This window comes from Streptomyces sp. NPDC006516 (assembly GCF_040611875.1).
Taxonomy (GTDB): Bacteria; Actinomycetota; Actinomycetes; order Streptomycetales; family Streptomycetaceae; genus Streptomyces.
Genome location: NZ_JBEXPD010000020.1, coordinates 56,709 through 112,966, shown reverse-complemented (window position 1 = coordinate 112,966; position 56,258 = coordinate 56,709). Strand labels below are relative to the sequence as shown.

Below are 56,258 nucleotides of genomic sequence, written 5' to 3'. Positions count from 1 at the left end.
GGCTTGTGGGGCGTCGCGGCGTCTCCGCCTCCGGTACCCGTCGGCCCCGTCGAGCCGGTGCGTTGCGCGCGGTCGCCGCCGTCCCCGGCCGGGCCGGAGTTCTGGGCGTGCTGGGGCACGGAACCGCGGTCGCTGCCACCGCGCGGTTCCTGATCCGCCGGAGCTTCCCCTCGGCCCTGGCGGGGCTGGGGCGACCCCATGCCATCCCTCTTGAAACGTCCCTGCACTAGCGTCGCAACCTCTGGACCAGGCGTCCCTTCGCGCGTGGGCGCGGCAGGACGGTGTCGGCGTCGTGGGGCGCTGGACGCGCCCCAAGGTGGTCGTGAGTGACCGGCGTACTTCCCCCTCCCGCCGCCACTCGGCGCTGCGTTGCGCCCCTGCGCGCTGGGCCTGAAACCCGCGGCGGTGCGTGGAATTCCAGCACAGAGGAGGATCTCCAACAAGGCCCGCGTACCGGGCTGTGACCTGGGTGACACGGTGTGATGACTGAGTGACAAGGTGTGGAGTGCGTTCACTGTCAAAACGGTCGATTAGGGGTGGGCCCTCCCGGGGTGACCGGTGTCCCAGACGCGATGATCGGGAGCGGAATGCCAGATTCAATGACGGATTGTCTGGTTTGCATCCCATGATCAAGTGACCGTAATGACTGTTTTGTCGGCAACTTCGTGAGCAAACTCACATGATGATCGCCGTCTCATCCCGGCCACGTCGGGGAATCGGATGTTTAGCCTGACGCTTTACAGGGATAGCGAATCCGACAACCGGCGCACCTCCGGGCAGCGCCCCAGCGACAAGGGTCCACACGGCAGATGAAGACGACGATGACGTTCCGCAACATTGCCAACCCCCGGCGCACGACGCTGGCGCACCTCGCGGACGCCGAGGCGCTGCGGACGCCGGAACAGCGGGAGCACGCCGTCGACCTGCCCACCCAGACGGCCAACCCGCGCCGCACCATCCTCATGGACGCACCGGCCGCGGCTGCGAAGTAGGACGGGCCGCACACCGGTACAGGTCCGCCTGCCGACGCGGGCCCACCCACCCGGCACGGTCCGCCCGCCGGCGCGGGCCCACCCGCCGTCACCGGCACGGCCGCCCCTCACGCGCAGCCGGTGTCCGGCCGGGCGAGGCGATAGCCTGGAGCGTCAGTCTTCAGCCAGCCAGCAAGTGAGGGGCGACAGCATCCCGTGCGCATCGCCAGGTTCTCCATCGACGGCAATGTCGCCTTCGGCGCGGTCGAGGGCGACAGCCCCGACAGCCTCGTCCTCGACATCATCAAGGGCATCCCGTACGCCGACTTCGAGCTCTCCGGGACCAAGGTCCCGCTGAAGAAGGTCCGGCTGCTCCCGCCCGTGCTCCCCAACAAGGTCGTGGCCATCGGCCGCAACTACGCGGAACACGCCGCCGAAATGGGCAACGAGGTCCCGGATGTGCCCGTCGCCTTCTTCAAGCCCACCACGTCGGTGATCGGCGCGGGCGACTCCATCGAGTTCCCCTCCTTCTCGGAGGAACTGCACCACGAGGCCGAGCTGGCCGTGGTGATCGGCCGGATGTGCCGCGAGGTTCCGCGTGAGCGCGTCAAGGACGTCATCTTCGGCTACACCTGCGCCAACGACGTCACCGCGCGTGACGTCCAGCGCCGGGAGAGCCAGTGGGCCCGCGCCAAGGGCTTCGACACCTCGTGCCCGCTCGGCCCGTGGGTGGAGACGGACGTCGACCCCGGCAATCTGGCCATCCAGGCCACGGTCAACGGCGAACAGCGCCAGCTCGGCCGGACGAGCGACATGATCCGCTCCGTCGAGGACCTGATCGTCCACATCACGGAAGCCATGACGCTGCTCCCGGGTGACGTGATCCTCACGGGAACCCCCGCAGGAGTCGGACCCCTGCACGTCGGCGACGAGGTCGCCGTCACCATCGAAGGCATCGGCACTCTCACCAACAAGGTGATCAAGCGTGGTTAACGCACCAGTCCGCGTACGTTTCTGTCCCTCCCCGACCGGTAACCCCCACGTGGGCCTGGTCCGCACCGCCCTGTTCAACTGGGCCTTCGCCCGGCACCACCAGGGCACCCTGGTCTTCCGTATCGAGGACACCGACGCGGCCCGCGACTCCGAGGAGTCCTACCAGCAGCTGCTCGACTCGATGCGCTGGCTCGGGCTCGACTGGGACGAGGGCCCCGAGGTCGGCGGCCCGCACGAGCCGTACCGCCAGTCGCAGCGGATGGACCTCTACAAGGACGTCGCCGCCAAGCTCCTGGACGCCGGGCACGCGTACCACTGCTACTGCACCACCGAGGAGCTCGACACCCGCCGCGACGCCGCCCGCGCCGCCGGCAAGCCGTCGGGCTACGACGGCCACTGCCGCGATCTGAGCGACGAGCGGAAGGCGGCGTACGAGGCCGAGGGCCGCACCTCGATCGTCCGCTTCCGGATGCCCGACGAGGCCATCACCTTCACCGACCTGGTCCGTGGCGACATCACCGTCCAGCCGGAGAACGTGCCGGACTACGGCATCGTCCGCGCCAACGGGGCCCCGCTCTACACGCTGGTCAACCCGGTCGACGACGCCCTGATGGAGATCACCCACGTCCTTCGCGGCGAGGACCTGCTCTCCTCCACCCCGCGCCAGATCGCGCTCTACCGCGCGCTGATCGAGCTGGGCGTCGCCAAGGACATCCCCGCCTTCGGTCACCTCCCGTACGTCATGGGGGAGGGCAACAAGAAGCTCTCCAAGCGTGACCCGCAGGCCTCGCTGAACCTCTACCGCGAGCGGGGCTTCCTGCCCGAGGGGCTGCTCAACTACCTCTCGCTGCTGGGCTGGTCGATCGCGGAGGACCGCGACATCTTCGGCCGCGACGAGCTGGTCGCGGCGTTCGACATCTCCGCCGTCAACGCCAACCCGGCACGCTTCGACCTGAAGAAGGCCGAACACATCAACGCCGAGCACCTGCGCATGCTCGACGTGAAGACCTTCACCGAGGCCTGCGGCCCCTGGCTGAAGGCCCCCTTCGCCCCGTGGGCGCCCGAGGCCTTCGACGCGGAGAAGTTCGCCGAGATCGCCCCGCACGCCCAGACGCGTGTGACGGTCCTCTCGGACATCACGGCCAACGTCGACTTCCTCTTCCTGGACGAGCCCGTCCACGACGAGGCGTCCTGGGCGAAGGCCATGAAGGAGGGCTCCGACGCCCTGCTGGTCACGGCCCGTGCCGAGCTGACCGCCGCCGAGTGGAACGCCGAGGCCCTCAAGGCGGCGGTTCTCTCCGCCGGGGAGAAGCACGGCCTGAAGCTGGGCAAGGCGCAGGCGCCGGTCCGGGTGGCCGTCACCGGCCGCACGATCGGCCTGCCGCTCTTCGAGTCCCTGGAGATCCTGGGCCGCGAGAGGACGATCGCCCGCATCGACGCCGCGCTGGCGAAGCTCGCCGCGTAGCGGTCCGTACGCACGCCGGAGGCCGGGTCCCCACGGGGAGCCCGGCCTCCGGCCGTTCACGGCACCGGAAGCCGGCAGCGGGGGCCGGTCCCCGGATTCCCGTGTTCCGGCTTCCGCGCGTTTTCGGGCGGGTAGGTTCCTGGACATGGTGATTCGCGCGGTCCTCTGGGACGTGGACGACACGATCTTCGACTACGCGGGCTCGGACCGGACCGGTCTGCTGCGGCATCTCCGCGCGGAGGGGCTGGCCGAGAGTGACGAGGACCACCACGGCCGCTGGATGAGTATCGCCTCCGTTCACTGGGCGCGTGTCGCCGCCGGGGAGTCGGACTGGCCCGCGCACTGCCGGGACCGGGTGCGGGAGTTCCTGGACGCGGAGCTGAGCGACGAGGACGCCGACGCGTGGTTCCGCCGGTACGTGGGGCACTACGAGAGCTCCTGGGAGCTCTTCCCGGACGCCGTGCCCGTTCTCGACGCGCTGGCCGCCACGCACCGGCACGCGGTCCTGTCGAACTCCTCCGTCGACCACCAGGAGCGGAAGCTGCGGGCCCTCGGTGTGCGGGACCGTTTCGAGGTCCTGCTGTGCGCGCAGGAACTCGGCGTCTACAAGCCGGACGCCAGGGCCTTCCGCACGGCCTGCGAGGCGCTGGAGCTCGATCCGCACGAGGTCGTCTACGTCGGGGACCAGCCGGACATCGACGCGGCCGGAGCCGTGGCCGCCGGTCTCGCCGGGGTGTGGCTGGACCGGCGTGGACGGGGCGGGCGCCCGGAGCTCGTGCGGATCACGGGGCTCGCCGAGCTTCCCGGCCTGCTGGCAGGCGATACCCGTTTTGGAGCGCCGGACACCTTCAGGTAATGTTCTTCCTGCGCCGCCCGAGCGGGCCGAAAGATCCGGCCGGGAAGCGCAGACAGAGACACAGCCCCCAGGGGTTGCGTTTCAGTGGGCTATGGTGTAATTGGCAACACTACGGTTTCTGGTACCGTCATTCTAGGTTCGAGTCCTGGTAGCCCAGCGCAAGACCACGTAACAAGCCCCCGTTGTGTAGCGGCCTAGCACGCTGCCCTCTCACGGCAGTAGCGCCGGTTCGAATCCGGTCGGGGGTACAGATCCTTCCCGCGAGAACACCTGGGTCGCACCCACGTTTTCGATGCAGGATCGCTAGGGCCCCCGTTGTGTAGCGGCCTAGCACGCTGCCCTCTCACGGCAGTAGCGCCGGTTCGAATCCGGTCGGGGGTACTTGTCACACCATGGGCTATGGTGTAATTGGCAACACTACGGTTTCTGGTACCGTCATTCTAGGTTCGAGTCCTGGTAGCCCAGCGCAAGTCAGCAGTAACCACGCCCCCGTTGTGTAGCGGCCTAGCACGCTGCCCTCTCACGGCAGTAGCGCCGGTTCGAATCCGGTCGGGGGTACAACACAGCAGTACGGCAAGGCCCTTCACCCCGGTGGAGGGCCTTCTCCGTGTTCCGGGCGGCGCAGGGGAGTTGAGGGGGCGGTGCGGCCACTTCCCGTACGAGGCGGGCCTGTTGCGGGGTGCGTGCGTGCTGGTCGGGAAGGGGGCCGCCACGACGCTGGGGCGGCCTCGGGGGAGGGTGCGTGCCGGAGGCGGAGTGCGGGTGCGGATCCCGGCCGCGTACGGCGAAGGGGCGTAACCCCTCGGGGGGTTCAGCCCGTGCGGCGCAGGGCCTCGCTCAGCCGCGCCGCGGAGTCGATGACGGCCTGCGCGTGCATCCGGCCCGGGTGGCGGGTGAGCCGCTCGATCGGTCCGGAGACGGACACCGCCGCGACGACCCGGTTCGAGGGACCGCGGACCGGGGCGGAGACGGAGGCCACACCGGGCTCGCGCTCGCCGATCGACTGGGCCCAGCCCCGGCGGCGTACGCCGGAGAGGGCCGTCGCCGTGAAGCGGGCCCCCTGCAGTCCCCGGTGCAGACGCTCCGGCTCCTCCCAGGCCATCAGGATCTGGGCGGAGGAACCCGCCTTCATGGTGAGGGTGGAGCCGACCGGCACGGTGTCCCGCAGACCGGACAGGCGTTCCGCCGCCGCCACGCAGATGCGCATGTCGCCCTGCCGCCGGTAGAGCTGCGCGCTCTCGCCCGTGATGTCGCGCAGGTGTGTGAGTACGGGTCCGGCCGTCGCCAGGAGGCGGTCCTCGCCGGCCGCGGCCGCGAGCTCCGCGAGCCGGGGACCGAGAATGAACCGGCCCTGCATGTCCCTCGCCACCATGCGGTGGTGTTCGAGTGCCACGGCCAGTCGGTGAGCCGTCGGCCGTGCGAGCCCTGTCGCCGCGACCAGCCCGGCGAGGGTGGCCGGACCGGACTCCAGGGCGCTCAATACCAGAGCTGCCTTGTCGAGAACGCCGACGCCGCTAGAGTTGTCCATACGACGATACTCGCGTCTCACTCTGTGAAACGCAAGTTCAATTTTCCCCGGAAGTTGCGAACCTGTACGTGCGGCCGTACGACGGCCCACAGCCACCGCCCCGCTCGGGGGTCCGGACGGCGGCACCCGAATCTCTAGTTGGGCCGGCGAGGATGCCGGCCGGAGGGAAAGCGATGGGTAGGACACTCGCGGAGAAGGTCTGGGACGACCACGTCGTCCGGCGCGCCGATGGCGAGCCCGACCTCCTCTTCATCGATCTGCACCTGCTGCACGAGGTGACCAGCCCGCAGGCGTTCGACGGCCTGCGTCAGGCCGGCCGCCCGGTGCGGCGACTCGACCTCACCATCGCCACCGAGGACCACAACACCCCGACCCTCGACATCGACAAGCCGATCGCCGACCCGGTCTCGCGCGCCCAGCTGGAGACCCTGCGCAAGAACTGCGCGGACTTCGGCGTGCGGCTGCACCCGCTGGGCGACGTCGAGCAGGGCGTCGTGCACGTGGTCGGCCCGCAGCTCGGCCTGACGCAGCCCGGCACCACCGTCGTCTGCGGCGACTCGCACACCTCCACCCACGGAGCGTTCGGGGCCCTGGCCTTCGGTATCGGCACCAGCCAGGTCGAGCACGTCCTGGCGACCCAGACGCTGCCGCTGGCCCGGCCGAAGACCATGGCGATCACCGTCGAGGGCGAACTCCCCGACAGTGTCACCGCCAAGGACCTGATCCTGGCGATCATCGCGCGGATCGGCACCGGCGGCGGCCAGGGCTACATCCTGGAATACCGCGGCTCCGCCATCGAGAAGCTCTCGATGGAGGCCCGGATGACCATCTGCAACATGTCGATCGAGGCCGGCGCCCGCGCGGGCATGATCGCCCCGGACGAGACCACCTTCGCCTATCTGAAGGGCCGCGACCACGCGCCCGAGGGCAAGGACTGGGACGCGGCGGTGGAGTACTGGAAGACGCTGCGCACCGACGACGACGCCGTCTTCGACGCCGAGGTCGTCATCGACGGCGCCTCGCTCGCGCCGTTCGTCACCTGGGGCACCAACCCGGGCCAGGGCGCGCCGCTGTCGGCCAACGTCCCCGACCCCGCTTCGTACGAGGACGCCTCGGAGCGCCACGCCGCCGAAAAGGCGCTGGAGTACATGGGGTTGACCGCCGGCCAGCCGCTGCGCGAGATCGACGTCGACACGGTCTTCGTAGGTTCCTGCACCAACGGACGCATCGAGGACCTGCGCAACGCGGCCGCGATCCTGGACGGCCGCAAAGTCGCCGACGGCGTACGGATGCTGGTCGTCCCGGGCTCCGTCCGGGTCGCCCTCCAGGCCGTCGAGGAGGGCCTGGACAAGGTCTTCACCGCCGCCGGCGCCGAATGGCGGCACGCGGGCTGCTCGATGTGCCTCGGCATGAACCCCGACCAGCTGGCCCCCGGTGAGCGCTCCGCCTCCACCTCGAACCGGAACTTCGAGGGCAGGCAGGGCAAGGGTGGCCGTACCCACCTGGTGTCCCCGCAGGTCGCCGCCGCCACCGCCGTGCTGGGCCATCTGGCCTCGCCGGCCGATCTGTCCGACGTCCGTACGCCCGCCGGAGTCTGAGAGTCATGGAAGCATTCACCGCACACACCGGCCGGGCCGTCCCGCTGCGCCGCAGCAACGTCGACACCGACCAGATCATCCCCGCGCACTGGCTGAAGAAGGTCACCCGCGACGGATTCGAGGACGGGCTCTTCGAGGCCTGGCGCAAGGACGAGAACTTCGTCCTCAACCGCCCGGAGCGCAAGGGTGCCTCGGTCCTGGTCGCCGGTCCCGACTTCGGCACGGGTTCCTCCCGTGAGCACGCCGTCTGGGCACTCCAGAACTACGGCTTCAAGGCCGTCATCTCCTCGCGGTTCGCGGACATCTTCCGGGGCAACTCCCTGAAGAACGGTCTGTTGACCGTCGTCCTCGGCCAGAAGGACGTCGACGCGCTGTGGGACCTGACAGAGGCGGACCCGACCGCCGAGATCACCGTCGACCTGGAGAAGAGGCAGGTCCTCGCGGAGGGCGTCACGGTCGACTTCGAGCTCGACGAGAATGCCCGCTGGCGACTGCTGAACGGCCTCGACGACATCAGCCTCACCCTTCAGAACGAAGCGGACATTGCGACTTATGAGGCGGCCAGGCCGTCCCACAAGCCGCGTACAATTGTCGCCTGAGCAGCGCTTTTCCCGAACTGCGCCCCCTGCCGCATGGCAGGGGGCGCAGTCGCTTGTTGAGACCCCCTCGGGCGACAACTCGCCCCAGATGGCACAATCGGTGCATGGAACGCGACAGCCAACTCGAGCTCTATGGCCACGTCGCCGACCGATTGAAAGAAGCGCACGCAAGGGTGCGCACACTGCAAGTCCCGGAGGGCGTACGGATGGCGCTGTCCCGGAAGCTGTTGGCCGTCACGGCCACGGCTAAGCACGATCTCCCAGGCGCGGCAAGACGTCTGGACCGTTTGATGAAGGACCTCGACGAGGGCCGATTCCCCGAAGGTGACTGACTCTGCGGACGGCGCAGCGGTCGACTTCGTTGCGGCACTAGGGTGATTAGCCCGTTTCGTGTTTGATTTGCGGTATATATCTGCCTAACGTGCGAAAAAGCCTGAACAGTTTCGTTCCGGCAATGTCTCCGAAGGGGAAGACGTGAACAAGGCGCAGCTCGTAGAAGCGATTGCCGACAAGGTCGGCGGCCGCCAGCAGGCCGCAGACGCAGTCGACGTGGTACTCGACGCGATCGTCCGCGCGGTTGTCGCGGGGGACCGGGTCTCGGTCACCGGCTTCGGCTCGTTCGAGAAGGTCGACCGCCCCGCCCGGTACGCCCGTAACCCGCAGACCGGCGAGCGCGTGCGGGTCAAGAAGACCTCCGTGCCCCGCTTCCGTGCGGGACAGGGCTTCAAGGACCTGGTGAGCGGCTCCAAGAAGCTCCCCAAGGGCGGCGAGGTCTCCGTCAAGAAGGCCCCCAAGGGCAGCCTCTCGGGCGGTTCTTCCACCCGGACGACGGCCAAGGCCGCCGCGAAGAAGGCCACGGCCAAGAAGGCCACGGCGCGCAAGACCACCGCCGCGGCGGCGAAGAAGACGGCCCCGGCCAAGAAGACCACCGCCAAGAAGACCACCGCGGCGGCCAAGAAGACCACGGCGACGGCGAAGAAGGCGACCCCGGCGAAGAAGACGACCGCGACGAAGAAGACCGCCGCCGCGAAGACCGCGCCCGCGAAGAAGACCACGGCGAAGAAGGCGCCCGCGAAGAAGACCACGGCGCGCACGACCACAGCCAAGAAGGCCACCGCACGCAAGAAGTGAGACCGGGCACCGCTCGTTCTCGTACGCGCCGGGCCGGGCTCCCCTCGGGGAGCCCGGCCCGCGGGCTGTTCAGGGGCGCTTCAGAGCGTCTGGAGCGTCACCAGGGTGATCCGCAGGGAGTCGCCCTCGCCCTCGGTCTCGATGCGCACCCGCTGCCCCGCACGCAGCAGCCGCAGCCCGCCCGCGTCGAAGGCGGCCGCGTCGAAGTCCACCGGGGTGCCGTCGTCGAGGAGCACGCTGCCGGTACGGCTCTCGGGGTCGTACGTGAACGAGGTGGCCTGCATGAGCGGCAGCCTATCGGTCCCCGGCGGCCACCAGCGGGGCCGCGGGGCCGGCCGTGAACCGCCCCACCCCCAGCGCCAGCGCCGCCGCGAGATCCTCGCCCGTGTCCACGTCCCTGCGGACCGAATCGAGGCCCGGCAGCTCGATCTCCACCGCGCCCGAAGCCAGATGCCGTGCCCTCGACGCGCCGCCGAAAGCCGGCCGCAATTCCACCCCGGGTGCAGCGGAAAGAAAAGTGGTACCGATTTCCTGTGCGTCGCAGACAAATGTACGGGGGAATTCTGCGGCGAAATCGAGCACCCGCGCCAATTCCTCCGGACGCAGTGCGGGCAGATCCGCGTTCAGCACCGCGACCGCCACAGCCCCGCGTCGTGCGCGCACCGAGCGCGCGCCGTGCTCCAGCGCGGCGTTGAGACCTGCCGCCGGGACGTCCGCCACCGTGCGCGCGCCCAGGGCGGCCAGAGCCGCACCGGCCACCGCGTCGTCCGTGACGACCACCACATCGCCCACCGCCCGGCAGGACAGCGCCGCCGACACGGTGTCCTGGGCGAACGCCAGGGCCAGCCGCGGACGCAGATCTCCTCCCACGGCCCGGCCCAGCCTGCTCTTGGCCCGTGCGAGCGGTTTCAGCGGGACGACCAGGGACCAGGGGCCGGTCGGGTCGGTGTTCGTGGCGATCTCCCCCTCCGTACGCATCAGGACTTATTCTCGCCTGCCGGCACGACAACCCGGAGGTCCGCCCCCACGGGTGAGGCGTACGGTGTTCTCCACACAGCAGGGACCCCGGCCGGGCACAGCAGTGCCGCCGTCCCCGCAGCAGCTCAGTCCCTAGAGGAAGGCGTCCGAGTGTCCCGCCCCAGAATCGGTTTCTGGTACCGCCTGGCCGCGGTCATCGCAAAACCGCCCCTGGTGGTTCTGTTCAAGCGTGACTGGCGGGGAATGGAACACATTCCGGCCGAGGGCGGATTCATCACGGCGGTCAATCACAACTCGTATCTGGACCCGCTGTCCTACGGGCATTTCCAGTACAACACCGGCCGCGTGCCGCGGCTGCTCGCCAAGGCGGGGCTGTTCAGGACCCCGTTCGTCGGGATGATCCTGCGCGGCACCGGGCAGATCCCCGTCTACCGGGAGTCGACCAACGCTCTCGACGCCTTCCGCGCCGCCGTCGACGCCATCGAGCGGGGCGAGTGCGTCGCCTTCTACCCCGAGGGCACGCTCACCCGGGACCCCGACATGTGGCCGATGGCAGGCAAGACCGGCGCCGCCCGCGTCGCGCTGATGACGAAGGCCCCCGTCATCCCCGTCGCCCAGTGGGGCGCCAACCTCGCGATGCCGCCGTACGCCAAGGAGAACAGGCTCCAGCTGTTCCCCCGCAAGACCCTGCGGGTGCAGGCGGGACCGCCGGTCGACCTCTCCCGCTACTACGGCCTCGAACCGACCCCCGACGTGCTGCGCCAGGCCACCGAGACCATCATGGCCGCTGTCACCGCCCAGCTGGAGGAGGTGCGCGGCGAGAAGGCCCCGGCCGAGCTCTACGATCACCGCAAGGCCCGTGCTGAACAGCGGCGCAAGGCAGAGGGAAAGGGATCCACGTGACGCACCCCGCCAAGGCTGCCGTCTTCGGAACCGGCTCATGGGGTACGGCCTTCGGCATGATCCTCGCCGACGCCGGCTGCGAGGTCACCCTCTGGGGGCGCCGCGCCGAGGTCGCCGAGGCCGTCAACCGGACGCGCACCAACCCCGAATACCTGCCGGGAATTGAGCTCCCCGCCTCGATCAGGGCCACCACCGACGCGGCCGAGGCGCTGCGTGGCGCCGACTTCGCCGTCCTGGTGGTGCCTTCCCAGACGCTGCGCGCCAACCTCGCCGACTGGACCCCGCACCTGGAGTCGAAGACGGTCCTCGTCTCCCTCATGAAGGGCGTCGAACTGGGCACGGCCAAGCGGATGAGCGAGGTCGTCGAGGACGTCACGGCGGTCCCGGCGGACCGCATCGCCGTCGTCACCGGCCCCAACCTCGCCAAGGAGATCGCCGAACGCCGCCCCGCCGCGGCCGTCGTCGCCTGCTCGGACGAGAGCGTCGCCCAGCGGCTCCAGGCCGCCTGCCACACCCCGTACTTCCGGCCGTACACCAACACGGACGTCGTCGGCTGCGAGCTCGGCGGAGCGGTGAAGAACGTCATCGGCCTCGCCGTGGGCATCGCCGACGGGATGGGCCTCGGCGACAACGCCAAGGGCTCGCTCATCACCCGCGGGCTCGCCGAGACCACCCGCCTGGGACTCGCGATGGGCGCGGACCCGCTCACCTTCTCCGGACTCGCTGGGCTCGGCGACCTGGTGGCCACATGCTCCTCGCCGCTGTCGCGCAACCACACGTTCGGCACCAACCTCGGACGCGGGATGACGCTCCAGGAGACGGTCGCCGTCACGAGCCAGACCGCCGAGGGCGTCAAGTCCTGCGAATCGGTGCTCGATCTGGCGCGCCGGCACGGCGTCGACATGCCGATCACGGAGACCGTCGTCGGCATCGTCCACGAGGGCAAGCCGCCGGTGGTCGCGCTCAAGGAGCTGATGTCGCGCAGCGCCAAGCCCGAGCGGCGCTGACTCGGGCCCTACCAGCAGGTACGCTCATCGCGATATGAGCAGCCAGAACCTCCCCCAGAGCCCTGAGAGCCCCCTGAGCTCCGAGCAGAGCTCCGCGCCGGGCCGCAAGCCGCGCGTGGCCGTCGTGTTCGGTGGCCGCAGCTCCGAACACGGCATCTCGGTCGTCACGGCCGGCGCCATCATGAGCGCCATCGACCGGACGAAGTACGACGTCCTGCCGATCGGCATCACCAGGGACGGGCGTTGGGCCCTCACGTCCGACGACCCGGCCCGCATGGCCATCACCGACCGGCAGGTGCCGGACGTGGAGCAACTGGCCGGGTCCGGCACCGCACGCGGGTCCGTGACGCTCTCCGTCGACCCCGGAAACCGCGACGTCGTCGTCGGGGAGCCCGGTGCCGTGCCCACGGTCCTCGGACAGGTCGACGTCGTCTTCCCGATGCTCCACGGCCCCTACGGCGAGGACGGCACGCTCCAGGGACTCCTGGAGCTCTCCGGCGTGCCGTACGTCGGCTCCGGTGTCCTGTCCTCGGCCGTCGGCCAGGACAAGGAGTACATGAAGCGGGTGTTCATCTCCTTCGGGCTTCCGGTCGGCCCGTACGAGGTCGTACGGCCCCGCGAATGGGAGTCGGACCGCCCCGCCGCCCGCAAGCGCATCATGGAGTTCGCCGCCGAGCACGGCTGGCCGCTCTTCGTGAAGCCCGCCCGGGGCGGCTCCTCCATGGGCATCACGAAGGTCGACGACCCGGCGGGACTCGACGAGGCGATCGAGGAGGCCCGGCGGCACGACCCCAAGTTCCTCGTGGAGTCCCTGCTGCGCGGCCGGGAGATCGAGTGCGGTGTGCTGGAGTTCGAGGACGGGCCGCGCGCCAGCGTGCCCGCCGAGATCCCGCCCGTGACCGCGCACGACTTCTACGACTTCGAGGCCAAGTACATCGACTCGGCCGCAGGTCTCGTGCCCGCGCCGCTCACCGACGAGCAGACCGCCGAGGTCCAGCGGCTGGCCGTCGACGCCTTCGAGGCCGCCTCCTGCGAGGGACTGGTGCGCGCCGACTTCTTCCTCACCGAGGACGGCACCTTCGTCATCAACGAGATCAACACCATGCCGGGCTTCACGCCGATCTCGATGTACCCGCGCATGTGGCAGGCGAGCGGGGTGGACTACCCGGAGCTGGTGGACCGGCTGATCACCTCCGCGCTGAACCGACCCACCGGCCTGCGCTGACGCGGGTCCTCGCGCGCCGGCAGAGTCACAGACTGTCGGGGACCGTCTTCTTCACGGGTACGGCGAACGCCGACAGAGGGGTGATGTCATGGGCGTACTCCGTCCCGAGCGTCACCTCGACATACGCCTTGCGGTACGTGGTCGTGAACCGCGGACCGGCGTCATCGCGCTGCTCCAGCAGCCAGTTGACGCCGTCCGCGTCCACACCCTTGGCCTGGGAATCATCCATCCGTGCGGGGCGGGGGACGCCGCAGCGCAGTACGATCGCCCCGTCCCCCCAGCCGGCGGTCAGGTCCGAAGCCGGTGAGGGATCGCTCCGCTCCAGACCGGCGACGGTCCGTGGCAGCTCCTCGTGCAGTGCCTCGCAGTACCCGGCGGCCTCCGACGACGGCGTGGGCACCGTCACCGAGGGCTGCGTGCCGGAGGAACAGCCCGCCACCGTCAGGACGAACAGGGCGGCGGACGGAGCGAGAACGCGGCATCGGGGGGACCGGCGACGGGTGTGAGTCACCGGACCAGCGTAGACAGGGGTCAGAGGTGGACGACCGGGCAGGTCAGGGTACGCGTGATGCCGTCCACCTGCTGGACCTTGGCGACCACCATGCGGCCGAGCGCGTCCACCGTGTCGGCCTGCGCGCGCACGATCACGTCGTAGGGGCCTGTGACGTCCTCTGCCTGGATCACTCCCGGAAGCTTGGCGATGGTCTCGGCGACGATCGACGCCTTGCCCACCTCGGTCTGGATAAGGATGTACGCCTGTACCACGGAACCTCCAGGGCGGCCACGAGGATCATGTGGGGGAAAGGGACGCCACGTTATCGCGTTGCCCCGGGCCACGGGGAGACCTGCGGGCCGGTCGACGTCCACAGCGTGGCGCGTGCACCACGGAAGTTGACGTATCTCTTGACGGTACCGACAGCAGGTGGGGCTCGCGACCGCAAGCCCACCGAGGCGGAAGGGGGACGGTGATGCCTGCACGTCCCGGGGCCATGGCCCCCCGTGGGCCCCTCGCCCACGGTCCGGGTCTCCGGCCGCCGAAGCAGCCCGGACAGGTGTCCGGTGCGATAGATGAGAGGTGAGACTCGGTGAAGGGAACCGTGGGCGAGTTGGGGGAGTTCGGGCTCATCAGAGAGCTCACGTCCCGGCTCACCACCACTCCGGCGGTACGGCTGGGACCCGGCGACGACGCCGCGGTCGTCGCCGCTCCCGACCGCAGGGTCGTGGCCAGTACGGACATCCTGCTGGAAGGGCGGCACTTCCGCCGCGACTGGTCGACGGCGTACGACGTCGGGCGTAAGGCCGCCGCCCAGAACCTCGCCGACATCGCGGCCATGGGCGCCGTGCCCACCGCGCTGCTCCTCGGCCTCGTCGTCCCGGCCGATCTGCCGGTCACCTGGGCCGCCGAGCTGATGGACGGCCTGCGCGACGAGTGCCAGGTCGCCGGGGCGGCCGTCGTCGGCGGCGACGTCGTCGGCGGCGACACCATCACCGTCTCGATCACCGCGCTCGGCGACCTGCGCAACCACGAGCCCGTCACCCGGGCCGGTGCCCGGCCCGGCGACGTGGTGGCCGTCACCGGATGGCTCGGGTGGTCCGCGGCCGGATTCGCCGTGCTCTCCCGGGGTTTCCGCTCGCCCCGCGCCTTCGTCGAGGCCCACCGGCGTCCCGAACCGCCGTACCACGCGGGCCCGGCGGCGGCCGGCCTGGGCGCCACCTCCATGACCGACGTCAGTGACGGACTCGTCGCCGACCTCGGGCACATCGCGGAGGCCAGCAAGGTCCGCATCGACCTGCGGTCCGGGCTCATCGACATCCCCTCGCAGATGTCCGACATCGGCCAGGCCGTGGGCGTCGACCCGCTGCAGTGGGTGCTCACCGGGGGAGAGGACCACGCGATCGTGGCGACCTTCCCCGCCGACGTGAAGCTCCCCGCCCGCTGGAAGGTCATCGGAGAGGTCCTCAACCCCTCGGCGCTGCCCCAGGTCACCGTCGACGGGGCGCCCTGGACGAGCAAGGGCGGCTGGGACCATTTCGGATCCATCGAGGACTCCCAGTAAATTCCGGGGCATGACCGCACCTGCGCCGATACCGCCCCGTGTCCTCACCGTCGCCGGATCAGACTCCGGCGGCGGTGCGGGTATCCAGGCGGACCTGAAGACGATGCTGGCCCTCGGAACCCACGGCATGAGCGTGCTGACCGCGGTGACGGCCCAGAACTCGCTCGGCGTGCGGGGAGCCTGGGAACTTCCGGTCGACGCCGTACGCGCCCAGTACCGCAGTGTCGTCGACGACATCGGCGTCCAGGCGGTGAAGACCGGCATGCTGTCCTCGGCCGCACTCGTCGAGACCGTCGCGGAACTCCTCGCGGCGACGGACGCGCCCGTGGTCGTCGACCCCGTCGGCGTCTCCAAGCACGGGGACGCGCTGCTGGCCGCCGAGGCCCTCGACTCCGTACGCACGCGCCTGCTGCCCGTCGCCACGGTCGCCACCCCGAACCTCGACGAGGTGGCACAGCTCACCGGCACCACCGTCACCGACGAGGCCGGGATGCGGCGGGCCGCCGCGCAGATCCTCGCGTACGGCCCGCGCTGGGTGGTGATCAAGGGCGGTCACCTGCCAGGCGAGGCCGTGGACCTGCTGACGGACGGCAGCGAGGAGCACTGGCTGCGCGCACCGAGGCTCGACAACCGGCACACCCACGGCACCGGCTGCACCCTCGCCTCCGCCATCGCCTGCGGACTGGCCCGGGGCCAGGACGTGCCGGCCGCCGTCAGGGGCGCGAAGGAGTACGTGACCGGCGCGATCAGGGGCGGCTTCGCGCTGGGCGCCGGGATCGGCCCGGTCGACCACGGCTGGCAGACACGCAGCGCCCGCTGAGGCCGGTCCGCCGGAGCACAGCAAAAAGCCGGTCCACCGAGGTGGACCGGCTTTTTGGGCAACCGGAAGGCTGCGCTACGACGGGGACGTCAGCGCGCGACCTTGCCGGCCTTGATGCACGAGGTGCAGACGTTGAGCCGCTTCGGCGTCCGACCGACCACGGCACGCACGCGCTGGATGTTGGGATTCCAGCGACGGGACGTACGGCGGTGCGAGTGCGAAATGCTGTTGCCGAAGCTCGGCCCCTTGCCGCAAACGTCGCAGTTGGCAGCCACGGGTCACTCCAAAGACTTCAGATGCACTTACAGTGAATTCCGGCACGCCGGAATCATTTTACTGAAGTGGCGGTACCGGAGGGATTGTCCCGACTCTCGTCGGGCAACCGAAGCAGCATACAACGGCTGCGTCGGAGATACGAAACTACCACGGCTCCCCGAGCACTCCGTCCCGCACCTCTGCCCGCCCGGCCTGAGGACGAGGGCTACTCTGCGGTGCAGCCAGCCCCCCCACGGCCGCCCCAAGGAGGACCAACGGTGCCGCAGTTCCCCGACGATCTCGACGCCGTCGCGGTGCGCACCTGGTGCTCACTGGCCCTGGAGGCCCTCGGCCGGGAGCGTGCGGCCATCGACGCCATCAACGTCTACCCCGTCGCGGACGGGGACACCGGCACCAACCTGTACCTGACCGTGGAATCCGCCGCGGCGGCGGTCGAGGCGGTCTTCGCCGCCCATGAGACCGGCGCCACCGCCCCCGCCACCGCGGACGCCGTACGTGCCATGGCGCACGGGGCCCTGATCGGCGCCCGCGGGAACTCCGGCACCATCCTGGCCCAGTTGCTGCGCGGCATGGCGGGGGTGCTGGCCGAGTCGGGTGACGCGGATCATGTGCGCGCCGCGCTGAAGGAGGCCGCCGCCGCGGCCCGGCTGGCCGTCGCCCACCCCGTCGAGGGCACGGTGCTGACCGTCGCCACCGCCGCCGCGGCAGCGGCCGGTGCCACCGTCGGCGAGGGCCTCACGGAGGTGCTCGACGCGGCGTACGAGGGCGCTCGCCAGGCCCTCGCCCGGACCCCCGGCCAGCTCGCCGTCCTCGGACGGGCCGGAGTCGTGGACGCGGGCGGACAGGGCCTGGTGGCCGTCCTCGGGGCGCTGCTGGAAGCGGCCGGCGGGCGGCGCGGGGAGCGCGCGGTACCGTCCGCCCCCGAGATCCCGCCCCTGACCGGTGACTGCGCGGAGGCTGACCCGGACGGCGGCCCGGCCTTCGAGGTCATCTACCTCCTGGAAGCCCCCGACGACGCGGTCGACCGCCTGCGGAACAGGCTCGACGCCCTGGGCGAATCCCTGGTCGTGGTCGGCGGGGACGGCCTGTGGAACGTCCACGTCCATGTCGACGACGCCGGGGCGGCCGTCGAGGCGGGGGTCGAGGCGGGCCGGCCGTACCGCATCCGGATCACACACTTCGCAGCCGACCGGATCAGGGCCGACCGGGAGCCCGTCCAGCGCGCCGTCGTCGCCGTGGTCCCCGGCGACGGGCTCTCCGAGCTGTGCATCGAGGCCGGGGCGACCACCGTGCTGGCCCGCCCCGGCGAACCCCCCGCCAGCGGCGAGCTGGTGGACGCGATCCGCCGGGCCCACGCCCGTGAGGTCGTCCTGCTGCCCAACGACGCGCAGCTGCGCCACACCGCCGCCGCGGCAGCCGAACAGGCCAGGGCCGAAGGCGTCCGCGTCGCCCTGGTCCCCACCCGCGCCGCCGTGCAGGGCATCGCCGCCCTCGCCGTCCACGAACCCGGCCGCAGCTTCGACGAGGACGTCGTCGCCATGACCTCGGCGGCCGGCGCCACCCGGTACGCCGAACTGGCCGTCGCCGAGCACCGGTCGTGGACCATGGCGGGCATCTGCCAGGCCGGCGACATCCTCGGCCTGATCGACGGCGACGTCGCCGTCATCGGCGAGGACGTCCCCGGCACGGCCCGCACGGTCCTGGACCGCATGCTCTCGGCCGGCGGCGAACTCGTCACCCTGATCCTCGGCGAGGACGTGCCCGACTCCCTGGCCGAGGAACTCGGCGAGCACGTCCGGGAGGGCTACCTCGCCGTCGACACGGTCGTCTACCGGGGCGGCCGCCAGGCGGCACCCCTGCTGATCGGCGTGGAGTGACACCGCGCGCCGCTGCGCCCGGCGACATCTGTCAGTGGCGTGGTGTGCAATGGAGTGCGTGTCCGCTTTCGATGAACCCCTCAAGAAGCTGCTCGGCGGAGCCACCGCGAAGGTGATGGCCGAACACCTCGACCTGCACACGGTCGGGGATCTGCTGCACCACTACCCGCGGCGCTACGAGGAGCGGGGCCGCCTCACCGCGCTCACCGAACTGCCGCTGGACGAGCACGTGACGGTCGTCGCACAGGTCGCCGACGCGCGGGTCATGATGTTCAACAACGGCCGGGGCAAGCGGCTCGAGGTCACCCTCACCGACGGGAGCGGCAGACTCCAGCTGGTCTTCTTCGGACACGGCGTCCACAAGCCCCACAAGGAGCTCCTGCCCGGCCGCAGGGCGATGTTCGCGGGCAAGGTCTCCGTCTTCAACCGGAAGATGCAGCTCGCCCACCCCACCTACCAGCTCCTCGACGCCCATGACGAGGGTGAGGCGACCGAGGCCGTGGACGCCTTCGCGGGGCAGCTGCTGCCGATCTACCCCGCCTGCAAGCAGCTCGACTCCTGGCGGATCGCCAAGGCCGTCGACACGGTCCTGCCCAGCGCCCCGGAGGCCGTGGACCCGCTGCCCCCTGCGCTGCGCGAGGGGCGCGGATTCGTCCCCCTGCCCGAGGCGCTCCTCAGGATCCACCGCCCGCAGACCAAGGCGGACATCGCGGCCGCGCGGGACCGGCTGCGCTGGGACGAGGCTTTCGTTCTCCAAGTCGCCCTCGCCCGCCGCCGCTACGCCGACACCCAGCTTCCGGCGGTGGCCAGGAAGCCCGTGTCCGCCGGGGTGCTCGACGCCTTCGACGCCACCCTCCCCTTCACCCTCACCGAGGGCCAGCAGAAGGTCACCGGAGAGATCTTCGACGCCCTGGCCACGGAACACCCCATGCACCGGCTGCTCCAGGGAGAGGTCGGATCCGGCAAGACGCTCGTCGCGCTGCGGGCCATGCTCAGGGTCGTCGACGCGGGCGGCCAGGCGGCGATGCTCGCGCCCACCGAGGTGCTCGCCCAGCAGCACCACCGGTCGGTCACCGAGATGATGGGCGAACTCGCCGAAGGAGGGATGCTCGGCGGCTCCGACAAGGGGACGAAGGTCGTGCTGCTCACCGGTTCGATGGGCACCGCGGCCCGCCGGCAGGCTCTGCTCGACCTCGTCACCGGCGAGGCCGGGATCGTCATCGGCACCCACGCGCTGATCGAGGACAAGGTGAAGTTCCACGACCTCGGCCTCGTCGTCGTCGACGAGCAGCACCGCTTCGGCGTGGAGCAGCGCGACGCACTGCGTTCCAAGGGGAAGCAACCGCCCCACCTGCTGGTCATGACGGCCACCCCCATCCCCCGTACGGTCGCGATGACCGTCTTCGGTGACCTGGAGACCTCCGTACTCGACCAGCTCCCGGCCGGCCGCTCGCCGATCGCCAGCCATGTCGTGCCGGCCAAGGACAAGCCCCACTTCCTCAGCCGCGCCTGGGAACGCGTCCGCGAGGAGGTGGAGAACGGCCACCAGGCGTACGTCGTCTGCCCCCGCATCGGCGACGACGCCGACGAGGCCGCGGCGAAGAAGGGAAAGCCCGCCGCCGGCGAGGACGCCGAGAAGCGGCCCCCGCTCGCCGTCACGGACATCGCCGAACAGCTCGCCAAGGGCCCGCTCGCCGGTCTGCGCATCGAGATCCTGCACGGCAGGATGCAGCCCGACGACAAGGACGACGTCATGCGCCGGTTCGCGGCGGGGCAGGTGGACGTCCTGGTCGCCACCACCGTGATCGAGGTCGGGGTGAACGTCCCGAACGCCACCGCGATGGTGATCATGGACGCGGACCGCTTCGGCGTCTCCCAGCTGCACCAGCTCAGGGGCCGTGTCGGCCGCGGCAGCGCCCCCGGACTCTGCCTGCTGGTCAGCGAGGCCCACGAGGCGAGCCCCGCCCGCGCCAGGCTCTCCGCGGTCGCCGCCACACTCGACGGCTTCGAGCTCTCCCGCATCGACCTCGAACAGCGGCGCGAGGGCGATGTCCTCGGCCAGGCCCAGTCCGGCGTCCGCTCCTCGCTGCGGGTGCTCAGCGTCATCGACGACGAGGAGGTCATCGCGGCGGCCCGCGAGGAGGCCGTACGCGTCGTCGCCGCCGACCCCTCCCTGGAGACGCTGCCGGAGCTGCGCATCGCCCTCGACGCACTGCTGGACAAGGACCGGGAGGAGTACCTCGACAAGGGGTGACCGGGCGGATCCGCGCCGACGCCATATCGTGGGAGCACGGCACGCGTCCCGTCCTGTGTGCCGCCCGCGACCCGAGGACCGACACCCATGACCCGCGTGATCGCCGGCTCGGCCGGCGGACGCCGCCTGGCCGTCCCGCCCGGCACCGGCACCCGCCCCACCTCCGACCGTGCGCGCGAGGGCCTGTTCTCCACCTGGCAGGCGCTGCTGGGCACGCTCGACGGCATCCGTGTCGCCGATCTGTACGCCGGATCCGGCGCCGTGGGCCTGGAGGCGCTCTCGCGCGGAGCGGCCCACGCGCTGCTCGTGGAGGCCGACGCCACGGCCGCGCGCACCGTCCGCGACAACATCCGGACCCTCGGTCTGCCCGGTGCCGAATTCCGGGCGGGCAAAGCCGAGCAGATCGTGACGGGACCGGCGCCCTCCGCCCCGTACGACGTGGTCTTCCTCGATCCGCCCTACGCCGTCACCGACGACGATCTTCGGGAGATCCTGCTCACACTCCGTGCTCAGGGGTGGCTCACGGGCGACGCTCTCGTCACGGTGGAACGGAGCACCAGAGGCGGGGAATTCAACTGGCCCGAAGGATTCGAGCCACTGCGGGCGCGTCGTTACGGCGAAGCCACGTTTTGGTACGGTCGCGCCGCCTCTACGTGCGAAGACGCACGATGACCGCACCGGAGAGCGAGGGAACCACGTTGCGCCGCGCCGTCTGTCCGGGGTCGTTCGACCCCATCACCAACGGACATCTCGACATCATCGGACGAGCCTCGAAGCTGTACGACGTCGTGCACGTCGCCGTGATGATCAACCAGTCCAAGAAGGGTCTGTTCACCGTCGACGAGCGGATCGAGCTGATCCGCGAGGTGACGGCGGATTTCGGCAACGTGCAGGTCGAGTCCTTCCACGGCCTGCTCGTCGACTTCTGCAAGCAGCGCGACATCCCGGCCATCGTGAAGGGCCTGCGGGCCGTCAGCGACTTCGACTACGAGTTGCAGATGGCCCAGATGAACAACGGTCTCTCCGGGGTCGAGACGCTCTTCGTGCCGACGAACCCGACGTACAGCTTCCTGTCGTCCTCCCTGGTCAAGGAGGTCGCCACCTGGGGTGGCGACGTGGCGCACCTGCTTCCGCCCACCGTCCACGAGGCCCTCGTGAAGCGTCTCGGCGAGAAGTGATGCGCTGACCGCCCGTCACCAGGTGTCGGACGGGAGGCGACTGGCCTTACAGTCGTCCCGTCCGTCTCCAACAGCAGCAGAGAGTGGCGAGCACACGGTGGACGTGCAGAAGAAGCTCGACGAGATCGTCGAAACGGTCGGGAACGCCCGCTCCATGCCCATGTCGGCGTCCTGCGTGGTCAACCGCGCCGAGCTGCTCGCGATGCTCGAGGAGGTGCGCGACGCGCTCCCCGGCTCGCTCGCCCACGCCGAGGAGCTCATCGGCGGCCGTGAGCAACTCGTGGAGCAGGCCAGGCAGGAGGCCGAGCGGATCATCGAGTCCGCCCGCGCCGAGCGCGGCTCGCTGATCTCCGGCACGGAGATCGCCCAGCGCGCCCAGGCCGAGGCCGACCGGATCCTGTCCGAGGCCCGCAGGGAGGCCGACGAGGTCCGCGCCGAGGCCGACGAGTACGTCGACAGCAAGCTCGCCAACTTCGAGGTCGTCCTCACCAAGACCATCGGCTCCGTCGACCGCGGCCGGGAGAAGCTCCTGGGCCGTGGGGCGGGCGTCGACGAGCAGGGCTACGAGGACCCCGACTTCGCGGAGGCGCCCGAGCGCAGCGCCGACCCCGAGACGCTCCGCAGGCGGGCCGACGACTACGTGGACACCAAGCTCGGCGCCTTCGAGGCCGTGCTCGCCAAGACGCTGGAGGCCGTCGGCCGGGGGCGGCAGAAGCTGCACGGCCGGGTGGCCACCGACGAGCTCGGCGCGCACATGGCGGCACAGGACGCCGCGGGCGGTCGGCCGCACACGAGTGACGAGGACCACTGGGCGGGCCTGGCCGAGCTCTCCACCCCCGAGCCGGTGGAGAGCCCCCAGCCCCACTCCTACGCGGAGCCCGTACAGCCGGCCTACGCGCCGGTGGCCGGCTACCAGGACCCCACGCAGAACGCCTTCCCCGCGCAGGTCCGGCCCGAGCAGGAGTACGCCCAGACGTACGGCTACCAGGACCAGCAGCAGGGCCAGGCCGACCCCTACGCCGCCTACCCGCAGCAGACCGACCCGTACGCCGCCTACCAGCAGCAGGCCTACGACCCGAACCAGCAGCAGGACTACGGCTGGCCGCAGCAGGCCCAGGCGCCCGCGCAGCAGGGTGAGAGCGCGCTCGACGAGACCAGCCTCTTCGACACGAGCATGATCGACCTGGAGCAGCTGCGCCGCTACGAACAGGGCCGCTGACCGGACGGGCCCGACCGGATTGGGAGCTGGGCGGTACGTCCAGTATCCTGGCTCTTCGGTCGCGCGTATGTCCGCGATCCCGGCTGCCCTCCTCCTTCCGGACGGAGGCGGCCCACCCTGAGCCGCACCACGCACATGATCTCGAAAGCAGGAAAAGCCCTGAACGGCCACCTCGACCATCGCAGTCCTCTCGTGTTCGACACGCGCGAGCTGGGCCGGCGTCCTGGTGCCATGAAGCGGCTGACCCGCACGGCGGAAGCACCGAAGGACCTCGGCATCGACGGGGTCATCGGCGTTCCGGAGAACGCGCCCCTGGCGCTGGACCTCCGCCTCGAGTCCGTCATGGAAGGGGTGCTTGTCACAGGCACCGCCCGTGCGACGGCCGAGGGGGAGTGCGTAAGGTGTCTGGAGCCGCTGACCCTCGAGGTCGAGGCGGACTTCCAGGAAATGTTCTCGTACCCTGACGCCGATGACCGGAACCGCAGCAGGACCGCGGACCCGGTCGACGACGCCGAGGACGACGAGGACAGGTTCTTTCTCGAGGACGACTCGTTCGACCTCGAGCCTGTGCTGCGTGACGCGGTGGTGCTCGCACTGCCGCTGCAGCCGGTGTGCAAGGAGACCTGTGCCGGTCTGTGTTCCGAGTGCGGAATCAGGCTGGACGAGAATCCCGGCCACCACCACGACGTCGCCGACATCCGTTGGGCGGCACTGCAAGGACTCGCCGAGACCGTTCAGGACGGCGAGAAGGACAACATGGGCGGCGCCGAACCTGGCGTCGACGAGAAGCAGGAGAAGTAGCCGTGGCTGTTCCGAAGCGGAAGATGTCGCGCAGCAACACGCGCCACCGCCGGTCGCAGTGGAAGGCTGCGGTCCCCACCCTGGTTTCGTGCGAGCGTTGCCAGGAGCCGAAGCTCCAGCACATTGCGTGCCCGAGCTGCGGCACCTACAACAAGCGCCAGGTCCTCGAGGTCTGAGCGGCTGGTGAGAGGCCCGATGTCTGAGTTGTCCAGCGCCAAGAAGCAGGCAGACAACATCAACACAGCCTCGTCCCACACGCTTCTGGAAGGGCGGCTCGGGTATCACCTCGAGTCCGCCCTTCTGGTGCGTGCGCTGACCCACCGCTCGTACGCGTACGAGAACGGCGGTCTGCCCACCAACGAGCGGCTCGAATTCCTCGGGGACTCGGTGCTCGGCCTGGTGGTCACGGACACGCTGTACCGCACCCACCCCGACCTGCCCGAAGGCCAGCTGGCCAAGTTGCGGGCCGCGGTGGTCAACTCACGTGCGCTTGCGGAAGTGGGCCGCGGCCTCGAACTCGGTTCCTTCATCCGGCTGGGCCGCGGTGAAGAGGGCACGGGTGGCCGGGACAAGGCTTCCATCCTCGCCGACACACTGGAAGCGGTGATCGGCGCCGTCTATCTCGACCAGGGCCTCAGCGCGGCCTCGGAGCTGGTCCACCGGCTCTTCGACCCGCTGATCGACAGGTCCTCCAACCTCGGAGCCGGCCTGGACTGGAAGACCAGTCTCCAGGAGCTCACCGCGAGCGAGAGCCTCGGAGTCCCCGAGTACCTCGTCACGGAGACCGGTCCCGACCACGAGAAGACCTTTACTGCTGCTGCTCGCGTCGGTGGTGTCTCGTACGGCACCGGCACCGGCCGTAGCAAGAAGGAAGCGGAGCAGCAGGCGGCGGAGTCCGCCTGGCGCGAGATCAGCGCCGCCGCGGAAGCGCGGGAGGCGGCGGCCAAGGCCGCTGCCGACGGAGGGGCCGCCGACACCCCTGCCGTCCCGTCGCCGCACTCGGACGCAGCTCCGGCCTGAACCAAGGGAGAACCCCTCGGTGCCCTGGTGCACCGGGGGGTTCTCGCTGTCCTGCCACCTCCCCGAAGGAGTGCCCGCCGTGCCCGAACTGCCCGAGGTCGAAGTCGTGCGGCGGGGTCTGGAGCGCTGGACCGCCGGGCGGATCGTCGAGGCCGTAGAGGTCCTGCATCCGCGCGCGGTCCGCAGGCATCTCGCGGGCGGCGCGGATTTCGCCGCCCGGCTGCGTGGGCTGCGCTTCGGCACGGCGATGCGCCGGGGCAAGTACCTCTGGGTGCCCCTCGACGAGGCCGGCTCCTCACTCCTGGGCCACCTGGGCATGAGCGGCCAGCTGCTCGTCCAGCCCGAGGCGGCCGCCGACGAGAAGCACCTGCGCATCAGGATCCGCTTCGACGACGCCCTCGGGACCGAGCTGCGCTTCGTCGACCAGCGGACCTTCGGCGGGCTGTCGCTGCACGAGAACACCCCGGAGGGGCTGCCCGACGTCATCGCGCACATCGCGCGGGACCCCCTGGACCCCGCCTTCGACGACGCCGCCTTCCACGCGGCGCTGCGCCTGCGCCGTACGACTCTCAAGCGCGCGCTGCTCGACCAGTCCCTGATCAGCGGGGTCGGCAACATCTACGCGGACGAGGCGCTGTGGCGCAGCCGGCTGCACTACGAGAGGCCGACCGCGACCCTGACCCGCCCGAGGACGACAGAGCTGCTCGGCCATGTCCGCGACGTGATGCGTGAGGCCCTCGAGCAGGGCGGCACCAGCTTCGACAGCCTGTACGTCAACGTCAACGGCGAGTCGGGCTACTTCGACAGGTCGCTCGACGCCTACGGACGCGAGGACGAGCCCTGCCGCCGCTGCGGTACGCCGATGCGGCGGCGGCCCTGGATGAACCGCTCCAGTTACTTCTGCCCGCGCTGCCAGCGCCCCCCGCGTATCTCCCCGGCCTCCTGAGGACCGGGCTCCGCCGCCCCCGGGGTCAGGCATCGCCAGGCGGGATCCGGCCTCACCGGTCGGGACCCGGCCTCAGCCCGCGTGGGCGGCGTCGTATCGTGCCCGGGCCTCGATGACCTCGGGCATGCGGCCCTCGACGAGCCGGATCAGCTCCAGCAGCCGGGTGGTGACCTCGCGGCCGAGGTCCGTCAGCTCGTAGTCGACGCGCGGCGGGTTGGTGAACTGCGCCTCCCGCAGGACCAGGCCGTCGCGCTCCAGCGCGTGCAGCGTCTGCGAGAGCATCTTCTCGCTGACCCCGTCGACCCGTCGGCGCAGTTCGTTGAAGCGGGCGCCGCTCTCGTACAGCGCGCCCAGGGTCAGGCCGCCCCAGCGGCCGGTGACGTGCTCCAGCGTCCCGCGCGAAGGGCAGAGCCGGGAGAACACGTCGAAGGGCGAACCGTCGTCGTCGGTCACCGGAAGCGTCTCGGTCTCGCCCATGACGCAAGCTTACGCCCGCGCAGCGCTCACTCACGGTGAGCGCTGCGCGGGCGCGGTGGCCGCAGCGTACGGCGTATCAGCGGGTCACGACGGAGGTCTCGCTCGCCCCCGAGGTGGTTCCGTCGGCGTACAGGACGGAGACGCGGTAATAGACCGTGGTCTCCGAGGGGACGGCCGGGTCCTTCCAGTTCCAGGTGGTGCCGGCACCCTTCGGTTCCGTACGGACCAGATCGAAGACCCCGGTCTGCGGGTTCCAGCGGTGGATGGCGAAGCCGGAGACCTCACCGAGGGTCTCGGAGCTGCCGAGGGCCCAGGAGAGCCAGGCGTTCTGATCGGAGCCGAGGTAGGCGAGCGGTGCGCCCGTCGCCGCCGGGGCCGTCGGTCGGAGGTCCAGCTCGGTGACGTCGACGGCCGTCGCGCCGGCCGCGGGGGTCAGCTGGTTCCCGTACTGGTCGACGGCGACGACGGCGTAACGGACCTGCTGGCCGTCGGCGGGCACGGCGTCGTGGAACGTCGTCTCCTCGACCTCCCACGGCTGGAAGTTCGAGGGGTGGGGCACGGGGGTGTACGTCCACTGCCCGTCCACGAGTGCGCCGCGCAGCACGCGGTAGTGGTCGAGTCCGGGGTCGGTGCTCGCCTCCCAGGAGAGGGTGACGCCGTTCGCCTTCGGGACGGCGCTCACCCCGGCGACGGCGGCGGGCGCGGTCCTGTTGCCCACGACGGCGACGGAGAGCGCGGCGGACGGGGTACCGCCGTTGCCCTCGTGGTCCAGGGCGACGACGTGGTAGGCGTACGTGGCTCCGGCGGGCGGGGCGGCGTCGGTGAAGGAGGTGCCCCTGATGCCCTTGCCGACCTCCGTGCGCGTGGCCGTGCTGGTTCCCGGGCGGCTGGTCCGGAAGACCGAATAGCCCGCGAAGTCCGCGCTGGTCACCGCCGAGGCGTCCCAGGTCACGGTGACGCCGGCCTCGCTCTCGGAAGCCCGGGCGCCGAGCGCGGTGTCGACCGGGCCGGTGAGGTCGTCGCTGTAGTACACGGCGGTACCGGAGGGCGCGGACTCGTTGCCGTGGGTGTCGACGGCGGTGACCACGTAGTAGTAGGTGTCACCGGTCTGCGGCAGCGGTCCGGTGTAGCCGCCGCCCGACGTGGCCAGCAGGTTGGCGGCGGTCAGGGCGACCGGATGTGAGGTCGAGCGGTACACCCGGAACTCGGCGAAATCGGGCTCGCCGTTGCCGTCCCAGTAGAGGGTGACCTTGGTGGGGTTGCCGATGGCCCAGTTGTCCTCGACACCCTTCGGGGCGGAGGGAGCCGTCCGGTCGACCGTGGTGACACCGGCGTCGGCGGTGCCCGACGAGGTGTTGCCCGCCTTGTCGTACGCGCGTACCTCGTAGTAGTAGACGTTGCCGTCCTTGGGTACGGCCGTGTCGGTGTATGTGGTCGACGTCGTCGTCGCCAGGGCCTTCGCCGGGTAGGCCGCGCCCTTCAGCCGGCGGTACACGCGGTAGCCGGCGAGGTCCATCTCCTTGTTCCTGGCCCAGCTGATCTTCGTGGACGTCGTGGTGGTGCTGTAGGCGACGGTGGTCCCGGTCGGGACGAGCGGCTTGACCTTGTCGACGGTCGCAGAAGTGCGCGGAGTGTAGGCGAACTTGACGTCGGCGGCGCCGGTCCAGTTCACGAAGTCGACGCGCAGGCTGTGGGTGCCGGACGGGATCGTCAGGTTGACCGTCTTCGAGACGGCCGTGGCGACGTTCTTCCACATGTCGAGCTTGCGTACGCCGTCGACGTACACGCGTATGCCGTCACGGGCGGACGCGGTGAAGGTGAACGGCCCGCCGGAGCCGAAGTCGCGGGTCGTGGACCAGCGGACGCCGAAGTCGTTGGACGGCATGCCCTTGTAACCGGGTGCGCCCGTGCCCCAGTTCTGGTCGATCACGGAGTCGCAGTCGGTGCCCTTGGGCGTCCCGGAGAACGTGGTGTTCGCGTAGAACGTCCGCTTGAAGACGGGCGATGCGCAGGTGACGGCTGCGGAGGCCGGGGCGGCGGTGACGAGCAGGCCACCCGCGGTGGCGAGCACCACCGCGCTCGCGGTGGCCACCGTGGTGCCTCTGGGTCGGTTCATGCGTTCCTTCGGTCTTGATCATCTGTGGCGGGATGTGACTGCCGAAAGATCAAGACTCCCGATGGCGGGCCATGGTTGTAGCCCCGGGAGACGGCAGCAGGCCCCTGTCCGTTCCCGACGGACAGGGGCCTGCTGCCGGCAGTTCTCAGAAGCCGAAGTCCTGCGTCCACCAGGGGCCGCCCGAGCCGAGGTGCACGCCCACGCCGAGCGTCCTGTAATCGCAGTTGAGAATGTTTGCGCGGTGGCCCTCGCTGGCCATCCAGGCGTCCATCACGGCCTGGGCGTCGGCCTGCCCGCGGGCGATGTTCTCCCCGCCGAGACCCTCCACGCCGGCTGCGGCGGCGCGGTCCCAGGGGGTCGCCCCGTCGGGGTCGGTGTGGCTGAAGAAGTCGCGGGCGGCCATGTCCTCGCTGAAGTCCTGGGCGAGCGCGGTCAGCGAGGCGCTCGTCGTGACCGGGCTGCAGCCGACCTTCGCGCGCTCCTGGTTGACCAGTGCGAGCACAGCCGCCCGGGCGGAGGCGGCGGACGGGCTCGTGGAGGTGCTGGGCTGGGCGCTCGGGCTGGCCGAGGCGGTCTTCGGCGCGGCCGGCGCCTTGGCGGCGGGCGCCGACGACACGCTCTTCCTGGGCTTCGGGGCCGCCGCCTTCGTGCGCTCCGGAGTCTTCGCCGCCTGCTTCGACGCGGTGGCCGAGGGCTTCTCGGACGGTGTCCTCTCCGGCGTCGGGGAGGCGGACGCGGAGGGGGCCGCGGAACGGCCGGCACCCCTGCTCGCCTCGGCCGATGCCGAGGCCGACGTGCGGCCGGTCGGCTCGGCGGACGCGTCGCCCTGGGTCAGCAGGTCGGGAGCGCCGCCCGCGTGGACGCTGTCGGAGGACCGGCCACCGCTGACGTCGTAGCTGCCACCGCCGGGCAGCAGGCCGGAGGCCACGGCCACCGCTCCTACGGCCACTGCCGCGGACACACCGAGAAGCCCGGCGCGCACGGGTATCCCCGCCCGCTTCCTCCGGCGTGCACCGCGCGGCCCGTCCGCCGCGTCCGCCGTGTGCTGCTCAGCGGCGGGGGCCGCGCCTGCGCGTCGATGCCGTCCCATGCGCTGTGCCTTCCTCGTGCTCCGGGCGTCTTGGTCGACGTCACCGTATTCATGATCAAACTCACCCGTTCGGGTGAGGCTATTGCGAGGGGACCCTACGCCATGACGGATTGGGGCGACGTGCTCCGTGAGCAATTGGCCGGTTAGCGTTCGGGCATGAACGAAGATGCACGACTCGTCGTATGGGTACGCGGCCGAGTACAGCAAGTAGGATTCCGCTGGTTCACCAGGGCAAATGCTTTGGAGATCGGGAAACTCACCGGCTTCGCGCTGAATCTCGACGACGGCCGGGTGCAGGTGGTCGCCGAAGGCCCACGTGAGAATTGCCACCGTCTGCTGGACTGGCTCGCCACCGGCGACACACCCGGCCGCGTGGACGGGGTCACTGAGATCTGGGACACGCCGCGCGGCGGTTACGAGGGTTTCGCGATTCGCTGACACCGGCGGGGAATGCCCACCCGGATCCGCTGCGTGCGCACGGCGCGGCACGCGGTGACCGGAAGGTCCTTGAAGGCCTCGCACCCGAAATGACCTGCGGAATGTCAGGTCCCGGCACATGGTTGCCAAGAACGCTCCGGCATGCCAGGCTGCGGCATTGACGAAGATCTACCCACCCCTCGGGGACCCGCAGGAGAGTCGCGCCGCAAGATCGTCAGGCCGCGCACCCCCGGGACACCCGGCTCCCTGGCGTGTGATCGTGTTGACCGTCAAACTTTTTGGTGAGACGCTGAAAACCCCGCGCACCGCAGCTGTTCGGCAGGGCTGGTGACAGCAGAACAGCAGTGAAGAACAGAGCACTGCCGAGCACCGCGGGTGCGATTCCCTCACGACCACGACCCACACCGCATCGGTCGGTCACTCAGTGTGGAGGACCATCCATCATGGCAAAGGCGCTTCTCGGTTACGTCGGCGGATCCGACCCGCGACTCCTCGCCGAGATGCGACGGCTTCAGAAGCGCGTCCAGGACCTGGAATCCGAGCTCGTACGGATCCAGGACGAGAACGACGCGCTCAACGCCGCCGCCCAGCACCAAGAGTCGCTGCTCGACAGCATCGACATCGACGTACCCCAGGCGGAGCCCGCGCTGACCTGACCCCCAGGCCCTGCCGGGGCCGGTCGGGCCGCACGCCAGCTGCTCGGGATCAATCCAACGAATGTCTTTCGTCACGGATCGCCGTCCTGGAACACCGAGGATTGCTCGTGATCCGGTCCGCTCGCGATCCGTAACGCAAGGCCGTGCACGGAGGGCTGTACACGCCGCACCGTGCGAGTTTCACAAGGGACGCTCCGGCGTCCCTTCTTTCTTTCCCCCCGGACCCTCACCGGCGTATCGCTCTTCGCTTACCGTCTGATGTGCCCTGCACCTTCATCAGCGAAACCGAGAGTGAAAGGTAGAGTCCGGCGGCGTGCACCTCAAGGCCCTGACCCTCCGTGGTTTCAAGTCGTTCGCCTCCGCCACGACCCTGCGGTTCGAACCCGGGATCACCTGTGTCGTGGGACCCAACGGGTCCGGTAAATCGAATGTGGTGGACGCGCTCTCCTGGGTCATGGGTGAACAGGGAGCCAAATCGCTGCGCGGCGGCAAGATGGAAGACGTGATCTTCGCCGGGACCACCGGAAGGCCGCCTCTGGGCCGCGCCGAAGTGTCGCTGACCATCGACAATTCCGACGGCGCGCTGCCGATCGACTACGCCGAGGTCACGATCACCCGGATCATGTTCCGCAATGGCGGCAGTGAATACCAGATCAACGGTGACACCTGCCGACTGCTGGACATCCAGGAACTCCTCTCCGATTCCGGTATCGGCCGCGAGATGCACGTCATCGTCGGCCAGGGCAGGCTGGACTCCGTCCTGCACGCCGATCCGACGGGGCGCCGCGCCTTCATCGAGGAGGCGGCGGGCGTGCTCAAGCACCGCAAGCGCAAGGAGAAGGCGCTGCGGAAGCTGGAGGCGATGGGGGCCAACCTCGCCCGCGTGCAGGACCTCACCGACGAACTGCGCCGCCAGCTCAAACCGCTGGGCCGGCAGGCTGCCGTGGCCCGCCGGGCCGCCGTCATCCAGGCCGATCTGCGCGACGCCCGGTTGCGGCTCCTCGCCGACGACCTCGTCTCGCTGCGCGAGGCGCTGCGCAGCGAGATCGCCGACGAGGCCGCGCTCAAGCAGCGCAGAGAAGCGGCGGAGGCCGAACTCCGGGCGGCGCTCGCACGGGAGGCCGGGCTGGAGGACGAGGTCCGGCGACTGGCACCGAGACTCCAGCGGGCCCAGCAGACCTGGTACGAGCTGTCCCAGCTGGCCGAGCGGGTGCGCGGCACGATCTCGCTCGCGGACGCCCGGGTGAAGAGCGCCACCGCCGCGCCCGACGAGGAGCGGCGCGGACGGGACCCCGAGGACATGGAACGCGAGGCCGCCCGCATCCGCGAGCAGGAGGCCGAGCTGGAGGCGGCTCTCGAAGCGGCCGAGCACGCGTTGGAGGACACCACCGCGCACCGGGCCGAACTGGAGCGCGAGCTCGCGGTGGAGGAGCGGAGGCTCAGGGACGCGGCCCGGGCCATCGCCGACCGCCGGGAAGGTCTCGCACGGCTCAACGGGCAGGTCAACGCGGCCCGGAGCCGGGCGGGTTCGGCGCAGGCCGAGATCGACCGGCTGGCCGCGTCCCGCGACGAGGCGCAGGAGCGGGCCGTCGCGGCGCAGGAGGAGTACGAACAGCTCAAGGCCGAGGTCGATGGCCTCGACGCGGGCGACGCGGAACTGGCGGAGCAGCACGAGGCCGCCAAGCGGGAGCTGGCGGAGGCGGAGGCGGCGCTGGGCGCGGCGCGGGAGGCGGTCACCGACGCGGAGCGCAGCCGCGCCGCGCTCTCGGCCCGCCACGAAGCGCTGTCGCTGGGTCTGAGGCGCAAGGACGGAACCGGGGTCCTGCTCGGTGCGGGGGACCGGCTCGCAGGCCTGCTCGGGCCGCTCGCCGAACTGCTCACGGTCGCCCCGGGGCACGAGGTCGCGGTGGCCGCGGCGCTGGGCGCGGCGGCCGACGCGATCGCCGTGACGGACCCCGCCGCGGCGGCGGACGCGATCCGGCTGCTGCGCAAACAGGACGCCGGGCGCGCGGCGCTGGTGCCGGGCGGCACCGGAGCCGGACAGGTGCCGGCCCAGGGCACGGAACAGCGGCCGGAGCCCGCCGCGACCGCGGGCGGCCAGGTGCCGGGTCAGGCGTCCGGTGCCGGACACGCCGTCACGGCCGGAGCCGGACACGGAGCAGGCCTGCCCGGGTCGGAACACGCTGCCACAGCGGCCGGGTCCATGTACGCGGGGGATCCGGCGCCGGCCGCGGCCGGCCTGGCCGTCGGCGACTGCGCCGCGCCCGCCGTCGCGGGCCTGGTGCAGGGTCCGGCCGAACTGCTCACCGCCGTACGCCGGCTGGTGCGCGGCATGGTCGTCGTCGGCACCCTGGAGGACGCCGAGGAGCTGGTCGCCGCGCACCCGGGGCTGACCGCCGTCACGGCCGAGGGCGACGTCCTCGGTACCCACTTCGCGCACGGCGGATCGGCCGGGGCGCCGAGCCTCCTGGAGGTGCAGGCGTCCGTCGACGAGGCCGCGGCCGAGCTGGCCGAGCTCGCCGTGCGCTGCGAGGAGCTCGCCTCGGCCCAGCGCCTGGTGGCCGCACGGCGCGGGGAGTCGGCCGCGCTGGTCGAGGAGCTCGGCGAGCGGCGCCGGGCGGCCGAGCGGGAGAAGTCAGGAGTCGCGCAGCAGCTCGGAAGGCTGGCCGGGCAGGCCCGGGGCGCCGCTGGGGAGGCCGAGCGCACGACCGCGGCGGCCGTCCGGGCCCAGGAGGCGCTGGAACGTGCCACCGAGGAGGCCGAGGAACTGGCGGAACGGCTGCTGGTCGCGGAGGAGACACCCGTGGAGGAGGAACCGGACACCTCCGTACGGGACCGGCTCGCCGCCGACGGCGCCAACGCGCGGCAGACCGAGATGGAGGCCCGCCTGCAAGCCCGTACCCACGAGGAACGCGTCAAGGCACTCGCCGGGCGGGCCGACGCGCTGGACCGGGGGGCCCGCGCCGAGCGTGAGGCCCGCTCCCGCGCCGAGCAGCGCCGTGCCCGGCTGCGCCACGAGGCCGCCGTCGCCACCGCCGTGGCCTCGGGCGCCCGGCAGCTGCTGGCCCATGTGGAGGTCTCCGTCGTACGGGCCGAGGAGGAGCGGTCCAGGGCGGAGGCGGCCAAGGCCGAGCGCGAGCGGGAGCTCACCGCCGAACGCGGCCGGGCCCGCGACCTGAAGGGCGAACTCGACCGGCTCACCGACTCGGTGCACCGGGGTGAGGTGCTCGGGGCCGAGAAGCGGATGCGCATGGAACAGGTGGAGGCCAGGGCCCTGGAGGAGTTCGGCGTCGAGCCGGCCGGCCTGGCCGCCGAGTACGGGCCGGAGCAGCTGGTGCCCCCGTCGCCCGCCGCGGAGGGCGAGGAGCTCCCCGACGATCCGGAGCACCCGCGCAACCAGCCGAAGCCGTTCGTCAGGGCCGAGCAGGAGAAGCGGCTCAAGGCGGCCGAACGGGCGTATCAGCAACTCGGGAAGGTGAATCCGCTCGCTCTCGAGGAGTTCTCGGCGCTGGAGGAACGTCACAAGTTCCTCTCGGAGCAGCTCGAAGACCTGAAGAAGACCAGGGCCGACCTCATGCAGGTGATCAAGGAGGTCGACGAGCGCGTCGAGCAGGTCTTCACCGAGGCGTTCCGGGACACCGCGCGGGAGTTCGAAGGCGTCTTCTCGCGGCTCTTCCCGGGCGGTGAGGGCCGCCTCGTCCTGACCGACCCGGACAACATGCTGACGACCGGTCTCGACGTCGAGGCGAGGCCCCCGGGCAAGAAGGTCAAGCGGCTCTCGCTGCTGTCCGGCGGCGAGCGATCCCTTACGGCCGTTGCCCTTCTGGTCTCGATCTTCAAGGCCAGGCCGAGCCCGTTCTACGTCATGGACGAGGTCGAGGCCGCGCTCGACGACACCAATCTGCAGCGTCTGATCCGGATCATGGAGGAGCTCCAGGAGAGCTCCCAGCTCATCGTGATCACGCACCAGAAGCGCACGATGGAGGTCGCCGACGCGCTCTACGGCGTCTCCATGCAGGGCGACGGCGTATCCAAGGTGATCAGTCAGCGTCTGCGCCGGACTCCGGGGTAGACGGACTGAGGGGCAGTCACATCCCCTTTACCTAATCTTCAACATCTGAACGCACCTTTTGGGTATCCCTGGGTACTTGTGAGCCACCCCTTCACAAGAACCGAGTCTTGACTTCGAAACTTGAACGCATAACCTCGGAAATGTTGTTTTTACCTTCAAGTGGTGGTCGGCTGGAAGTTGTGCGCCACTAGGAGGGCTCACCCCCCACACCTGACGTTGCGGCCAGGTACCAGGAGTTCATGTGACCAGCACAGCGCGCGGACCGGAGTCCGGAGCCCGGGAGGCCCACCCGGACCATCTCGGCCATGTCATCTTCATCACGGCAGCCGCAGCGATGGGCGGCTTCCTCTTCGGCTACGACAGTTCCGTCATCAACGGCGCCGTCGAGGCCATCCGGGACCGCTACGACATCGGGTCGGGGACCCTGGCGCAGGTCATCGCCATCGCCCTGATCGGCTGTGCCATCGGCGCGGCCACGGCGGGACGCATCGCCGACCGCATCGGCCGTATCCGCTGCATGCAGATCGCCTCGGTGCTCTTCACCATCAGCGCCGTCGGGTCCGCCCTGCCGTTCGCCCTCTGGGACCTCGCCATGTGGCGGATCATCGGGGGCTTCGCGATCGGCATGGCCTCGGTCATCGGCCCCGCCTACATCGCCGAGGTCTCACCGCCCGCCTACCGTGGCCGCCTCGGCTCCTTCCAGCAGGCCGCCATCGTCGTCGGCATCGCCATCTCGCAGCTGGTCAACTACGGCATCCTGCAGATCGCCGACGGCGACCAGCGGGGCGAGATCGGCGGCCTCGAGGCCTGGCAGTGGATGCTCGGCGTGATGGTCGTACCGGCCATCCTCTACGGGCTGCTCTCCTTCGCGATTCCCGAGTCGCCGCGCTTCCTGATCTCCGTCGGCAAGAGGGACCGGGCCCGGAAGATCCTGGAAGAGGTCGAGGGCAAGAACGTCGACCTCGACGCACGCGTGAACGAGATCGAGACGGCCATGCGCCGTGAGCACAAGTCCAAGTTCAGCGACCTGCTCGGCAGCCGCTTCGGCTTCCTGCCCATCGTCTGGGTGGGTATCGGCCTGTCGGTCTTCCAGCAGCTCGTCGGCATCAACGTGGCGTTCTACTACTCGGCGACGCTGTGGCAGTCCGTCGGCATCGACCCGACAGACTCCTTCTTCTACTCGTTCACGACGTCGATCATCAACATCATCGGCACCGTGATCGCCATGATCCTCGTGGACCGGGTGGGCCGCAGGCCGCTCGCGCTCGTCGGTTCCGCCGGTATGGCCATCGCCCTCGCCTTCGAGGCCTGGGCCTTCTCCGCGGACCTGGTCGACGGCAAGCTGCCGACCACCGAGGGCGTCGTCGCCCTGGTCGCCGCCCACGTCTTCGTGCTCTTCTTCGCCCTCTCGTGGGGTGTCGTGGTCTGGGTCTTCCTGGGCGAGATGTTCCCGAACAGGATCCGCGCCGCCGCGCTCGGCGTCGCCGCCTCCGCGCAGTGGATCGCCAACTGGGCGATCACCGCGAGCTTCCCGAGCCTGGCCGACTGGAACCTTTCGGGCACCTACATCATCTACACCTGCTTCGCCGTGCTCTCGATCCCCTTCGTGCTCATGTTCGTGAAGGAGACCAAGGGCAAGGCGCTGGAGGAGATGGGCTGATCCCCGCTGCCCCTCTCCTCGACCCGCTGCCCCGGACCGGCCCATGCCGGTCCGGGGCAGCGTTCATCGTGAGGTCGCCGCGCCGGTGCCCGACGTGCCCGGCCGGCCTCGTGTGGCGTCAGAAGCTCTCCGGTTCCGGGGCTGTCCGGCCGGCGGGACGCGGCGCCATCGCGTACACCCCCGCCGCGACGAGGATCGTCACCGCCCAGCCCAGGCCGTGGCGTCCGATCCAGGTGGCGGCGAGCGGACCGGTGAACCACTCCACATCGGTGAGGAGCAGCCCCACCACGAGGGCCGCGCCCCACGCGCCGACGGCCGGTCCGCTGAATCCGGCGGCGTACCAGTAGGCGCTGCGCGGCGAGGTGTCCAGGAGTGCTTCCGGGTCGTAGGTGCGGCCCCTCAGCAGATCCATGCCGAAGACCCCGATCCAGGCGGAGAACGTCACACCGAGGAGGGACAGGAACGACGTGAACGTGCCGATGAAGCTCGTCGCCACCATCGTCAGCAGCCCGCCGAGCAGCAGGCTGATGGCGGCGTTCACGCCCACCGCCCAGGCGCGGGGGACCGTGAATCCGAGCGTCTGCGCGGTGAATCCGGCGGAGTACATGGACATCGCGTTGATGAGCACCATGCCGCCGAGGGCGGTCAGGAGATACGGCACCGAGATCCATCGCGGCAGCAGCTCGCCGATGAAGGCCACCGGGTCCTGCGTCGCGGCGAGGCCGGGGGAGTCCTCGGCCATCACCGCTCCCATCATCACCATCGGCAGGACGGTGACCAGGGCTCCGCCCACCGCCGCGGCGACCATGGCGCGGCCGGACGCGGCAGCCGGAAGGTAACGGGTGAAGTCCGGGGCCGAGGGGACCCAGCTGATTCCCCCGGCGGCCAGCGTCCCGATGCCCGCGATCATCATCGCCGCCGGACCGGCGGGCCGGTCCAGAACGTCCCGCCACGCGGTGGCGCCGGCCAGGTGTACGAGGAGCAGGAGACTCGCGCCGCCGAAGAGGTACACGGAGAGCCGGGAGGACACCCGCAGGGCCCGGATGCCGAGGCCGGAGACGAGGAAGCTCGCGGCGACGAAGGCCGTCAGGGTCACCAGCACCAGGGTGTGCGTGACGTGGATACCGAACAGCAGGCCGAGCACGGCCAGCAGCGCGTAGGAGCCGGTGACCGCGTTGGCGGTCTCCCAGCCCCAGCGGGCCACCCAGAGCAGGGCGCCGGGGAGCAGATTGCCGCGCTGTCCGAAGACCGCCCGGGAGAGTGCCATGCCGGGCGCCCCGCCGCGCTTGCCCGCGATCGACACGAACCCGACCAGTCCGAAGGCGACCACGGGGGCGATGGCCGCCACGGCCAGAACCTGCCACAGATTCAGCCCGTTGAAGACGGTGAGGCCGGCGCCCACGGTCAGCAGGAGGACGGTCATGTTGGCCGTCACCCAGGTGGGAAAGAGGGTACGGACCCGACCGGTGCGCTCGGTCTCGGGGACGGGGTCCAGGCCGCGGTTCTCCACGGGCAGCAGCGTACCTTTACCCCCAAAAGTGGCATACCACTCATGCGGCCCGGACGCCGTCCCGCCGAACCGCGCCCGGACCCCCGCTGTGGCCGATACTGGACTGGTTATGGAAATCGTCATCCTTGCTGTAGTCATCGCCCTGGTCGCGGTCGGCCTGATCAGCGGGCTCGTGGTCAGCAGCCGCAAGAAGAAGCAGCTGCCGCCCTCGGCACCGTCGAGCACGCCGACCATCACTCCTCCCGCCGAGCCCCGTGTCGGCGAGGAAGCCGAGGCGCCGCGCGACGAAGCGCGGCGCACCATCGAGGAGGCCGGTCTTCCCGGCGCCGGGACTCCCGTCGAGGAGACCCCGGTCGTCGTCGAGCCGGAGATTCCCGCGCTCGAAGTCCCCGAGCCCACCGCCGGCCGTCTCGTGCGGCTCCGCGCCCGGCTCGCCCGTTCGCAGAACTCCCTGGGCAAGGGGCTGCTCACGCTCCTGTCCCGCGACAACCTCGACGAGGACACCTGGGAGGAGATCGAGGACACGCTCCTCACCGCCGACGTCGGCGTCGCCCCCACCCAGGAGCTCGTGGAACGGCTCCGTGAGCGGGTCCGTGTCCTCGGCACCCGTACGCCCGAGGAGCTGCGCACGCTGCTGCGTGAGGAGCTCGTCACCCTGCTCGGCCCCGACTTCGACCGTGCGGTGAAGACGGAGGGCGGCGAGGAGACGCCCGGCGTGGTGATGGTCGTCGGGGTCAACGGCACCGGCAAGACGACGACCACGGGCAAGCTCGCCCGCGTACTCGTCGCCGACGGCCGCAGTGTCGTGCTCGGCGCCGCGGACACCTTCCGGGCCGCCGCCGCCGACCAGCTCCAGACCTGGGGCGAGCGCGTCGGCGCCCGTACGGTGCGCGGGCCCGAGGGCGGCGACCCCGCGTCGATCGCCTTCGACGCGGTGAAGGAAGGCATCGCCGAGGGCGCCGACGTGGTGCTCATCGACACCGCCGGCCGGCTGCACACCAAGACCGGCCTGATGGATGAGCTCGGCAAGGTCAAGCGGGTCGTCGAGAAGCACGGCCCGCTCGACGAGATCCTGCTCGTCCTCGACGCCACGACCGGTCAGAACGGGCTGGTCCAGGCGCGGGTGTTCGCGGAGGTGGTCGACATCACCGGCATCGTGCTCACCAAGCTGGACGGCACCGCCAAGGGCGGCATCGTCATCGCCGTCCAGCGCGAGCTGGGCGTGCCCGTGAAGCTCATCGGTCTCGGTGAGGGGCCGGACGACCTGGCCCCGTTCGAGCCGGGCGCCTTCGTCGACGCGCTGATCGGCGACTGACGGGCGTACGGCCGAGGAACGCCGGAGGGCGGTGGACCCGTGAGGGGTTCACCGCCCTCCGGCGTTCACCCGCGGTGGCATATGTAGGCGAGGGTGCCCAGCAGCAGCCTGGCCTGCGGGGGAGCAGCGGCGGTCCCGGGGGCCGGCGGACGAAGCCAGCGGACGGGGCCCAGCCCGCCGAGGTCCGAGGGAGGGGCGGTGATGTACGCGCCCCGGCCCAGCGCCCGCAGGTCCAGGTCCGCGTCGTCCCAGCCCATCCGGTAGAGCAGCCCGGGCAGACCCGCGGCGGCCCCGGGGGCGACGAAGAACTGCGTACGGCCCGTCGGGGTCACCGCCACGGGCCCCAGCGGCAGCCCCATGCGCTCCATCCGCACCAGCGCGCGCCGGCCCGCGGCCTCGGGCACGTCCAGCACGTCGAACGTCCGGCCCACCGGCAGCAGCATCGAGGCGCCCGGGACCTCGGCCCAGGTGTCGGCGGCCGTGCCGTGCGTGGCGCCCGGAGGCACCTCCCGGGCGAAGTCCAGCGGATGCGCGCCCGGGGCGGCACACGCGGGGTCACCGCACGAGCAGGCACCGGCCGCCGCACGCGCGCCCGGTGCCACCGCCCAGCCCCAGAGTCCTGTGTACTCGGCCACCGCACTCGCCCCGGCCGCACGGCCGCGGCGCCGCGTGCCGGACCGCATCTCGCGGATGCCGCCGATCGTGAAGCCCATGCCCCCTCCAACGGGTCCGACTCACCGGTGGTTACGACCTGGAGTCCGGGACGTCCTCCGTCGCCGCCGGCGATCACCGGCGCACGGGGTGGTGTCATCAGGGTGCGCGATGCGACTCCCGCGCCCCTGAATGCTTCACTCCGCCCGATAGGTGATCGCGGCCTGTCAAGTGAATCGCGGACTGTGTCGAACGGGTTCATCCGAAGGGGTGGCGAATGGTGGCGTTTCCGCAACACCCCTCGCGGAGACGGTGATCGTAGGATTACCGTCGGTACTCGAACCTGCAATTGCATGTGCGCGTGGGTATGCCCCGGGCAACCCGATGATCCGTTCGACGGTGCGCAAGGCTCGTACAGGCAGCACGGAGGCACGGCATTCTGATAGAGGTTCGCGCGACAGATTTCAGCGGGATGGGGGCGTTCCAGTGAGTGGCAGCGGCGCAGGCGAGACGAATGCCGGAAAGCGCCCCAACGGGCAATTGGGATCGTGGTTCGTGCGCAGCGGCTGGTCCAAGGGCGAGCTCGCGCGCCAGGTGAACCGGCGTGCCCGCCAGCTCGGCGCCCACCACATCAGCACCGACACCTCCCGGGTGCGTCGCTGGCTGGACGGCGAGCAGCCGCGCGAACCGATCCCGCGCATCCTGTCCGAGCTCTTCTCCGAGCGGTTCGGCAGCGTCGTCGCCGTCGAGGACCTCGGACTGCGCACCGCCCACCAGGCACCCTCCGTCGCCGGCGTCGACCTCCCGTGGGCCGGGCCCCAGACCGTCGCGCTGCTCAGTGAGTTCTCCCGCAGCGATCTCATGCTCGCCCGGCGCGGATTCCTCGGCAGCTCCCTCGCGCTGGCCGCGGGTCCCACCCTCATCGAGCCCATGCAGCGCTGGCTGGTGCCCGTCGCGCCCGGCCGCACGGAGCCGGAGCGCCCGGCCTCCGAGAGCCGCCCCTCCAAGCTCTCCGGACCCGAGCTCGACCTCCTGGAATCCACCACGGCGATGTTCCGCCAGTGGGACGCCCAGTGCGGTGGCGGGCTGCGCCGCAAGGCCGTCGTCGGGCAGCTGCACGAGGTCACGGACCTCCTCCAGGAGCCGCAGCCGGAGGCCACCGCCAGGCGGTTGTTCCGCTGCGCGGCCGAACTCGCCGAGCTCGCGGGCTGGATGAGCTACGACGTGGGCCTCCAGCCCACCGCCCAGAAGTACTTCGTGCTCGCGCTGCACGCCTCCAAGGAAGCGGGCGACAAGCCCCTCGGGTCGTACATCCTCTCCAGCATGAGCCGCCAGATGATCCACCTCGGCCGGCCCGACGACGCACTCGAACTCATCCATCTCGCCCAGTACGGCAGCCGTGACTGCGCCACCGCACGGACCCAGGCCATGCTGTATGCGATGGAGGCGCGCGCCTATGCCAACATGGGGCAGCCGAGCAAGTGCAAGCGAGCCGTCCGGATGGCCGAGGACACCTTTGCCGACGCCGCCCTCGACGACGAGCCCGAGCCCGACTGGATCCGCTTCTTCTCCGACGCCGAACTGCACGGCGAGAACGCCCACTCCTACCGTGACCTCGCCTATGTCGCCGGCCGCAGCCCCACCTACGCCTCGCTGGCCGAGCCCGTCATGGCCCGCGCCGTCGAGCTCTTCGGCGAGGACGACGAGCACCAGAGGTCCTACGCCCTCAACCTGATCGGCATGGCCACCGTGCACCTCCTCCAGCGCGAGCCCGAGGAGTCGACCGTGCTGGCCACGCAGGCACTGAAGGTCGCCAGGAGGGTGAGGTCGGAGCGCGTCAACACCAGGCTCCGCAAGACCGTCGACACCGCCGCCAGGGACTTCGGTGACATCCCCGAGGTCGCCAGGCTCACCGAGCTGCTCTCCGAGCAGCTCCCGGAGACCGCCGAAGCGGTCTGACCGGCATCCCTGCCACCGGCCACGACAGCCACCCGTACCACCAGACCGGCTCCCCCATGTGCCAGGTCAGCGGGTCGTCGTCGTGGCCGGTTCACGTCCCCGGGCGTTTCAACCCCGCCGTATGCGGCGCGGGCAGCATGGTAGGCAGCACAACGGCGCCGACACTCGTGGTTCATCGGTACGTAACACGTCGCGCTCCTTCGTCACTGCGGTGAAACATCGTGCGGCATTCGTGGAAACCGCGCTGCGCGAATCTCATGGCGCATAACCGGCCCGCACCTTTTCACCGTGGTCCCGCACCCCCGCACGTGGCCGCACCGACGACGAGGAGACGCCGATGCCCCCAGGCATCACGACGCTTGCCGCAGACACTCCGCAGCTGTCTGCCGCCAACACAGGGTTCATGCTCATCTGCTCCGCGCTGGTGATGCTCATGACCCCGGGTCTGGCCTTCTTCTACGGAGGCATGGTCCGCGTCAAGAGCACCCTGAACATGCTGATGATGAGCTTCATCAGCCTCGGGATCGTCACGATCCTGTGGGTGCTCTACGGATTCAGCCTCGCCTTCGGCTCCGACATCGGCTCGGTCATCGGCTGGAGCTCGGACTTCGTCGGCCTCAGCGGTATCGGCGTCACCGAACTCTGGGACGGCTACACCATTCCGGTGTATGTGTTCGCCGTCTTCCAGCTGATGTTCGCGATCCTCACTCCCGCCCTGATCAGCGGTGCCCTCGCCGACCGGGTCAAGTTCACCTCCTGGGCCCTGTTCATCGCCCTGTGGGTGACCGTCGTCTACTTCCCGGTCGCGCACTGGGTCTGGGGTGCCGGCGGCTGGCTCTTCGAGCTGGGTGTCATCGACTTCGCCGGTGGTACCGCGGTCCACATCAACGCCGGTGCCGCCGCCCTCGGCGTGATCCTCGTCATCGGCAAGCGGGTCGGCTTCAAGAAGGACCCGATGCGGCCGCACAGCCTGCCGCTCGTCATGCTCGGTGCCGCGCTCCTGTGGTTCGGCTGGTTCGGATTCAACGCGGGCTCGTGGCTCGGCAACGACGACGGCGTGGGCGCGGTCATGTTCGTCAACACGCAGGTCGCCACCGGTGCGGCAGTCCTCGGCTGGCTCGCCTACGAGAAGATCCGCCACGGCTCCTTCACCACTCTGGGTGCCGCCTCCGGCGCCGTCGCCGGCCTCGTCGCCATCACCCCCGCGGGTGGAGCGATCAGCCCGCTGGGCGCGATCGCGGTCGGTGTCATCGCCGGTGTGGTCTGCGCCATGGCGGTCGGCCTCAAGTACAAGTTCGGCTACGACGACTCCCTCGACGTCGTCGGCGTCCACCTCGTCGGCGGTATCCTCGGCTCCCTCCTCGTCGGCTTCTTCGCCACCGGCGGAGTGCAGTCCGACGCCAAGGGCCTCTTCTACGGCGGCGGACTCGACCAGCTCGGCAAGCAGGCCGTCGGTGTCTTCGCGGTCCTCGCGTACTCCCTGGTCGTCTCCGCGGTCCTCGCCTTCGTCCTCGACAGGACGATCGGGATGCGGGTGAGCGAGGACGACGAGGTCTCCGGCATCGACCAGGTCGAGCACGCCGAGACCGCGTACGACTTCAGCGGCGCCGGCGGCGGCTCCGCCACCCGCACCACACCTCCGGCGCCCGGCACCACGGCAGCCCCGACGAACAAGAAGGTGGACGCATGAAGCTCATCACCGCAGTCGTGAAGCCGCACAGGCTGGACGAGATCAAGGAGGCCCTCCAGGCCTTCGGCGTCCAGGGCCTCACGGTCACGGAAGCGAGCGGCTACGGGCGTCAGCGCGGGCACACCGAGGTCTACCGTGGTGCCGAGTACACCGTGGACCTCGTACCGAAGATCCGCATCGAGGTGCTCGTCGAGGACGCGGACGCCGAGCAGCTCATCGACGTGGTGGTCAAGGCGGCCCGCACCGGCAAGATCGGCGACGGCAAGGTCTGGAGCGTCCCGGTCGACACCGCGATCCGCGTACGGACCGGTGAGCGCGGCCCGGACGCACTCTGACCGACGGTTCCTGTGAACGGAAAGGCAGCTGGGTGACGAGCACCGAAGTGACGACCGAAGCAGAGGACTCCGGACCCAGCGGCTATGCGGCGGCCCGGCTGCGCCTCCTCCAGGAGGAGGCGCGGTCCGGGCCGCCGCGCCGTGCCGCCCTGGCGCGGCTCACCGACGACTGGCTCACCGCGCTGTTCGACGCGGCGGCCGAGGAGGCGGGCGTGCGCGGAGCCGCCCTCGTCGCCGTCGGCGGGTACGGCCGCGGCGAGCTCTCCCCGCGCAGCGACCTCGACCTGCTCCTCCTGCACGACGGCAGCGCCGATTCCGCGGCCGTCGCCACCCTCGCGGACCGGATCTGGTACCCCGTCTGGGACCTCGGCCTCGCCCTCGACCACTCCGTACGCACTCCCGCCGAAGCGCGCGGGACCGCCGGCGAGGATCTCAAGGTCCAGCTCGGACTGCTCGACGCCCGCCCCGTCGCGGGCGACCTCGGCCTCGTCGCCGGACTGCGCACGGCCGTACTCGCCGACTGGCGCAACCAGGCACCCAAGCGGCTGCCCGCCCTGGACGAACTCTGCCGTGAGCGTGCGGAACGCATGGGCGAGCTCCAGTTCCTCCTGGAACCCGACCTCAAGGAGGCACGAGGCGGCCTCCGCGACGCCACCGCCCTGCGCGCCGTGGCCGCCTCCTGGGTGGCCGACGCACCTCGCGAAGGGCTCGCCGAAGCCCGCCGTGTCCTCCTCGACGCCCGTGACGCCCTCCACCTGACCACCGGCAGGGCCACCGACCGGCTCGCACTGCAGGAACAGGACCAGGTCGCCCAGGCCCTCGGCCTCCTCGACTCCGACGCCCTGCTGCGCCAGGTGTACGAGGCCGCGCGCACCGTCTCGTACGCCACCGACGTCACCTGGCGCGAGGTCAACCGCGTCCTGCGCGCCCGCTCCGCACGGCCACGGCTGCGGTCGATCCTCGGCGGCGGCGCCCGAACCGCCCCGGACCGCACCCCCCTGGCCGAGGGCGTCGTCGAGGCGGACGGCGAGGTCGTCCTCGCGCGCACCGCCCGCCCCGAACGCGACCCGGTGCTCACCCTCCGGGCCGCCGCCGCGGCGGCCGAGGCCGGGCTGCCGCTCTCCCGTCATCTCGTACGGCACCTCAGGACCGCGGTCCAGCCGCTCCCCGTCCCGTGGCCCTCCCAGGCCCGCGAGGAGCTCGTCACCCTGCTCGGCGCCGGCGAATCCACCGTCGGCGTGTGGGAGGCCCTCGAAGCGGAGGGCATCATCACCCGCCTGCTGCCCGACTGGGAGCGGGTCCACTGCCGTCCGCAGCGCAACCCCGTCCACACCTGGACCGTCGACCGCCACCTCGTCGAGACGGCCGTCCGCGCCTCCTCGCTCACCCGCCGGGTGGGACGCCCGGACCTCCTCCTGATCGCCGCCCTGCTCCACGACATCGGCAAGGGCTGGCCCGGGGACCACTCGGTCGCCGGTGAGGTCATCGCCCGCGACATGGCCGCCCGGATCGGCTTCGACAAGCAGGACGTGGCCGTCGTCGCCACGCTCGTGCGCCACCACCTGCTGCTCGTCGAGACGGCCACCCGGCGCGACCTCGACGACCCCGCGACCGTGCGCTCCGTCGCCAACGCCGTGGGCAGCGCGTCCACCCTGGAACTGCTGCACGCCCTCACCGAGGCCGACGCCCTGGCCACCGGACCCGCCGCCTGGAGCTCCTGGCGGGCCTCACTGGTGACGGACCTGGTCAAGCGCGTCGCGGCACTGCTGGCCGGGGAGGAGCCCCCCGAGCCGGAACCGCTCGCGCCCAGCGCCGAGCAGGAACGCCTCGCCGTCGAGGCACTGCGCACCGGCGAGCCCGTCCTCGCCCTGCACACCCGGCCCGAACCGGCCGCCGAGGACGGCGAGCCGGAGCCCGTCGGCGTCGAACTGCTCATCGCGCTGCCCGACCGCCCCGGGGTGCTGCCCGCGGCGGCCGGCGTCCTGGCCCTGCACCGCCTCACCGTCCGCGCCGCCGACCTGCGCGCCGTCGAGCTCCCGACCGAGCTGGGCGAGACGGCCGGTCTGCTGGTGCTGAGCTGGCGGGTCGCCGCCGAGTACGGCTCGCTCCCGCAGGCCGTCAGGCTCCGCGCCGACCTCGTACGCGCCCTGGACGGGGCTCTGGACATCCGGGCCCGCCTCGCCGAACGCGAGGCCGCCTATCCGCGGCGGCGCGGAGTGAAGGCGCCCCCGCCCCGGGTGACCGTCGCGCCGGCCGGCTCCCGCCTGGCCACGGTGATCGAGGTCCGCGCCCAGGACGCCCCCGGACTGCTGCACCGGATCGGCCGGGCACTGGAACAGAGCGAGGTCCGGGTGCGCAGCGCCCACGTCTCCACGCTCGGAGCGAACGCCGTGGACGCCTTCTACGTCACGGACAAGGACGGCGAACCGCTGGCGCCGCAACGCGCCGCGGAGGTGGCCGGGGAGGTGGAGAAGGAGCTCGGCTGAAGCCCGGCCCCGGCCCCGTTCGTCACGAGAAACGGGCGAGGGCTTTGCGTTCCCCGGGGTCCGGATACCCTGGAGGGCGACTGACCTGCCCCGCCCCCGACCCTGAGGACCGACGAGCGCCGTGTTCGATACTCTCTCCGACCGCCTTAGCGCGACTTTCAAAAACCTCAGGGGCAAGGGCCGCTTGTCCGAGGCGGACATCGACGCCACGGCTCGCGAGATCCGTATCGCCCTGCTCGAGGCGGATGTCGCCCTCCCCGTCGTCCGCGCGTTCATCGCCAACGTCAAGGAGCGGGCGCGTGGCGTCGAGGTCTCCCAGGCGCTGAACCCCGCCCAGCAGGTCGTCAAGATTGTCAACGAGGAACTCGTCGGCATCCTCGGCGGCGAGACCAGGCGGCTGCGGTTCGCCAAGAACCCGCCCACCGTGATCATGCTCGCGGGTCTCCAGGGTGCCGGTAAGACCACCCTGGCGGGAAAGCTCGGCCTCTGGCTCAAGGCCCAGGGCCACTCCCCGCTGCTCGTCGCCTGTGACCTCCAGCGCCCCAACGCCGTCAACCAGCTGAGCGTCGTCGCCGACCGCGCCGGTGTGGCGGTGTACGCACCGGAGCCGGGCAACGGCGTGGGCGACCCGGTCCAGGTGGCCAAGGACTCCATCGAGTTCGCCAAGTCCAAGGTCCACGACATCGTCATCGTCGACACCGCCGGCCGCCTCGGCATCGACGAGGAGCTGATGCGCCAGGCCGCGGACATCCGCGACGCGGTCAGCCCTGACGAGATCCTCTTCGTCGTCGACGCCATGATCGGCCAGGACGCGGTCAACACCGCCGAGGCCTTCCGCGACGGTGTCGGCTTCGACGGCGTGGTGCTCTCCAAGCTCGACGGTGACGCCCGCGGTGGTGCGGCCCTGTCGATCGCCCATGTCACGGGCAAGCAGATCATGTTCGCGTCGAACGGCGAGAAGCTCGAGGACTTCGACGCCTTCCACCCGGACCGCATGGCCTCCCGCATCCTCGACATGGGTGACCTCCTCACCCTGATCGAGCAGGCGGAGAAGACGTTCAGCCAGGAAGAGGCCGCCAAGATGGCCTCCAAGCTGGCGTCGAGCAAGGGCAAGGACTTCACGCTCGACGACTTCCTGGCGCAGATGGAGCAGGTCAGGAAGATGGGTTCCATCTCCAAGCTGCTCGGGATGCTGCCCGGCATGGGGCAGATCAAGGACCAGATCAACAACATCGACGAGCGCGACGTCGACCGTACGGCCGCGATCATCAAGTCGATGACCCCGAAGGAGCGCGCCGAGCCGACGATCATCAACGGCTCGCGCCGGGCCCGTATCGCCAAGGGTTCCGGCGTCGAGGTCTCCGCCGTGAAGAACCTGGTGGAGCGGTTCTTCGAGGCCCGCAAGATGATGTCGAAGATGGCCCAGGGCGGCGGCATGCCCGGGATGCCGGGCATGCCGGGGATGGGCGGCGGCGCCGGCCGTCAGAAGAAGCAGGTCAAGCAGGCCAAGGGCAAGCGCAAGAGCGGGAACCCGATGAAGCGGAAGGCCGAGGAGCAGGCCGCCGCGGCACGGCGCGAGCAGGCCGCGCAGGGCGGCGCGTTCGGTCTGCCCGCCCAGGAGGACAAGAACTTCGAACTCCCGGACGAGTTCAAGAAGTTCATGGGCTGACCGGCCCAGGACCCGGAGGAAGGGGCGCCCCGCCCGGCGGGGCGCCCCTTCGTTTTCCGGCGGTCACGTCGTCTCCGGGCGGTCACGCCACCTTTTGTGCGGTCACGCCACGCACACCAGGTAGCGGAAGACGTTCGGCATCCACACCGTGCCGTCCGGCCGCAGATGCGGATGCAGCGCCTCCGCGATCTCCTTCTCCACCTGGGAGCGGTCGGTCGCTCGTATCGCCGCGTCGAACAACCCGGTCGACAGCAGTCCGCGCACCGCGCTGTCCACGTCCGCGTAGCCGAACGGGCAGGACACCCGGCCCGAGCCGTCCGGCTTCAGTCCGGCCCGCGCCGCGACCTCCTCCAGGTCGTCCCGCAGCGCCGGCCGCCACCCGCTCGCCGGACGCGGGGCACGCGACGACCCGGTCAGCCGCGCCGCCACCTCCAGCACGGGAGCCGTGGCACACCGCTCCGGCGGCCCCCAGCCGGCCAGCACCACCGTGGCGCCGCGCACGGCCAGCGGCACGGCGGAGGCGAGCGCGGGCGCGAGCCCTTCGGAGTCACCGGCCGCGCAGCCGACAGGCTGGAAGGCCGTCACGAGGTTGTACGGCGCGCCCTCCGGCTCGGCCGCGGAGACGCCCTCCACGAGCCTGGCCCGCGGGTGCGGACGGTCGAGGCCCGTCTCCGGCCCCTGATCGGGCGAGAGGCGCTCACGTGCCAGGGCCAGCCGTTCACGGTCGCTGTCGACGCCGGTGACGCGCGCCCCGCGCGAGGCCGCGATCAGCAGCGCCAGCCCGGAACCGCAGCCGAGGGAGAGCATCCGTGTTCCGGCCCCGACTTCGAGGCGCTCGTACACCGCCTCGTAGAGCGGTGCCAGCATGCGCTCCTGGATCTCGGCCCAGTCACGGGCGCGGGTGCCGGCGTCCACCGAGGCGGACGAATCCGCGTACCTGTGGTGCCGGACGAGCGTAGGTGTCATGGAATGCGCCCCAATCCGCCGTGAGGTCGGTCGTGCCCGAGTGAGGTCCCCCATGTCTATGTCTGCGTATGCGTGCCCACAGCCCCCGTATGCCAGAGAACTCCGCATCGGCGGTCCCGTCCAGGGGTCGGACGGGGTGGGATGGCATTGCTCGCGTGCTCCGGTCGTGCGCCCCCGGCGCCGCGCGGTGGAGGGCGGGCGCCGACGGCGGCACGCCTGCCGCTCGCTTCCTCACAGTCTTACCCGACACGCGGGGCGCAGCACGTCGAGCGCTCCGCACCCGGCCCGCGACCGGTGTGCGCCGGTTGCTCCGTGCCGGGTAATGTCGCCCGCGCGGACCTTGTCGGCGCCGGTGCGTACGCGTTGCTACGTACCACCTTGGTGCGAGCTGTGCGTGTTCTCCGCTGTTCTGCGCACCCGCCCTCGTCCGGACGCATCAATGGCAACTGACTGGTACGTGCAAATTATTTGGGATGCCCCGGAATAGGAACACCGGAGCACTCAGGCTCGTTGTCACGACGTGAGCACGACACCACCTGTACTTGCCGCAGAGCTGGCACAGGCGTGGGCCGACATTCAGCGGTACCACCCCGAGCTGCCCGATCTTGCCGCGCCAGAGTCCCTGATCGGAGAGTCCTCGTCCGCCTGTGGCGCCGAGCTCTCCTTCGAACGGCTGCTCCATGAGGCAGTCCACGGCATCGCCGCCGCGCGGGGTGTCCGGGACACCTCCCGGGCCGGCCGCTACCACAACCGACGCTTCCTCGCGATCGCCGAGGAGCTGGGCCTCGACCATGCCGAGGAGCCCCACCCCAGCAGCGGATTCTCGTTGGTGACGCTGAATCCCGAGGCCAAACGCAGATACCGCCCGACGACGGAACGGCTGCAGCGTGCGCTGAAGGCGCACACGGTCGCCACCGCCGCGGACACCAAGCGCTCGTTCCGCGGTCCCGCGGCGCGGCACGGCTCGTCCGGGGGAGGGGTGCGGGTCAAGGCCGTCTGTGACTGCGGGCGCAACGTCCGCGTCGTCCCCTCGGTCCTCGCCCAGGCGCCGATCGTCTGCGGCGGGTGCGGAAAGCCGTTCCGTATCCCCGAAGGGGCGGTCGCGGTGGGGTGACCCGATGCGGTGTGGCACAATGGTCAGCTGTACTCGACAGTCGCACAGGACCCCTCTCTCCTCCGGCTGACGCGTCCATCGGGCACCCGAGTACCGCAACCCCACGTGGCATCTTTTGTGCCCAACCACGTCAGAGACCAGGAGACACCACTTCCGTGGCAGTCAAGATCAAGCTGAAGCGTCTGGGCAAGATCCGTTCGCCTCACTACCGCATCGTCGTCGCCGACTCCCGTACCCGCCGTGACGGCCGGGCCATCGAGGAGATCGGCCTGTACCACCCGGTGCAGAACCCCTCCCGCATCGAGGTCAACTCGGAGCGCGCGCAGTACTGGCTGTCCGTCGGCGCCCAGCCGACCGAGCCGGTCCTCGCGATCCTGAAGCTCACCGGTGACTGGCAGGCCCACAAGGGCCTCCCGGCCCCCGCGCCGCTGCTGCAGCCGGAGCCCAAGGCTGACAAGCGCGCCCTGTTCGAGGCCCTGGCCACGGACGGCGACGAGGCCAAGGGTGAGGCCATCACCCAGAAGGCCAAGAAGTCGGACAAGAAGGCGGACGAGGCGGCTGACGCTGCGTCCACCGAGTCGACCGAGGCCTGAGCATGCTCGAGGAGGCTCTTGAGCACCTCGTGAAGGGCATCGTCGACAACCCCGACGATGTGCAGGTCGCCTCGCGTGACCTGCGCCGTGGGCGCGTCCTGGAGGTCCGGGTCCACCCGGACGACCTCGGCAAGGTGATCGGCCGTAACGGCCGCACCGCGCGCGCTTTGCGTACCGTCGTGGGTGCCATCGGCGGACGTGGAATCCGTGTCGACCTCGTCGATGTGGACCAGGTTCGCTGAAAGAGTTGAACACCGGCAGGGGCCGGGGAGGGCTTTCGAGCCGTCCCCGGCCTTTGTCGTCCGTACATGACCGCCTCCTCAGTAAGAGATCATCGGGAGAAGTAGCGTGCAGTTGGTAGTTGCGCGGATCGGTCGCGCCCACGGGATCAAGGGCGAGGTCACCGTCGAGGTGCGCACCGACGAGCCCGAGCTCCGGCTCGGGCCCGGGGCCGTGCTGGTCACGGAGCCCGCCCATGTGGGACCCCTGACGATCGAGACCGGCCGGGTGCACAGCGGCCGGCTGCTGCTGCGGTTCGAGGGCGTGCGCGACCGTACGGCCGCCGAGGCGCTGCGCAACACGCTGCTGATCTCCGAGGTCGACCCGGAGGAACTGCCCGAGGACCCCGACGAGTTCTACGACCACCAGCTCATGGACCTCGACGTCGTCCTCACCGACGGCACGGAGATCGGCCGGATCACCGAGATCTCGCACCTGCCGTCCCAGGACCTCTTCATCGTGGAACGGCCGGACGGCAGCGAGGTGATGATCCCCTTCGTCGAGGAGATCGTCACGGAGATCGACCTGGAGGAGCAGCGCATCGTCATCACACCGCCGCCGGGCCTGATCGACGAGAGCGAGGCCGTGGTCGCCTCGGCCCGTGACGCCGAGGAGGACGATGCCGAGGGCGATGCCGCCCCCGGCGGGCAGAAGGGCGACGCGTGATGCGGCTCGACGTCGTCACGATCTTCCCCGAGTACCTGGAACCGCTGAACGTCTCGCTCGTCGGCAAGGCGCGCGCCCGGGGCAGCCTCGACGTACGGGTCCACGACCTGCGGGAGTGGACCCACGACCGGCACAACACGGTGGACGACACCCCCTACGGGGGCGGGCCCGGCATGGTCATGAAGACCGAGCCGTGGGGCGAGGCGCTGGACGAGGTGCTCGCCGACGGCTACGAGGCCGGAGCGCACTCCCCGGTGCTCGTCGTCCCCACCCCGAGCGGCAGGCCCTTCACCCAGGAGCTGGCCGTGGAGCTCTCCGAGCGGCCGTGGCTGGTCTTCACCCCGGCCCGCTACGAGGGCATCGACCGGCGGGTGATGGACGAGTACGCGACCCGGATGCCGGTCGTGGAGGTGTCCATCGGTGACTACGTCCTGGCCGGCGGGGAAGCGGCGGTCCTGGTGATCACGGAGGCGGTGGCCCGGCTGCTGCCCGGAGTGCTCGGCAACGCCGAGTCGCACCGCGACGACTCCTTCGCCCCCGGGGCGATGGCCGACCTGCTCGAAGGGCCGGTCTACACGAAGCCGCCCCAGTGGCGCGGGCGGGGCATCCCCGACGTGCTGCTCAGCGGCCACCACGGACGGATCGCGCGCTGGCGGAGGGACGAGGCGTTCCGCCGTACGGCGCTCAACAGGCCTGATCTCATCGAGCGTTGCGAGGCATCCGGCTTCGACAAGAAGGACCGCGAGATCCTCTCCATCCTCGGCTGGTCCCCGGAGCCCGGCGGACGATTTTGGCGCAGGCCCGAGGCCGTGGAAGAATAGGCCCGCTGTACGTCCGGCGTGCGCCCCTGCCACAGGGGGAAAGACGCCCGCCCGATGTGATCAGCATCCGAACTTCACTCTCTCCCGTCGATGACCTGTGGCATCGGCGAAGAAAGCAGACAACATGGCTTCCCTGCTCGATGGCGTCAACGCCGCCTCGCTCCGTACCGACCTCCCGGCGTTCCGCCCCGGTGACACGGTCAACGTCCACGTGCGCGTGATCGAGGGCAACCGCTCCCGTATCCAGCAGTTCAAGGGCATCGTCATCCGCCGCCAGGGCTCGGGCGTCAGCGAGACCTTCACGGTCCGCAAGGTCTCCTTCAGCGTCGGCGTCGAGCGCACCTTCCCGGTGCACAGCCCGATCTTCGAGAAGATCGAGCTCGTCACCCGCGGTGACGTCCGTCGCGCCAAGCTGTACTTCCTCCGTGAGCTGCGCGGCAAGGCCGCGAAGATCAAGGAGAAGCGCGACCGCTGATTCCCCTCCGGCGTCCACAGCGTGGCCGGATAGGATTCGGCCCCGATGGACACGGAATCACAGCACATGGAGCGCGATCGTTCCTCCGGCCCCGCAGACGGGCCTGAGGAGGGGTCGCGCTTCACGCATGTCCGGGACTCGCGGGTCGCGTCGATGTCCTGGGGGCGGACCGCTTTTCTGGGCATGCTCTGCACGACGGTCCTGTTGCTCTTCAGCGCCTTCGTGCTGCAGCCCTTCCTCATCCCCAGCGGCTCGATGGAGCCCACGCTGAGGGTCGGGGACCGGGTCCTCGTCAACAAGCTGGCGTACCGTTTCGGCTCGGAGCCGCAACGCGGCGACGTGGTGGTCTTCGACGGCACCGGATCCTTCGTGCGGGAGACGTCCGGAGAGAACGCCCTCGGCGCGCTCGTGCGCGGGGCGGCGGCGTCCCTCGGGCTGGTCGAGCCCGCGGGGTCCGACTTCGTGAAGCGGGTGGTGGGCGTGGGGGGCGACCGGGTGGTCTGCTGCGACAAGCGGGGGAGGCTCGAGGTGAACGGCGCTCCGGTGGACGAGGAGTACCTGCACCCGGGAGACCGGCCGTCCGCCGTCGCCTTCGACATCGTGGTGCCCCAGGGCACCCTGTGGATGATGGGCGACCACCGCAGCAACTCCCGGGACTCCCGGGACCACCTCGGGCAGCCGGGAGGCGGCATGGTCCCGGTCGACCGGGTGATCGGGCGGGTGGACTGGCTCGGCTGGCCGCTCGGCAGGCTCGGCTCGCTGGAGGGGACCGGCGCGTTCGCGGGCGTACGGCCGGCGGGCGCGGACCATGGGTAACCGGGGGCGTAAACGGGGAGCACCGGATGCGGACCCGCCGCTGCCCACCGGGTCCAGGCCCGCCACCGGCCGTTCGCTGCCGACACGGGCGGAGCGCCGCAAGCTGGCCCGCAAGGTCAGACGCCGCAGGCGCAGGTCCGCGATCAAGGAGATACCCCTTCTCGTCCTCGTGGCCCTGATCATCGCCCTGGTGCTCAAGACCTTCCTGGTCCAGGCCTTCGTGATCCCCTCCGGGTCGATGGAACAGACCATCCGGATCGGTGACCGGGTGCTGGTGGACAAGCTGACCCCGTGGTTCGGCTCGAAGCCGCAGCGCGGCGACGTCGTCGTCTTCAAGGACCCCGGCGGCTGGCTCCAGCAGGAGACCGCCGAGCCCGAGGAACCGCCCGCGGGCGTCAAGCAGGTCAAGGAGCTACTGACCTTCATAGGGCTGCTGCCCTCGGCCGACGAGCAGGACCTGATCAAGCGAGTGGTGGCCGTCGGAGGCGACACCGTGAAGTGCTGCGGCACCGACGGGAGGCTCACGGTCAACGGCGTCGCCCTCGACGAGCCGTATCTGAACCCCGGAGACGTGCCGTCCACCCTCAAATTCGAGGTAAAGGTTCCGGAGGGCCGGATCTTCGTGATGGGCGATCACCGCTCGAATTCCGCTGACTCGCGTTTCCATCTCGACAAGCCTGGACAGGGCACGGTCTCGGAGGACGAGGTCGTGGGACGGGCCGTCGTGATCGCCTGGCCCTTCGCCCACTGGCGCAGGCTGGAGGAGCCAGGGACGTACGCCTCGGTCCCGGACGGGCGCGCCGGGACGACGGCCGCGCCGGGCCCGTCGAATAGTGTGTCCTCCCAGGATCGCAACGGAATGGTCCTGCTCCCGACCCCTGCGGAACTCCCGCTCGTTATGGGAGTGGTGGGCCTGCGCCGGATCCGGCGTGGGCGGTGGCACGGAGTGAGGAGTGGATGTGGGGGATTTGGCGGTCGGCGCACGATCCGGACACGACGAACCCGAGGACCGTCCGACGGGCGGCGGGGACCCGGTGGGTGCGGGGAGTGACGGCGAATCCACGGACGGAGGCAGTACGGCGGTGAAGAAGCCGCGCTCGTTCTGGAAGGAACTGCCGCTCCTCATCGGTATCGCGCTCATCCTCGCGCTGCTGATCAAGACGTTCCTGGTGCAGGCGTTCTCGATCCCCTCGGACTCCATGCAGAACACGCTGCAGCGTGGTGACCGGGTGCTGGTGGACAAGCTGACCCCGTGGTTCGGTTCGGAGCCGGAGCGCGGCGAGGTCGTGGTCTTCCACGACCCGGGCGGCTGGCTGGAGGACACCGCGACGCCCGAGCCGAACGCGGTGCAGAAGTTCCTGAGCTTCATCGGGCTGATGCCGTCGGCCGAGGAGAAGGACCTGATCAAGCGGGTCATCGCGGTCGGCGGTGACACCGTCGAGTGCAAGAAGAACGGGCCGGTCACGGTCAACGGCAAGGCGCTGGACGACAAGTCCTTCATCTTCGAGGGCAACAGCGCCTGCGACGACGAGCCGTTCGGGCCGATCCACGTGCCCGAGGGCCGGATCTGGGTGATGGGCGACCACCGCCAGAACTCGCTGGACTCCCGCTACCACCAGGAGCTGCCCGGCCAGGGCACGGTGTCCACGGACGAGGTCGTCGGACGAGCCGTCGTCATCGCGTGGCCCGTCAACCGCTGGGCGACCCTGCCGGTGCCGAGCACCTTCGACCAGCCAGGCCTCAACGCGGCTGCCGCCGCCGCGGTGCCGGGAGCACTGGGTGTAGCCGGCGCACTGCCCCTCGTGTTCTGGCGTCGCCGCAGGCTGACCCATGGGCGTACCGCCGGGTAGGGTGCCGACTCGGATCAGCGATTGTCGATCTCCGATGGGGGAGCGCTGGGATGAGTGGAACAGGACGTAGGGACGACGGCCGCGGCCGGCTCGGCAGTGTGCTGTCGAACCTGGCCGTGGCCGTCGGCTGTGTGCTCTTCCTCGGCGCCTTCGCCTGGGGAGCGGTGGTGTACAAGCCGTACACCGTGCCGACCGGGTCGATGACCCCGACGGTGAACGCGGGGGACCGGGTGCTCGCGGAGCGGGTGGACGGCGACGACGTGCGGCGGGGCGACGTGGTCGTCTTCACCGACTCGACCTGGGGTGATGTGCCCATGGTGAAGCGCGTCGTCGGCGTGGGGGGTGACAAGGTGGCCTGCTGCGGCAAGGACGGCCGGCTCACCGTCAACGGCAAGCCCGTCGACGAACCGTATCTGCGGGCGGAGGGCGCCTCCTCGCTCGGCGGTCCTGACGGGAAGGGCCCCGCCTCACCCCAGAACTTCACGGCCGAGGTGCCCGAGGGACAGCTCTTCCTCCTGGGGGACGAGCGCAACACCTCCATGGACTCCCGCGTCCATCTGGAGGACCCGGGGCAGGGCTCGGTGCCGCGCAGCGCCGTCCAGGCGCGAGTGGACGCGGTGGCATGGCCCCTGAACGGCATGATCGACCGGCCCGAGGCCTTCGCCGCTCTGCCCGGTGGGATCTCGTCGACCGGCCCGCTGCGGCTCCAGCTCACATGCCTCGTGGTGGGCGTGGTGCTCATCCTGGGGGGAGCGGCCTACGGCCCGATCGCGGCGCGGAGGTCCGCCCGCCGGACCGAGCGGCACGGGGTGTCCACCGGTGCTCACTGAGACCCGGAAGGTCGCCCGTGTG

General features: G+C 70.6%; 56 protein-coding genes and 5 tRNA genes (2 of these 61 cut by a window edge). 48 read left to right on the top strand and 13 right to left on the bottom strand.

The window, feature by feature from the left end:
* Window positions 1-200, bottom strand: partial view of a nitrate- and nitrite sensing domain-containing protein gene (locus ABZY45_RS33460; protein WP_356746019.1) — the 5' portion only. Its footprint begins 3,475 nt before the window's first position; the window shows 200 of its 3,675 coding nt (coding positions 1-200); it begins with the start codon at window positions 198-200; its stop codon lies off the left edge, out of view.
* 609 nt (window positions 201-809) lie between these two features.
* On the opposite strand from ABZY45_RS33460, the gene ABZY45_RS33455 reads away from it, so the two are divergent.
* The 9 genes from ABZY45_RS33455 to ABZY45_RS33415 all read left to right on the top strand — a co-directional run bounded on the left by ABZY45_RS33455 (window position 810) and on the right by ABZY45_RS33415 (window position 4,843).
* A complete protein-coding gene (locus ABZY45_RS33455) occupies window positions 810-992 on the top strand; it encodes a hypothetical protein (protein ID WP_356746018.1) in 183 nt (60 codons plus the stop codon).
* Between the two features lie 195 nt (window positions 993-1,187).
* Entirely contained in the window at window positions 1,188-1,964 is a 777-nt protein-coding gene (locus ABZY45_RS33450; RefSeq protein ID WP_145810904.1) for a fumarylacetoacetate hydrolase family protein, read from the top strand.
* Window positions 1,957-3,429, top strand: coding sequence for a glutamate--tRNA ligase (gene gltX, locus ABZY45_RS33445; protein WP_356746017.1), 1,473 nt, complete (start codon window positions 1,957-1,959; stop codon window positions 3,427-3,429). Before ABZY45_RS33450 ends, gltX begins: the two co-directional genes overlap by 8 nt.
* Before the next feature lie 145 nt (window positions 3,430-3,574).
* On the top strand, window positions 3,575-4,285 hold the full coding sequence (locus ABZY45_RS33440; RefSeq protein ID WP_356746016.1) for an HAD family hydrolase: 711 nt from the start codon (window positions 3,575-3,577) through the stop codon (window positions 4,283-4,285).
* A gap of 85 nt (window positions 4,286-4,370) precedes the next feature.
* A tRNA-Gln gene (locus ABZY45_RS33435) sits at window positions 4,371-4,442 on the top strand.
* Between the two features lie 18 nt (window positions 4,443-4,460).
* Window positions 4,461-4,533, top strand: a tRNA-Glu gene (locus tag ABZY45_RS33430).
* A gap of 60 nt (window positions 4,534-4,593) precedes the next feature.
* Window positions 4,594-4,666, top strand: a tRNA-Glu gene (locus tag ABZY45_RS33425).
* Between the two features lie 12 nt (window positions 4,667-4,678).
* A tRNA-Gln gene (locus ABZY45_RS33420) sits at window positions 4,679-4,750 on the top strand.
* A 20-nt stretch (window positions 4,751-4,770) separates the two neighbouring features.
* Window positions 4,771-4,843: transfer RNA gene (locus tag ABZY45_RS33415), tRNA-Glu, on the top strand.
* A 253-nt stretch (window positions 4,844-5,096) separates the two neighbouring features.
* Here the strand turns inward: ABZY45_RS33415 and ndgR are convergent.
* Window positions 5,097-5,813, bottom strand: a complete 717-nt coding sequence (gene ndgR / locus ABZY45_RS33410; protein WP_014048551.1) for an IclR family transcriptional regulator NdgR — start codon at window positions 5,811-5,813, stop codon at window positions 5,097-5,099.
* Between the two features lie 173 nt (window positions 5,814-5,986).
* On the opposite strand from ndgR, the gene leuC reads away from it, so the two are divergent.
* The 4 genes from leuC to ABZY45_RS33390 all read left to right on the top strand — a co-directional run bounded on the left by leuC (window position 5,987) and on the right by ABZY45_RS33390 (window position 9,141).
* Entirely contained in the window at window positions 5,987-7,411 is a 1,425-nt protein-coding gene (gene leuC, locus ABZY45_RS33405; RefSeq protein ID WP_356746015.1) for a 3-isopropylmalate dehydratase large subunit, read from the top strand.
* Between the two features lie 5 nt (window positions 7,412-7,416).
* The gene (gene leuD, locus ABZY45_RS33400; RefSeq protein WP_356746014.1) at window positions 7,417-8,010 is read left to right on the top strand and encodes a 3-isopropylmalate dehydratase small subunit; all 594 of its coding nucleotides are present in this window, start codon (window positions 7,417-7,419) and stop codon (window positions 8,008-8,010) included.
* 104 nt (window positions 8,011-8,114) lie between these two features.
* The gene (locus ABZY45_RS33395) at window positions 8,115-8,342 is read left to right on the top strand and encodes a hypothetical protein (RefSeq protein ID WP_356746013.1); all 228 of its coding nucleotides are present in this window, start codon (window positions 8,115-8,117) and stop codon (window positions 8,340-8,342) included.
* A gap of 142 nt (window positions 8,343-8,484) precedes the next feature.
* On the top strand, window positions 8,485-9,141 hold the full coding sequence (locus ABZY45_RS33390; RefSeq protein ID WP_356746012.1) for an HU family DNA-binding protein: 657 nt from the start codon (window positions 8,485-8,487) through the stop codon (window positions 9,139-9,141).
* A gap of 80 nt (window positions 9,142-9,221) precedes the next feature.
* Here the strand turns inward: ABZY45_RS33390 and ABZY45_RS33385 are convergent, their stop codons facing one another.
* Both ABZY45_RS33385 and cofC read right to left on the bottom strand, forming a co-directional pair.
* Window positions 9,222-9,425, bottom strand: a complete 204-nt coding sequence (locus ABZY45_RS33385) for a hypothetical protein (RefSeq protein WP_356746010.1) — start codon at window positions 9,423-9,425, stop codon at window positions 9,222-9,224.
* 10 nt (window positions 9,426-9,435) lie between these two features.
* Window positions 9,436-10,119 (bottom strand): 2-phospho-L-lactate guanylyltransferase, encoded by a 684-nt coding sequence (gene cofC / locus ABZY45_RS33380; RefSeq protein WP_356746009.1) that lies wholly within the window; start codon window positions 10,117-10,119, stop codon window positions 9,436-9,438.
* Between the two features lie 150 nt (window positions 10,120-10,269).
* Here cofC and ABZY45_RS33375 point away from each other — a divergent pair, with 150 nt between their 5' ends.
* Genes ABZY45_RS33375 through ABZY45_RS33365 form a run of 3 tightly spaced genes read left to right on the top strand, consistent with a single transcriptional unit; the run spans window position 10,270 to window position 13,254 of the window.
* Entirely contained in the window at window positions 10,270-11,022 is a 753-nt protein-coding gene (locus ABZY45_RS33375) for a lysophospholipid acyltransferase family protein (RefSeq protein ID WP_356746008.1), read from the top strand.
* Window positions 11,019-12,029: an NAD(P)H-dependent glycerol-3-phosphate dehydrogenase gene (locus ABZY45_RS33370; RefSeq protein WP_356746007.1), complete on the top strand. Its 1,011-nt coding sequence runs from the start codon at window positions 11,019-11,021 to the stop codon at window positions 12,027-12,029. The genes ABZY45_RS33375 and ABZY45_RS33370 overlap by 4 nt, the downstream gene beginning before the upstream one ends.
* Window positions 12,030-12,063: 34 nt before the next feature.
* Window positions 12,064-13,254 carry a D-alanine--D-alanine ligase family protein gene (locus ABZY45_RS33365; protein WP_356746006.1) on the top strand — a complete coding sequence of 397 codons (1,191 nt, stop codon included), beginning with the start codon at window positions 12,064-12,066 and terminating at the stop codon, window positions 13,252-13,254.
* A gap of 25 nt (window positions 13,255-13,279) precedes the next feature.
* Here ABZY45_RS33365 and ABZY45_RS33360 read toward each other — a convergent pair whose 3' ends face one another.
* Both ABZY45_RS33360 and ABZY45_RS33355 read right to left on the bottom strand, forming a co-directional pair.
* Window positions 13,280-13,765, bottom strand: coding sequence for a DUF3515 domain-containing protein (locus tag ABZY45_RS33360; protein WP_356746005.1), 486 nt, complete (start codon window positions 13,763-13,765; stop codon window positions 13,280-13,282).
* A gap of 20 nt (window positions 13,766-13,785) precedes the next feature.
* Window positions 13,786-14,019: an Lrp/AsnC ligand binding domain-containing protein gene (locus tag ABZY45_RS33355; RefSeq protein WP_056791028.1), complete on the bottom strand. Its 234-nt coding sequence runs from the start codon at window positions 14,017-14,019 to the stop codon at window positions 13,786-13,788.
* 320 nt (window positions 14,020-14,339) lie between these two features.
* Here ABZY45_RS33355 and ABZY45_RS33350 point away from each other — a divergent pair, with 320 nt between their 5' ends.
* Both ABZY45_RS33350 and thiD read left to right on the top strand, forming a co-directional pair.
* Complete coding sequence (locus ABZY45_RS33350) at window positions 14,340-15,311, top strand: thiamine-phosphate kinase (RefSeq protein WP_356746004.1); 972 nt, start codon at window positions 14,340-14,342, stop codon at window positions 15,309-15,311.
* A gap of 10 nt (window positions 15,312-15,321) precedes the next feature.
* A complete protein-coding gene (gene thiD, locus ABZY45_RS33345) occupies window positions 15,322-16,131 on the top strand; it encodes a bifunctional hydroxymethylpyrimidine kinase/phosphomethylpyrimidine kinase (RefSeq protein ID WP_356746003.1) in 810 nt (269 codons plus the stop codon).
* An 89-nt stretch (window positions 16,132-16,220) separates the two neighbouring features.
* Here the strand turns inward: thiD and rpmB are convergent, their stop codons facing one another.
* Window positions 16,221-16,406 carry a 50S ribosomal protein L28 gene (gene rpmB, locus ABZY45_RS33340; RefSeq protein WP_003965989.1) on the bottom strand — a complete coding sequence of 62 codons (186 nt, stop codon included), beginning with the start codon at window positions 16,404-16,406 and terminating at the stop codon, window positions 16,221-16,223.
* A 258-nt stretch (window positions 16,407-16,664) separates the two neighbouring features.
* Here rpmB and ABZY45_RS33335 point away from each other — a divergent pair, with 258 nt between their 5' ends.
* From ABZY45_RS33335 to mutM, 9 genes are all read left to right on the top strand, one after another.
* Window positions 16,665-18,284, top strand: coding sequence for a DAK2 domain-containing protein (locus ABZY45_RS33335; protein ID WP_356746002.1), 1,620 nt, complete (start codon window positions 16,665-16,667; stop codon window positions 18,282-18,284).
* A 49-nt stretch (window positions 18,285-18,333) separates the two neighbouring features.
* Complete coding sequence (gene recG / locus ABZY45_RS33330) at window positions 18,334-20,538, top strand: ATP-dependent DNA helicase RecG (RefSeq protein ID WP_356746001.1); 2,205 nt, start codon at window positions 18,334-18,336, stop codon at window positions 20,536-20,538.
* A gap of 87 nt (window positions 20,539-20,625) precedes the next feature.
* On the top strand, window positions 20,626-21,210 hold the full coding sequence (gene rsmD / locus ABZY45_RS33325; RefSeq protein WP_356746000.1) for a 16S rRNA (guanine(966)-N(2))-methyltransferase RsmD: 585 nt from the start codon (window positions 20,626-20,628) through the stop codon (window positions 21,208-21,210).
* Window positions 21,211-21,236: 26 nt separating this feature from the next.
* Window positions 21,237-21,716: a pantetheine-phosphate adenylyltransferase gene (gene coaD, locus ABZY45_RS33320; RefSeq protein WP_356746024.1), complete on the top strand. Its 480-nt coding sequence runs from the start codon at window positions 21,237-21,239 to the stop codon at window positions 21,714-21,716.
* A 97-nt stretch (window positions 21,717-21,813) separates the two neighbouring features.
* Window positions 21,814-22,935 (top strand): cell division initiation protein, encoded by a 1,122-nt coding sequence (locus tag ABZY45_RS33315; protein ID WP_356745999.1) that lies wholly within the window; start codon window positions 21,814-21,816, stop codon window positions 22,933-22,935.
* Between the two features lie 135 nt (window positions 22,936-23,070).
* A complete protein-coding gene (locus ABZY45_RS33310; RefSeq protein WP_356745998.1) occupies window positions 23,071-23,736 on the top strand; it encodes a DUF177 domain-containing protein in 666 nt (221 codons plus the stop codon).
* Between the two features lie 2 nt (window positions 23,737-23,738).
* Complete coding sequence (gene rpmF, locus ABZY45_RS33305) at window positions 23,739-23,912, top strand: 50S ribosomal protein L32 (protein WP_003965982.1); 174 nt, start codon at window positions 23,739-23,741, stop codon at window positions 23,910-23,912.
* Between the two features lie 19 nt (window positions 23,913-23,931).
* Window positions 23,932-24,756 (top strand): ribonuclease III, encoded by an 825-nt coding sequence (gene rnc / locus ABZY45_RS33300; RefSeq protein WP_356745997.1) that lies wholly within the window; start codon window positions 23,932-23,934, stop codon window positions 24,754-24,756.
* 79 nt (window positions 24,757-24,835) lie between these two features.
* Window positions 24,836-25,702: a bifunctional DNA-formamidopyrimidine glycosylase/DNA-(apurinic or apyrimidinic site) lyase gene (gene mutM, locus ABZY45_RS33295; RefSeq protein WP_356745996.1), complete on the top strand. Its 867-nt coding sequence runs from the start codon at window positions 24,836-24,838 to the stop codon at window positions 25,700-25,702.
* A gap of 72 nt (window positions 25,703-25,774) precedes the next feature.
* Here the strand turns inward: mutM and ABZY45_RS33290 are convergent, their stop codons facing one another.
* From ABZY45_RS33290 to ABZY45_RS33280, 3 genes are all read right to left on the bottom strand, one after another.
* On the bottom strand, window positions 25,775-26,179 hold the full coding sequence (locus ABZY45_RS33290; RefSeq protein WP_356745995.1) for a helix-turn-helix domain-containing protein: 405 nt from the start codon (window positions 26,177-26,179) through the stop codon (window positions 25,775-25,777).
* Between the two features lie 76 nt (window positions 26,180-26,255).
* On the bottom strand, window positions 26,256-28,295 hold the full coding sequence (locus ABZY45_RS33285) for a PA14 domain-containing protein (protein WP_356745994.1): 2,040 nt from the start codon (window positions 28,293-28,295) through the stop codon (window positions 26,256-26,258).
* Between the two features lie 145 nt (window positions 28,296-28,440).
* A complete protein-coding gene (locus tag ABZY45_RS33280; protein WP_356745993.1) occupies window positions 28,441-29,385 on the bottom strand; it encodes a CAP domain-containing protein in 945 nt (314 codons plus the stop codon).
* A 156-nt stretch (window positions 29,386-29,541) separates the two neighbouring features.
* Here ABZY45_RS33280 and ABZY45_RS33275 point away from each other — a divergent pair, with 156 nt between their 5' ends.
* The 4 genes from ABZY45_RS33275 (at window position 29,542) to ABZY45_RS33260 (ending at window position 36,211) form a co-directional block, all read left to right on the top strand.
* Window positions 29,542-29,823, top strand: a complete 282-nt coding sequence (locus ABZY45_RS33275) for an acylphosphatase (RefSeq protein ID WP_356745992.1) — start codon at window positions 29,542-29,544, stop codon at window positions 29,821-29,823.
* 443 nt (window positions 29,824-30,266) lie between these two features.
* Window positions 30,267-30,479 (top strand): hypothetical protein, encoded by a 213-nt coding sequence (locus ABZY45_RS33270; protein ID WP_033304037.1) that lies wholly within the window; start codon window positions 30,267-30,269, stop codon window positions 30,477-30,479.
* 313 nt (window positions 30,480-30,792) lie between these two features.
* The gene (locus ABZY45_RS33265; RefSeq protein WP_356745991.1) at window positions 30,793-34,551 is read left to right on the top strand and encodes an AAA family ATPase; all 3,759 of its coding nucleotides are present in this window, start codon (window positions 30,793-30,795) and stop codon (window positions 34,549-34,551) included.
* Window positions 34,552-34,792: 241 nt separating this feature from the next.
* The gene (locus ABZY45_RS33260; RefSeq protein ID WP_356745990.1) at window positions 34,793-36,211 is read left to right on the top strand and encodes a sugar porter family MFS transporter; all 1,419 of its coding nucleotides are present in this window, start codon (window positions 34,793-34,795) and stop codon (window positions 36,209-36,211) included.
* Window positions 36,212-36,329: 118 nt separating this feature from the next.
* Here the strand turns inward: ABZY45_RS33260 and ABZY45_RS33255 are convergent, their stop codons facing one another.
* A complete protein-coding gene (locus ABZY45_RS33255; protein WP_356745989.1) occupies window positions 36,330-37,721 on the bottom strand; it encodes a cytosine permease in 1,392 nt (463 codons plus the stop codon).
* Window positions 37,722-37,830: 109 nt separating this feature from the next.
* On the opposite strand from ABZY45_RS33255, the gene ftsY reads away from it, so the two are divergent.
* Window positions 37,831-39,036 (top strand): signal recognition particle-docking protein FtsY, encoded by a 1,206-nt coding sequence (gene ftsY / locus ABZY45_RS33250; protein ID WP_356745988.1) that lies wholly within the window; start codon window positions 37,831-37,833, stop codon window positions 39,034-39,036.
* 65 nt (window positions 39,037-39,101) lie between these two features.
* Here the strand turns inward: ftsY and ABZY45_RS33245 are convergent, their stop codons facing one another.
* Window positions 39,102-39,749, bottom strand: a complete 648-nt coding sequence (locus ABZY45_RS33245; protein WP_356745987.1) for a bifunctional DNA primase/polymerase — start codon at window positions 39,747-39,749, stop codon at window positions 39,102-39,104.
* A gap of 424 nt (window positions 39,750-40,173) precedes the next feature.
* Here ABZY45_RS33245 and ABZY45_RS33240 point away from each other — a divergent pair, with 424 nt between their 5' ends.
* From ABZY45_RS33240 to ffh, 5 genes are all read left to right on the top strand, one after another.
* Entirely contained in the window at window positions 40,174-41,646 is a 1,473-nt protein-coding gene (locus ABZY45_RS33240) for a hypothetical protein (protein ID WP_356745986.1), read from the top strand.
* Between the two features lie 337 nt (window positions 41,647-41,983).
* Window positions 41,984-43,336 (top strand): ammonium transporter, encoded by a 1,353-nt coding sequence (locus ABZY45_RS33235; protein WP_356745985.1) that lies wholly within the window; start codon window positions 41,984-41,986, stop codon window positions 43,334-43,336.
* The gene (locus ABZY45_RS33230) at window positions 43,333-43,671 is read left to right on the top strand and encodes a P-II family nitrogen regulator (RefSeq protein WP_356745984.1); all 339 of its coding nucleotides are present in this window, start codon (window positions 43,333-43,335) and stop codon (window positions 43,669-43,671) included. Before ABZY45_RS33235 ends, ABZY45_RS33230 begins: the two co-directional genes overlap by 4 nt.
* A 32-nt stretch (window positions 43,672-43,703) precedes the next feature.
* The gene (locus ABZY45_RS33225) at window positions 43,704-46,157 is read left to right on the top strand and encodes a [protein-PII] uridylyltransferase (protein WP_356745983.1); all 2,454 of its coding nucleotides are present in this window, start codon (window positions 43,704-43,706) and stop codon (window positions 46,155-46,157) included.
* 121 nt (window positions 46,158-46,278) lie between these two features.
* The gene (gene ffh / locus ABZY45_RS33220; RefSeq protein ID WP_356745982.1) at window positions 46,279-47,826 is read left to right on the top strand and encodes a signal recognition particle protein; all 1,548 of its coding nucleotides are present in this window, start codon (window positions 46,279-46,281) and stop codon (window positions 47,824-47,826) included.
* 102 nt (window positions 47,827-47,928) lie between these two features.
* On the opposite strand, the gene ABZY45_RS33215 is transcribed toward ffh, so the two are convergent.
* Complete coding sequence (locus ABZY45_RS33215) at window positions 47,929-48,792, bottom strand: methyltransferase domain-containing protein (RefSeq protein WP_356745981.1); 864 nt, start codon at window positions 48,790-48,792, stop codon at window positions 47,929-47,931.
* 520 nt (window positions 48,793-49,312) lie between these two features.
* Here ABZY45_RS33215 and ABZY45_RS33210 point away from each other — a divergent pair.
* The 11 genes from ABZY45_RS33210 to ABZY45_RS33160 form a co-directional block, all read left to right on the top strand.
* Entirely contained in the window at window positions 49,313-49,906 is a 594-nt protein-coding gene (locus ABZY45_RS33210) for a hypothetical protein (RefSeq protein WP_356745980.1), read from the top strand.
* A gap of 155 nt (window positions 49,907-50,061) precedes the next feature.
* Entirely contained in the window at window positions 50,062-50,499 is a 438-nt protein-coding gene (rpsP, locus tag ABZY45_RS33205) for a 30S ribosomal protein S16 (RefSeq protein WP_145810827.1), read from the top strand.
* A gap of 2 nt (window positions 50,500-50,501) precedes the next feature.
* The gene (locus ABZY45_RS33200) at window positions 50,502-50,741 is read left to right on the top strand and encodes an RNA-binding protein (RefSeq protein ID WP_014153811.1); all 240 of its coding nucleotides are present in this window, start codon (window positions 50,502-50,504) and stop codon (window positions 50,739-50,741) included.
* Between the two features lie 106 nt (window positions 50,742-50,847).
* Entirely contained in the window at window positions 50,848-51,444 is a 597-nt protein-coding gene (gene rimM / locus ABZY45_RS33195; RefSeq protein WP_356745979.1) for a ribosome maturation factor RimM, read from the top strand.
* Window positions 51,444-52,265 (top strand): tRNA (guanosine(37)-N1)-methyltransferase TrmD, encoded by an 822-nt coding sequence (gene trmD, locus ABZY45_RS33190; RefSeq protein ID WP_356745978.1) that lies wholly within the window; start codon window positions 51,444-51,446, stop codon window positions 52,263-52,265. The genes rimM and trmD overlap by 1 nt, the downstream gene beginning before the upstream one ends.
* A gap of 124 nt (window positions 52,266-52,389) precedes the next feature.
* Window positions 52,390-52,740 carry a 50S ribosomal protein L19 gene (rplS, locus tag ABZY45_RS33185; RefSeq protein ID WP_014048592.1) on the top strand — a complete coding sequence of 117 codons (351 nt, stop codon included), beginning with the start codon at window positions 52,390-52,392 and terminating at the stop codon, window positions 52,738-52,740.
* A gap of 45 nt (window positions 52,741-52,785) precedes the next feature.
* Window positions 52,786-53,556: a signal peptidase I gene (gene lepB / locus ABZY45_RS33180; RefSeq protein WP_356745977.1), complete on the top strand. Its 771-nt coding sequence runs from the start codon at window positions 52,786-52,788 to the stop codon at window positions 53,554-53,556.
* Entirely contained in the window at window positions 53,549-54,607 is a 1,059-nt protein-coding gene (gene lepB / locus ABZY45_RS33175) for a signal peptidase I (protein WP_356745976.1), read from the top strand. The genes lepB (ABZY45_RS33180) and lepB (ABZY45_RS33175) overlap by 8 nt, the downstream gene beginning before the upstream one ends.
* Window positions 54,525-55,406, top strand: coding sequence for a signal peptidase I (gene lepB / locus ABZY45_RS33170; RefSeq protein ID WP_356746023.1), 882 nt, complete (start codon window positions 54,525-54,527; stop codon window positions 55,404-55,406). The genes lepB (ABZY45_RS33175) and lepB (ABZY45_RS33170) overlap by 83 nt, the downstream gene beginning before the upstream one ends.
* Window positions 55,407-55,456: 50 nt before the next feature.
* Window positions 55,457-56,236 carry a signal peptidase I gene (lepB, locus tag ABZY45_RS33165; protein ID WP_356745975.1) on the top strand — a complete coding sequence of 260 codons (780 nt, stop codon included), beginning with the start codon at window positions 55,457-55,459 and terminating at the stop codon, window positions 56,234-56,236.
* A protein-coding gene (locus ABZY45_RS33160) for an NUDIX hydrolase (protein ID WP_356745974.1) crosses the window boundary here: on the top strand, window positions 56,226-56,258 show its 5' end (the start). The gene runs 456 nt beyond the window's last position; the window shows 33 of its 489 coding nt (coding positions 1-33); the start codon lies at window positions 56,226-56,228; its stop codon lies beyond the right edge, outside the window. The genes lepB (ABZY45_RS33165) and ABZY45_RS33160 overlap by 11 nt, the downstream gene beginning before the upstream one ends.

Excerpts from the sequence above, each read along its gene's own strand:
- cofC (WP_356746009.1), bottom strand. The coding sequence starts at position 10,119 with ATGCGTACGGAGGGGGAGATCGCCACGAACACCGACCCGACCGGCCCC.
- ABZY45_RS33245 (WP_356745987.1), bottom strand. The coding sequence starts at position 39,749 with ATGGGCTTCACGATCGGCGGCATCCGCGAGATGCGGTCCGGCACGCGG.
- ABZY45_RS33230 (WP_356745984.1), top strand. The coding sequence starts at position 43,333 with ATGAAGCTCATCACCGCAGTCGTGAAGCCGCACAGGCTGGACGAGATC.
- ndgR (WP_014048551.1), bottom strand. The coding sequence starts at position 5,813 with ATGGACAACTCTAGCGGCGTCGGCGTTCTCGACAAGGCAGCTCTGGTA.
- thiD (WP_356746003.1), top strand. The coding sequence starts at position 15,322 with ATGACCGCACCTGCGCCGATACCGCCCCGTGTCCTCACCGTCGCCGGA.
- ABZY45_RS33385 (WP_356746010.1), bottom strand. The coding sequence starts at position 9,425 with ATGCAGGCCACCTCGTTCACGTACGACCCCGAGAGCCGTACCGGCAGC.
- lepB (WP_356745976.1), top strand. The coding sequence starts at position 53,549 with ATGGGTAACCGGGGGCGTAAACGGGGAGCACCGGATGCGGACCCGCCG.
- trmD (WP_356745978.1), top strand. The coding sequence starts at position 51,444 with ATGCGGCTCGACGTCGTCACGATCTTCCCCGAGTACCTGGAACCGCTG.
- ABZY45_RS33235 (WP_356745985.1), top strand. The coding sequence starts at position 41,984 with ATGCCCCCAGGCATCACGACGCTTGCCGCAGACACTCCGCAGCTGTCT.
- ABZY45_RS33365 (WP_356746006.1), top strand. The coding sequence starts at position 12,064 with ATGAGCAGCCAGAACCTCCCCCAGAGCCCTGAGAGCCCCCTGAGCTCC.
- rsmD (WP_356746000.1), top strand. The coding sequence starts at position 20,626 with ATGACCCGCGTGATCGCCGGCTCGGCCGGCGGACGCCGCCTGGCCGTC.
- ABZY45_RS33215 (WP_356745981.1), bottom strand. The coding sequence starts at position 48,792 with ATGACACCTACGCTCGTCCGGCACCACAGGTACGCGGATTCGTCCGCC.
- ABZY45_RS33285 (WP_356745994.1), bottom strand. The coding sequence starts at position 28,295 with ATGAACCGACCCAGAGGCACCACGGTGGCCACCGCGAGCGCGGTGGTG.
- ABZY45_RS33200 (WP_014153811.1), top strand. The coding sequence starts at position 50,502 with ATGCTCGAGGAGGCTCTTGAGCACCTCGTGAAGGGCATCGTCGACAAC.
- leuC (WP_356746015.1), top strand. The coding sequence starts at position 5,987 with ATGGGTAGGACACTCGCGGAGAAGGTCTGGGACGACCACGTCGTCCGG.
- ftsY (WP_356745988.1), top strand. The coding sequence starts at position 37,831 with ATGGAAATCGTCATCCTTGCTGTAGTCATCGCCCTGGTCGCGGTCGGC.
- ABZY45_RS33290 (WP_356745995.1), bottom strand. The coding sequence starts at position 26,179 with ATGGGCGAGACCGAGACGCTTCCGGTGACCGACGACGACGGTTCGCCC.
- ABZY45_RS33455 (WP_356746018.1), top strand. The coding sequence starts at position 810 with ATGAAGACGACGATGACGTTCCGCAACATTGCCAACCCCCGGCGCACG.
- lepB (WP_356745975.1), top strand. The coding sequence starts at position 55,457 with ATGAGTGGAACAGGACGTAGGGACGACGGCCGCGGCCGGCTCGGCAGT.
- rplS (WP_014048592.1), top strand. The coding sequence starts at position 52,390 with ATGGCTTCCCTGCTCGATGGCGTCAACGCCGCCTCGCTCCGTACCGAC.
- ABZY45_RS33395 (WP_356746013.1), top strand. The coding sequence starts at position 8,115 with ATGGAACGCGACAGCCAACTCGAGCTCTATGGCCACGTCGCCGACCGA.
- ABZY45_RS33270 (WP_033304037.1), top strand. The coding sequence starts at position 30,267 with ATGGCAAAGGCGCTTCTCGGTTACGTCGGCGGATCCGACCCGCGACTC.
- ABZY45_RS33440 (WP_356746016.1), top strand. The coding sequence starts at position 3,575 with ATGGTGATTCGCGCGGTCCTCTGGGACGTGGACGACACGATCTTCGAC.
- ABZY45_RS33280 (WP_356745993.1), bottom strand. The coding sequence starts at position 29,385 with ATGGGACGGCATCGACGCGCAGGCGCGGCCCCCGCCGCTGAGCAGCAC.
- recG (WP_356746001.1), top strand. The coding sequence starts at position 18,334 with ATGGAGTGCGTGTCCGCTTTCGATGAACCCCTCAAGAAGCTGCTCGGC.
- ABZY45_RS33310 (WP_356745998.1), top strand. The coding sequence starts at position 23,071 with ATGATCTCGAAAGCAGGAAAAGCCCTGAACGGCCACCTCGACCATCGC.
- leuD (WP_356746014.1), top strand. The coding sequence starts at position 7,417 with ATGGAAGCATTCACCGCACACACCGGCCGGGCCGTCCCGCTGCGCCGC.
- rnc (WP_356745997.1), top strand. The coding sequence starts at position 23,932 with ATGTCTGAGTTGTCCAGCGCCAAGAAGCAGGCAGACAACATCAACACA.
- lepB (WP_356745977.1), top strand. The coding sequence starts at position 52,786 with ATGGACACGGAATCACAGCACATGGAGCGCGATCGTTCCTCCGGCCCC.
- ABZY45_RS33275 (WP_356745992.1), top strand. The coding sequence starts at position 29,542 with ATGAACGAAGATGCACGACTCGTCGTATGGGTACGCGGCCGAGTACAG.